Genomic DNA, 57,671 nt, shown 5'->3' with positions numbered 1-57,671 from the left:
AAAAGTATAACTGTATGTTTTAACATCATAATCTAGATTGTTCATATATATAATAAAAAATACTCACTTTTATACTCATAAATATTTTTACCACTTACATTAATATATCTTATCATAATTTTCTTTTTTATTACATAGAGAAACCTCAGACAAAATAAAAACCAGTTTAGACTTTGATACATAGTGTAAGAAAAGCATTAAAAGCAAGACTTTACATACATAAACAGACAATAAAGTTATAAAAAGAGCACAAAAAATTATTTCTTAACTGCCTTTTTTTCGTTTAGATAGGCTACTTTTTCATCTATTTGCTCCATACAATGTTCCAACACATGTATTTTATTTTGAATATTCTGTTTATGTTGTTCAAATAGGCAAATTCTTTTATCTATTGTATCATCTCCCATATCACAGAAATGAAAGCATTCATATATATCCTTTATAGATAAACCTGCCTTTTTAAGTTCTATAATAAAGACTAGGCGTTCTATATCCTCTTCTAAAAAATAACGAACACCACTTGGTTTTCTATTGATAGGAAGTAGCAAGCCTTTTTCTTCATAAAAACGGATTGCTGATGGAGAAATTCCGGTTATTTTTGATACCTCAGTCATGGAATATTGCATGTTCTTTACCTCCATAAAATTTTAAATGAATAATAACATTATAAAAATTCCTTTCATAATAGTCAATCAGTAGTCAATAAAAAAGTATTGACTTCAAGTTAGGTTGAAGTTGTATAGTTTGAAGTGTAAAAATCAACTGGTAAAAGAAAGGATGATATAAATGGAAAAATATGCAACTATGATTAAAGAAAATTTAAATGCAGGAAAAGTACTTTGTGGAATTGCAGTTTCACTGTCTGATTCAGCTGTAAGTGAATTAGTAGGGCTATCTGGATATGATTTTGTCTGGATTGAGGGAGAACATGGATCCTTAGACCGTAAAGACATTCAGCAACATATGATAGCGGCACATGCTGGCGGTGCTGCTTCTTTAGTTAGATTAGGAAATAGTGACCCTGCTCTTGTTAGAGCCATAATGGATATGGGAACAGATATCATAGGATTTCCATTTATTAATACAGTACAAGACGCACAAAAAGCAGTATCAGTTTGTACCTACCCACCAAAAGGTATAAGAGGATGTAATCCTCAACGTGCTTCTTATTATGGGCGTATGAATTATTTAGACTATATTAAAAACGCAGATAAAGAAACATTGAAAATGATGTTAATTGAGCAAAAATCAGGCTATGACAATCTTGAAGATATAGTTCAGGTTGATGGTGTTGATATTATAGCACTAGGTCCTGGCGACCTATCTTTAGATCTTGGCTTTGCTGGAGATATGGATAGACCAGAAATAAAAAATATGATTACTCATGCTGCTGAGATATGTAAAAAATATAAAATGCCTTTTATCGTCTTTCCAACAATAGAAAAGACAAGCGTTGAAACATGGGTCAATATTGGTGCAAATATGCTTTGCTTTGCACAAGATACAACCTTTATCACTTCTGCTATCAATCAATTATGGTCTTTTTATGATGAAGTTGTACCAGTTGAAAAACATCATTAAATAATTGTATTTCTTGTACAATAAACATACTGCCAGATAACAAATAAAAAATTATTATCCGGCAGTACTGAATATATCTTGAAGTCAAAACATTAACTATTTTCTCTTTTATAGAATATTCATCACATATGTCATACTATTAATATTTTTTAGCTTTATGTATACTAATATTATCATTAGTTTTTAAAAATTAGCTTTTTATAGCATACAAATTTATTCAGCCAACATTTTACCTAATTCAATACAATTAGCCTCTGCCTCTCCATCTGGATCTTCCATTGCTGTGATTCCTTCACCACCTATAATCGTAGCACCAGCATTTTGCATACGTTCTTCCCAATCTCTCATCCATTCACAATTTCCCCAACCATATGAACCAAATAATCCAATTTGTTTACCTGATACCATTGATTCTAATTCTGATACAAATGGTTCCATATAACCTTCTTCTAATTGCTCTGCTCCCATAGATGGGCAACCTAGTGCAAATTTATTTTCTCCTTTTAAATCGCTTGGTTTCAATAAACTTACATCTAAAACCTCTGGTGTTTTACCTTTTGACTTTACACCTTCTGCTACAAAATTTGCCATTTTTTCAGTATTTCCTGTTCCACTCCAATAAACAATATATATTTTACTCATTTTTACCTCCTATGATATTTTTAATTAATATATTAGTTAGCTATAGCTAACTAATATTTAAAAAATAAAAGATTTCTTTATTTGAAATCTCTTTATTTTTTCTAAATATATAATATCATGAGTAGTTTTAAAAATCAATATTTATCGATAATATTTCTCATTAAATAATTTTTATCATTTATCTATTAAATACATAGTCTTTATTTTTCATTAGCAAACAAATACTATCTTTTAGTATTACCCTTGTATTTATAAAGATTTAAATATAGGTAACCATTTCCTTGTTCTGTTCTAGGCAAACCAAGTGCCCTTGTACACTTTATTAACTGTGCATACAACTCAGCTTCATCAAAATTTCGTTCAAATTCTTCTCTTGCCCACTCTTTAATCAATGCCATTGAACCTGTTACATAGGGTGCACTCATACTAGTACCACTCATAATAGCAAGCTTATTATCCATATAAGTTGATAAAATATTTCTTCCTGGTGCAACTAAATCTATTGTACTATTTGAATTGCTAAATTTCTCAACTAAATAGTTTTCATTTATTGCACCTACTTCTATTACTTCAGGATAACTTGCTGGGTAACTATATTCACTTGTACTAGAATCCCCATCTCCATTATTACCAGCTGCACACACTACAGGAATATTATTTTTTACTGCTTGTAAAACAGCATTTTTTAGATTTTTATCATCTTTATTCCCTCCTAGAGACATAGATATAATATCCACCTTGCTACTTACAGCAAAGTTGATAGCATTAATTATACTCTGATACGTCCCAATACCATCTTTATTTAATGCTTTTGCTATTAATAATTTACAATCTGGTGCTACTCCCATAACTTCATTATTATAATTAGATGCTGCTATAATACCTGCTACATGTGTTCCATGTCCATTAAAATCCTCATATATATTTTTATTTCCATTACTATCATCACTGAAATTTGCCCCTCCGATGACTTTCCCTTTTAATAGAGGATGAGATGTATCACAACCTGTATCTATTATACCAACTACAACATTTTTACCAGTGTAGCCCTCTTCCCACATTCCTTTAGCATTCATTTGTTTTATACCATATGGAAATTTATTCTTTGTTCCTCTTAGATTTTCATTTATCTCATATGGAATTAACTTCATTTTTTTATTCATAATGTATCCCCCTAAAAATTTTATTGCATATAAAAAATTATAAACAAGTTAAAATGATAAACTATAAATTAATAATTTAATTTATAGTTACATGATTATACTCATCTATTTATATTTATGATATGTTTTTTATTTTTAGGAGTCATATTTTATTGTCTACAAAATAAAATTTATGTGCTATATCAAAATAAAGATTTGCTTACATATGCAGATTTACTTTCATAGAGAATTTACTTTTTTATAAGATACAAAATATTTTATACGTTTGAAACAATAAAATAGGATATCTTATTTATGGTAAAAACATTTTAAGATATCCTGTTAGTATTTAATATTCTCTACTTTTTTAATATATTTACTATTTCAAAACTGCCCCTGTATTTGCTGATGTAACCAGTTTAGCATATCTACTTAAATATCCATGCTTTATTTTTGGTTCCAAAGGCTTAAATTTTGATTTTCTCTTTTCCATTTCTACATCACTTACTTTTAATTCTAATTTTTTATCTGGTATATTTATAGAAATTATATCTCCTTCTTCAACTATTCCTATTAAACCACCTTCCATAGCTTCTGGAGAAATATGTCCTATAGATGCCCCTCTGGTAGCTCCTGAAAAACGACCATCAGTAAGAAGTGCTACATGCTTATCAAGTCCCATTCCCGCAACTGCTGAGGTAGGAGATAACATTTCTTTCATTCCTGGCCCTCCTTTTGGACCTTCATATCTTATAACTATAACATCACCTTTATTTATTTTTTTGCCAAATATAGCACTAACAGCTTCTTCTTCCGAATTAAAAACTCTTGCTGGACCTTCATGAACCAACATTTCCTCTGCTACTGCTGATTTTTTTACAACTGCTCCATTTGTAGCAAGATTACCTCTTAAAATTGTTAGGCCTCCTTGACTGCTATACGGATTTTCTAATGTATGTATTACTTCTTCGTTCTTTATCTCACAATTTTTTATGTTTTCTCCTATAGTCTTGCCTGTTACTGTTTTACAATCTAAATTTATTCCTTTTATCTTTGAAAGTTCATTCATTATAGCTGGTATTCCGCCTGCCATATGTAAATCTTCGATATGATGCTTACCACTTGGACTTAATTTTGTTAAACAAGGAGTTTTTTCACTTATTTCATCAAATAAATCTAAATTAAGTTCTATTCCTGCTTCATAGGCTATTGCAGGTAAATGAAGCACTGTATTTGTAGAACCAGCCATTGCCATATCTACAGTTATTGCATTTTTAAAAGCATCTATTGTCAAAATAGCTCTAGGCTTTATATCATTCTTAAGAAGTTCCATGACATACATACCTGCATATTTTGCTATTCTTTTTCTTTCTCCTGAATGTGAAGCAGCAGTGCCATTATATGGAATCCCCATACCTAGTGCCTCTGTTAAACAATTCATACTATTAGCTGTAAAAAGCCCAGAACATGAACCACAACCAGGACAAGAATTCATTGCCAACACTTCTAGTTCCTCTTCACTCATTGTTCCATCCTTACAAGCTCCAACACCTTCCATTGCAGAGTTAAAGTCATATACTTTTCCATTTGCTTTTCCTGGAAGCATAGGACCTCCACTTACAACAACACTTGGTATATTAAGTCTTGCAGCAGCCATTAACATTCCTGGCACTATTTTATCACAATTAGGTATAAGTACTAAAGCGTCAAAACCATGTGCCATCGCCATTGCCTCTATAGAATCGGCTATTAATTCTCTTGAAGCAAGTGAATAATTCATTCCAACATGCCCCATAGCTATACCATCACAAACTCCTATAGCTGGAAACTCTAATGGTAATCCACCACTCATTCTCACTCCATTTTTTGCTGCTTCTGCTATTTCATCAAGATGAAGATGACCAGGAATCACTTCATTTTGTGCATTTACTATACCTATTAGTGGTCTTTCAATTTCTTCTCTAGTAAGACCCATTCCATACATTAATGCTCTCTTTGGAGCTCCTTCTATTCCTTTTTTTATATCACTTCTCATGGTATTACCTCTTTCTTATATTTTTAAAATTTTCATAATATTATTATAATATATTTTTATATCAATTAATTACAAAAAATCCAAAAAATATTAAAAGATATTAATATAAAATTATTACGATTTTATATTAATATCTTACACAAATAAATTAAATGCTTATTCTCTCTTGGATATACTAGTTGGAGAAATCTTTTTTGCCAATATTAAAGATGCTATTATTAATAAAAGCAACAACACTATAGAAATTATAAAAGAAGGATTAGTAACATCAATAGCTTTATCTCCTATATTTAAGAACACTAATGTTCCTGGTAAAATACCAATAAATGTTGCAAGTATATAACTACTAAACTTTATGTTAGTAAGTCCTGCTCCATAGTTTATAAGATTATATGGAGTAATTGGTATCAATCTTAATACAAATATAATAAAAAATCCTCTCTTCTCATCTGCCTCCATAAAAAGTTCCCATAAAGATGGTGATAATTTATTTTTTAAAAACTTAGTTATGGTATCTTTAGCTAATACCTTTGCCATCATAAACATAATTGCACTATTAATACCTGCACCTATTATAGTATAAAGTGTTCCTTTCCACAATCCAAATGCTAATCCTCCAGCCAATGCTAAGACTGGAACTGGAAAAAAAGTAATTGGTAAGATTGAGAAAATCAATATATATACAAAGGGTGCATAGTTTCCATATGATTGCACATATTGACGTATCTGCTCTGCTGTAATATCTCTAAAAAATGTATAATAAATGAGTATAAAAATAACAATGATAAGTGCTGTAACAATTCCTTTCAAATTCTTTTTTATAATAAGTATCATCCTTTCTATATGTATTTATTGTATATCGCTATTATTTATTTTCTTTTTCAAGTTTTAATAAATAACCCTTTATTTTTATTCCATCTAAATAACTTCTTCACCACTTCTTATAATATTATCTCTTTGTCAGATTTTCAAGTTTCGATAATATTATTATAATACATTTTTTTATTAACTAATTACAAAAAATCTAAGAAATATCAACAAATTGCACAATTAAGCTAAATAAAAAAACATTCCGTTAAGAGAATGTTTTTAGGAATATCTATTATCAGTGGAGTAATAATTTCTTGATGTAATGCCAATACAGACAATATATCTTTTGCAACAGACCAATTGTAATCTTGTATCCATTCTAAAAGCCTAGGGCAAATAGGTTTTATCTCTTCATCAGATAATAATTTTAATTTTTCAATATTACAGTTATCAAACTTATCTTTTGGAAGTAGTTCTTCGACATTTTTCATAATCTATTTCTCCAATCCAACACACAATAGTTTTCTTATCTCCCCTAATTAAATAGACAAAAATCGTTTATGTTTAGATTCTAATATCTACATGTATAAATGTCAAACAAATTATAACTTAATATACTTGTATATAAGTACTGATATTAATCTAAGCACCACTTTGCCTTTTGCTAGATATACAGTTTATAGTAGTATGACCATGATTCTTTCTAGATTTTAAAGAATTAAAATCTTCTTAAACATATCCATTTTATTATATTATAAAAATGACCTATTTTTATATACAATAAATTTTCAAAATAATAAATGTTATTTTAAGTTAATCAAATATAATATTTGAAACTTTATCCCAGTTAATCTCTCTCGAATTATATTCAGGGTGTGATAATTTCACTACATGAGTTGAATTATTATAATTATAATAAATTGTAGTAGTACCATCAATTTGATTCTTCTTGTATCCTTGATAGCTAGCACCATTTGGCACTTTTTTTTCAATAAGACTATATGCATATGAAGAATCAAGCATTCTTACTTTATTTGGAAATATTAACATAAAAAAAGTTATAAGAGCAAAAATACATATACATGTAATACTATACCATTTAATCCATTTCATACAATTCCTCCTATTTTACCAATATATACTATTATTATTTCCATATATTTATAATATTTATACATATGATAAAATTTTTAAATATTTACATATTAGGTGTAGAAGATTCTATTTTATAAGTTAATAAATTTTTAAGGTTTTATTAAAGAAAAATTTATTTTTAAAGATTACAATAAAGATAGTATTTATGAGGTTAAAAATATAAATTTTGAAGGGAGATAAATTACAATTATGTGGACACTTTATCCGTTATTTTGTGCAATATTACCTTGTTTAATATACCAAATAATTGTTATAAGAAAAGTAAATTTAAAAGAAAAGAGGAGTTTAATAACACATCTAATATGGGTCTATGTTTTTTTATTTTATATTTACTTAGCACTTAGCAAAGCAGGTATTGGAAGTATATGGGATATAGGTAGATATGATGAAATTATTAGGCTAGATGAAATAAATTTAATTCCATTTAGTTCAAGTGGTGCTTTAACTTATATTCTAAACATCATCATGTTTATGCCTTTAGGATTTTTACTTCCTTTGATTTGGGAAAGATTTAGAAATTTTATTAGTATATTATGGACTGGATTAGTTTTTTCATTAGCAATTGAGATTTGTCAATTATTCAATCATAGAGCTACAGATATTGATGATTTGATGATGAATACTCTAGGTGCTATTTTGGGATATTTCATATGGATATGTATAAATAATTTATTTAATTATATAAGTAAAAAGACTCTCTTTTCATATCGATATGAACAAACTGTTAAAGATGAAATTGCTGTTGAAGCTGATGATGATACAAATAGAAAAGCTATTAATCTTCCTAAAAATGAAACTATTATGTACTTAATATTAGCTGTCTTAGGAGAATTTCTATTGTATAATTTTTATATCATTCCTTATTAGATAGTTTAATATATATTAAATTTACATTTTATTTTAATATTTATGTATAAATAAAATCCCCCTTCTTATTACATTAAGAATGGGGTATTTTATTCTTTAAAGATAATATATTTAAAAATAATCTTTTTATATTATTGATAATACGTATTTTCCCTTTTATATTTTATTGTTGCAAAAACAATATTTAAAATAATCTATAACTTTTAATTATAATTACCTTCAACAAAATTATTAAAATACTTTTCAAATCTTAACAGCCTAACATAATCGCCTTACTTAATTGGCATTTGAAATATTCGATTTACATTACATCTAACTTTATTAGCAGTTATATAATCATACTCAGTACCATTCTCAATAAAATTTTGTATCTTATCTAATACTTGTATTGCTCTCTCTTTACTTTCATAATCTCCTATCTTCCTAGTATTATACATATCTTCAAAGGTTACATATATTTGATTATCATTTATTTCAATTTTACTAACTTTCATTAAATTAGTTTTATCCTGGCTTCTAATTATTATCATTTCAACCTCTCCAATATATTTAATTTATTTTAAAATCATTTCCTTGTTATATACTATTTTGACATAATTAAAACTTTTACCATTACATACTTATATATCATCTTTCTCTTTTGTGAATTTCTTTAATTCTAAAATATTTACTAAATTAGTTCTCTTTTTTATTTCCATGATAAATCATCTGTTAATTATTCCAACACCATTATATAATCTATTTCACTTAGTAAAACTTATCCTTACCACCCTTCTCATGTTGATTTATACATTTGGTAATTGTATTAATAAAAAATTTTATTCAAATCATTTGCATCTTAAATCATTTATATCAAAACTCAATATTTTTACAAAGTGCACATCTCTTTTCTTATAAACTTAGTTTTATATTTCCTTCAAATAAATGTATTATAAGATTTATTTTTAATATTTTTATTACTTTTTTGATTTATTTTTAATAGCATCATTTTTAATTTTGATTTTTTGTATCCAACATATCACCTCTCCATAAATTACCACTTGTATAATTTATATTATATATATACAAACGGTAATTATCAATCTTTTTTCTTCTCTTTTATCTTTTTTTATATATTTTTGGTAATTTTATTTTACTTTTTAGTAAAATAACTTATAATTTCGGTAAGGAGTGATGTACATATGGAAAGTTTAGGAGATAGAATAGCAAAGTTAAGAAAAGAGTTGGATATAAATCAAAAGGAACTTGCTACTAAAGTTGGTATAACTGAAGCTAGTTTATCACGTTATGAAAATAATCTGCGAGAACCTAAAAGTGAAATAATAGTAAGATTAGCAAAAGCACTGAAGACATCTACAGATTATTTATTAGGTATAAATGAAAATACAAAAATAAATAGAGAAGACAAATTAATAATAGAAAGTTTATCAGTTAGTGAAAAAACAAAACAACTTTTAGAAAAGATATATTCACTTGAGGAAGAAGATAGAGAAGCTATAGAAAAAATGATTGATAATGCTTATATAAAGAGATTTTTAAAAGAAGAGAACTAATTCTCTTCTTTTACTTTTTCCAAGATTTCTAATAACAGTTCATAAAAATCAATATCTACACTCAATAAAAAATCTAATTTAATTCCTGTGTCTTTAATTTTTTCCTTTCTTATAATAGTAGTATTTGATTTTTCCACATGCACCATCCCCCAGCGAACCTATGTTCTTAATTTTGTTCAAAGATTCCCAACAAATTTTTAATAAAAATTATGTAATTATAATTTTTCCATTTCATAAAATATTTTTCTATTATCCAAAATTTTCTTGGATAATTATCTTAACTATATAATAATACTTTTATTCTACAGATGCAATAAAAAACTCGTAATTATAACAAAAAAATCTATTATTGTAGAATTTTGTATAATTTTTATGTTTTTATATATTTTTTAAGATAATTCTTATTATAAAATTTTGTATAAATATATAAATTTTTATGTTTATTTAATCTACTTTTTAGTACTTGATAAATTATAAAAAATACTGAAAATGATAGTTTACTAACTATCATTTTAAGTATTTTTTTGCCATTTATAAACATAATTAAAATCTACTTTCTAAGGGGCGAATAGATTTATCTGTCTGTGCTTCAAAATTCTCTCACAAAATAGTATTTCTCTTTTATTTAGTTCCTTAAAAATCATCAGTAAATAGTATCAAATTCACTATTATTCTCTGCTGCTTTTTCTTTTCAACAAATAAATTTATGTTATTCTATTTATATTTGTGTAGTAAATTTATTCAGCTTTAGACCATTTTTATTATTGAGAGTTTAAGTTTTCATGAGTTAATTATTGGAACTTAATTATTAGTGAAGATAAAGTTAATTTTCACTATAAGTATTATTTTTCAATATGTACTTACTATATAATTCTATTATTTATTTTCACTTTCAAGTTTTAATAAATAATCCTTTGTTTTTATTCCGCCCAAATAACCTCTCAAACTTCCATTAGAACCAATAAGCCTGTGGCAAGGTATAAAAATAGAGATAGGATTTTTACTATTGGCTAATCCCACTGCTCTATATGATTTAGATCTATTAATTGTATTCGCTAATTCTAGATAAGTTCTTGTTTCTCCATATGGAATTTTACAAAGTTCACTCCACACTTGTTTACTAAACTCACTTCCTGATGGATGTAATGGCAAATCAAATTTTTTTCTATCACCATTTAGATATTCACTTAACTGTTTATTTGCTTCTTCTATAATTTCAGTCTCTTTGACTGTGTATTTTTCACAAGATAATTCTTGCATACCAAAGAATAAATCTGTAATATAATTATTTTCTTCTGATATTCCTATCTTCCCAATTTTAGTTTCATAGTAAAATATATTTTTCATTAAATACTATATCCTTCCACATTTATTTTTACCTTCAGTTATATTAATAGTTTTACTTATTTATATCATATATTTTATCAACTTTTATTAAAAAAAACTTTAATACTCTTAAAAATAGTTATTTTATATAAAATCAATTAATAATCCTATATTACATAAATAATAAAAATAATTATATTTTCCTTCTTAAAACTATAAATCTATAAATTAATTAAAATTAATCAAAATTAATCAACAAGAAAGTCAGTAGAGCATAATGTATCAAACCGCACATTTTGCTCTACTGACTTTTATTACTTAACTAAAACTTCAATATTTTCATTTTTCCCATCTATAACTATAGTACAGCCATTATATATATCTCCAGCAATAAGTTTTCTTGCAATTATAGTTTCTAATGTATTTCCTATATATCTCTTAAGAGGTCTTGCACCATACACAGGGTCATAACCTTCTCTCACCATAACATCTTTAGCTGAATCTGTAACTTCAATAGAAATATCTTTTTCTTTTAATCTATTTTTTAAATCTTCCATAAATATGTCTATAATTTTCTTGATATTATCTTGGTCTAAAGGTTTAAACATTATAATATCATCTACTCTATTTAGAAATTCAGGTTTAAATCGATGCTTCATCTCATTCATTACAAGACTGTTAGTAGTATCTGTTATGTTTCCACCTGCTTCTAATAAATAATTACTTCCTATATTAGAGGTCATTATTATAAGAGTATTTTTGAAGTCTACAGTCTTACCTTTATTATCAGTAAGTCTACCATCATCTAATATTTGTAAAAACATATTAAATACATCTTCATGTGCCTTTTCTATCTCATCAAATAATATTACAGAATAAGGTGCACGTCTAACTGCTTCTGTAAGTTGTCCCCCCTCTTCATATCCTACATATCCTGGAGGAGGTCCTACTAATCTTGATACAGCATGTTTTTCCATATATTCAGACATGTCAATTCTAATTATATTATCTTCACTATCAAATAAATTTCTAGCAAGAGTTTTTGCAAGTTCAGTTTTTCCAACTCCTGTAGGTCCTAAGAATATAAATGAACCAATTGGTTTTCTTTCATCTTTTAGACCAGCTCTTGCACGTATTACTGCATTTGAAACTGCTGTAACTGCTTCATTCTGTCCAATAACTCTCTCATGAAGTTCATCTTCTAGCTTAAGTAGCTTTTCTCTTTCACCTTCAACTAATTTAGTTACTGGTATACCTGTCCACTTTGATACAATATTAGATATTTCTTCTTCTGTAACTTCTTCTTTTAAAAGTGAATTCTCAGAACCATCATTCATACTTTCCTCATATTTCTTTATTTGCTCTTCTAATTTAGGTATTTCACCATATTTAACCTCCGCTGCTTTATTAAAATCATATTCTCTTTCATATTTTTCAGCTTTCCCTTTAGCTTCATCTAATTGAGATTTTAAATTTTTAATATCTAATATTTGACTCTTCTCTTTTTCATATTTAGCAGTCATTTCATCATTTTTAGATTTTAACTCTGCTATTTCCTTTTGAATGTCTTCTAGTCTTGACTTACTCTTATCATCATTTTCTTTGAGTAAAGCTTCTCTTTCAGTTTCTAGTGTAAATAATTTTCTTCTAACCACATCTAATTCTGTTGGTAATGAATCTATTTCACTACGAATCATAGCTCCAGCTTCATCTATTAAATCTATTGCTTTATCTGGTAAAAATCTATCTTGTATATATCTATGAGAAAGTTTTGCTGCTGCTACAATAGCATTATCATGAATTCTTACTCCATGATGTATCTCAAATCGTTCTTTAAGTCCTCTAAGTATAGATATTGTATCTTCAACAGTAGGTTCTTCTGCAATTACAGGTTGGAAACGTCTTTCAAGTGCTTTATCTTTTTCTATATATTTTCTGTATTCATCAAAAGTAGTTGCACCAATACAATTTAACTCTCCTCTTGCAAGCATAGGCTTAATCAGGTTACCTGCATCCATTGAGCCTTCTGTTTTACCAGCTCCAACTATAGTATGAATCTCATCTATAAATAATATGATTTTTCCATCAGAACTTTGAACTTCTTTTAAGACAGCCTTTAATCTTTCTTCAAATTCTCCTCTATATTTTGCACCAGCAATCAATGCACCCATATCAAGAGAGAATACTATTTTATCTTTTAATCCTTCTGGTACATCTCCTCTTACTATTCTTTCTGCTAAGCCTTCAACTATCGCAGTTTTACCTACACCTGGTTCACCAATTAATACAGGGTTATTTTTTGTTCTTCTTGATAAAATTCTTATAATTCTTCTTATTTCTTCATCTCTTCCAATTACAGGGTCTAACTTATTTTTTTTAGCTAAATCTACTAAATTTGTTCCATATCTAGCAAGCGCATCATATGTTCCTTCTGGGTCTTGCGTTTCTACCCTTTGACTACCTCTAACTTGTGATAAAACGTTTAAAAAGTCATTTTTATTTATATTATATTGTTTCAATATTTTACCAACAACTGATTTTGATTCTGTTTCCATAATTGCAAGCATAACATGCTCAACACTTATATATGAATCTTTAAATTCTTTAGAAATACTTTCCGCTTTTATAAGTACTTCATTTATTTTTCTAGTAGCTGACACTCCTTGTGAATCTGCTCCTTCTCCATATACTTTTGGAAGTTTATCCATTTCAAGGTTTACAGTATTTCTTAAAGAATCTATTGATATATTCATCTTTTCTATTATATTTGGTATTAACCCATCTTCTTGATTAATAAGTGCTGAAAAAAGATGAATTACATCTACTTGTTGGTTATGATTTTTTACTGCTTCATTATAAGCCTCATTTAAACTTTTTTGAACTCTTAAAGTCATTTTTTCTACGTCCATATAAATCCCTCCATTTTAATATTATATCCAAATAAATTAAATTCTCTCATTTATGATTATTGATTTTCTAAGCTCCAAAAGACTATCAAGCAAACTTTCATTTTTTTGTATGTCAAAACTTAATGTCAGATTAAAGGTTCCATCTGAGTTAAAAAAATCAAACACTTCTTTTGATTTTGCTTTTAGATATAAGTCTTCATCTATAAGTCTTTTTTCACCTATTAACAAATACTGGCATTTCTCTATAAAACTCTTTCTAAAATCAATAGTATATAGATTTTCTAAAAGATTATATTGGTAAATTGCAATATTATTAAACACTTTTAATAAATTTGAATTTACAAAATTGTAAATTTGATTATCGTTATACAGTGATATTTGTTCGTATATATACTCTCTAAATAAAGGATGAATGTTTTGTCTAAGTTTCAAAGTAACTTCGGCTGGTATTTCAAAATACAACTTCCAGTATTCAGAATTATTTTTTTCTAATATAAATGCTACTTTGTTTAAACTAGTGGGGCTAATCTCTTTTAATGTACATTCAAAATTATAATGTCTCAAACTAGTTTCTTCATTTTCAAATACATAATCAAACCACTGTAGAACATTTCTATCAAGTTTTAAACTCATATAAAAACCTTCTTCCTTATTTACTAACCTTATTAGGTCTTTTTATCTGATTATATTCTTCTAATAAACTTTCTTTATCAGCTCGATTTCCTTTATATGCTATATGTGGATTTATCATATACTCACCATTTTTTACTCTCTGTAAAAAATCTAATTTTTTTAGTTCTGTAAACAATGAAGACAAGGAAGTCTTTGGATATTCAAATTCACAAGATAATTCATGTAATGTTTTTCTAATCTTATTATTTTTATCCATAGAATTTATTAATTTTATTGGAATTAAATCTCTCTTAGTATACATTCCTTCTGCCACTTTGATATAATTTTTAAAGCAAACATTTATATATTTACTTTTGTTCATAATCAAATTTCTACTCTCTGTATATTCTTGATTTAAATCTTTTTTTAATGCCTTCTCTAAATTAAATATCTCTTCTCACTCTCCTTATCTCTAATTGATAATATAAATATATTACAAAAAAATATGTATGTCAAAAGCAAAAACAGCAAAAGTTTATCTGTAAAGTAAACTTTTATTTAGCTAGAAGCTAAACTTTATTATTTCTTAAAATTAGCATTTTCAATTTATTGGTAAGATTTTCGAATAATATTTGTAAATTTTTTAAAAAAATTTTAATATGTTCAATAAAATAATCTTTCTATGAAGTAAAACTATTGAATGCATAATATTTCCAATTATTTTTTTATAGCTTTACTTGACATAGTATATATATATTTATATAATGTATATATACTATATATACAATTTAAGGAGGTGTCTAATTGAATATAGTTATTAGTAATTCAAGTGGCAAGCCAATATACGAACAAATTACTACACAAATTAAAAGTATGATTATAAGTGGAGAGTTGCCAGAAGGTACTGCTCTTCCAAGTATGAGATTATTAGCAAAAGAACTTAGAATAAGTGTAATTACTACAAAGCGAGCATATAGCGATTTAGAACATGATGGATTTATTGAAACAGTTACTGGTAAAGGTAGTTTCGTATCTGGCAAAAATATGGATTTTGTTAAAGAAGAACAACTTCGTTTAATTGAAGAATACCTACAAAAAGCAGTTGATACAGCTCAAAGCAGTGGTATTACATATGATGAGTTAAAAGATATTTTACTTTTATTATATAAGGGAGAATGATAATTATGGACGCAATAACTATAAAAAACCTAAACAAATCTTACAAAAATTTTGCATTACAAGATGTATCTTTTTCAGTACCAAAAGGCTCTATAATGGGATTTGTAGGTGAAAATGGTGCAGGAAAAACTACTACATTAAAATCAATTTTAAATTTAATATCTTATGATAGTGGAAATATCGAAATTTTTGGTCTTGATAACATAAAAAATGAAAAAGAAATCAAAGAACAAATTGGTGTGGTATTTGAAGGAAGCAACTTTCATGAGAATTTAAATACAAATAATATCTCAAAAATTATGAGCCATATCTATAAAAACTGGGATGATACACTATTTAAAGAATATTTAAAAAAATTAAGAGTTCCAAATAATAAACTAATTAAAGAATTTTCAAAAGGTAATAAAATGAAACTTAGTATTGCTGTAGCTTTATCTCATAAACCAAAGTTATTAATATTAGATGAAGCAACTAGTTCACTTGACCCTATTGTAAGAGAAGAAATATTGGATATATTTTTAGATTTTATACAGGATGAAGAACATTCTATTATTTTATCTTCACATATTACAAGTGATTTGGATAAAATAGCAGATTATATTACATTTATACATAAGGGAAAAATTATATTTAGCGAAAGCAAAGATGAATTAATCGATACTATGGGTATCTTAAAATGTAGTTCTAATGATTTTGCTAAACTTACAAATGAAGATTATTCATATTATCGTAAAAGCCAGTTTGGATATGAAGTACTACTTAAAGACAAGTACAAATTTATTACAAAACATCCAAATCTTATAGTTGACAATACAACAATTGAAGAAATTATGTTATTTTATGTGAGAGGTGATAAATAATGAAGGGACTAATTTTAAAAGACTTACTTAATTTAAAAGGCAATATAAAAATTATGATTTTATTTATGATTGTATTTGGATATATATCTTCTGTGGGAGATGGAAATAACAATAGTTTTATGGGTGTTATTATAGTTTTATGTACAACAATGATTGTCTCAACATTTTCATATGATGATTTAAATAAATGGGATAGCTATGTACTTACAATGCCTATCAAACGTAATGCTATTGTATTAAGTAAATATTTAACTATGTTAATATTTAGCTTTATAGGTGTATTTTTCTCACTTATTATTAGCATCGTTATTGGATATTTTAAAAATACACTTGTTTTAGATGAGACTTTAGTTATTACAGGATTAATTTTATCAATTTCAATATGTTTTGCTAGCCTTATTTTACCACTTATTTATAAATTTGGTACAGAAAAAGCTCGTTTATTAATGATTGCATGCTTTTTACTTCCTACTGCTGTACTATTAGGATTTAAAAGCCTTTTGGAAAGATTTAATTCAAGTATCTCTATTGAGATTATACTTAATACTTTAGTTTATTCTCTTCCATTTATTGCTATTTTTTTGTTTGTAATTTCATATTTTATTTCTACAAAAATTTATTGTAAAAAAGAAGTATAAAATATATTAACACCAGTTTTTATATTTAAATAATTTTATAAAAATACTATCGAGGTAAAAGTTGATGGTATTTTTATTTTTTATTTTTTATTTCTACTAGGATTTTTATTTTTTTATTATTTATTTGTTCAATAACATCCTATTATTTTCCAAATATACTGATATAATATAATTATCTGATAAATTTAGTCGACAATTATATTTTTAGGAGGGTACATATGTTAGGACAAAGATGTATGGATTATTTACAAACATTAGGAAAAATAAGTTCAACAACAACAGGTCTTACAAGACTTATATTAACTGATGAGCATAAAAAATCGATTGAATTAATAAGTTCTTGGATGAAAGGTTTGAATCTTGATGTTGAAATTGATGATATTGGAAATGTTATAGGTACATATAAATCTACTTTCTTAAACGCACCTACATTAGTAGTTGCATCTCATCAAGATAGTGTAAAATGCGGAGGTATATTTGATGGAATGCTAGGAATAATTGTTCCTCTAATTGGACTTGAGGAAGCTATAAATAATAATAAATCTTACCCATTTAATGTTAAATTAGTTGCATTTGCTGAGGAAGAAGGGACAAGATTTGAAACATCTCTAATGGGAAGTAAAGTTTTTTCTGGTACTTTTAAAAAGGAGCTACTCAAATCTGTTGATGAAAATGGAATTACACTTGAAGAAGCTGTGACAAAATTTGGATTTGATACTAAAAATTTAATAAATTTACACCCTAGAAAAGATATTGATGCTTATTTAGAATTCCATATCGAACAAGGTCCTGTCTTAGAAAACAACTCTCTTCCTGCTGGGATTGTTTCAAGTATTACAGGATTTAAGAGTTTTAAAATATCAGTAAATGGCAAATCTGGTCATGCTGGAACATTACCAATGGATATGCGATTTGATGCTGGATGTTGTGCTTGTGAATGTGTATTAGCAATTGAAAATATAGCTAAGATAACTCCTGATTTAGTTGCTACAGTTGGAAAGATGAATTTTTATCCATCATCATCAAATGTAGTTCCTGAAAGAGTTGATTTTACTCTTGACGTACGCTCATGTTCACAAGAAATTCTTGATATTTCAGTAATAAAAATATTTGATGAAATAACTCGTATATGTCAAAATAGAAAACTTAACTATACAAGTGAACTCTCTTTTGAAAATGTTCCTGTACCATGTTCTGATAAAATAACAAAAGTTATAGAAAAAAGTTTTGTAGATTTAAATCTCAACCCATTTTATATTTATAGTGGCGCTGGTCATGATGCTCAAGAAATGGATAATATAACTGATATAGGTATGGTATTTATAAGATGTACTGAAGGTATAAGTCATAATCCTAATGAAAATGTTACTGTGAATGATTTAGATATTGCGGTAAAAATATTTTTAAAAATACTAGATAATCTTAATCTAAGATAATTTTATAATAATACGCTCTATTCTGATGTATTAAAAAAAATGAAAATAAACATGAAGAAGGTAGCAACTAACCATAATTGCTACCTTCTAATTCTATTTATATATAAAAGTTGATATCCCATCAAGAGTATCAAATCTATCATTTCCATTAGCTATATACCTTACTTATAATTATACATTCTATTCATAATTAGCTCATTTTAAATCATATATATTATACAATGGATATCTTTCTAATAGTGGAAATAAACATTCAAATTATTTTTAATATTTCTATTGATTTTTATTTATTTACCTTAAAAAACATAAAGGATACCAAAACTGATATCCCTTATAAATATTATATATTCATTTTTTATTATATTTCTAATTTAATATTCAACTTAACTCATAGAGTTAGAAAATTCTTCTCCTGCTGTAACAAGATTAGATAATAATACATCAGCCAGAGCATCATTAGCTGAACTTATTATCCACTTATTATCTTTCTTAGTACATTCAAACTCTACAGTTTTTGTTACAAAAGTTTCTTCAACACTTTTTTGCTTTTCTTTCATGATTGACACTAACATTTCAGTTGTTTTCTCATCTGTTAAATCTTGACCTGAAAAACTCATGCCAAGCATCTTTGTAAATGCTTCAGCTATTATTTCTTTAAGTAATGGTGTTGAATCTACAAACTTACACTCTACTTGAATTTTTGCATTATTATTTTTAATCTCACTGTCTTTTATTGTGTATGTTATTTTAGATGCATTATTTTTTAGATAATCTAAAACATACTGTGCACTTGGGTCTTCTGTTTCTAATTCTTTTAGTATATCCTTATATTTTTCATCATTATTTTCCATAACTTTGTTCATACCTTCAAAGTCAAATTTCTTTGCACTACTAAAAAAATTATTGATTGTATCTTCTGGTTTTGCACTTGAACATGCTGTCAAAAATATTGCTAATAAAAAAGTTGTTAAAAGTAATATGATTTTTTTCATATCTCAAATCCTCCCTCTTAATTTGTTGATACATAAGTTATTTTAACATATAATGAGGATTTTTAATAATATATTTAGAATATTTATCACTTTTATCAAAACATAAACCTAGATTAAAAAATGTTTATATTAAATTATTATTCATATTTACATCAGTCATAGTAGAAACCATAATAGCCTTTATAGTATGCATTCTATTTTCTGCCTCTTCAAATACTTTTGAATACTTGGAATTAAATACCTCGTCAGTAACTTCTAATTCTGATAATCCAAACTTTTCATAAATTTCTTGACCAACTTTAGTTTCTAAATCATGAAAAGCTGGAAGACAATGTAAAAATATAACATTTTCATTTTCAGTTTTCTTTATCATATCCATATTCACTTGATAATCTTTAAGTTGATTTATTCTCGCTTCATATTGTTCTTCTTCTCCCATAGAAACCCATACATCTGTATATATAACATCAGCACCTTTTACATCATCAATATTTTCAGTTAACAATATATCTCCTTTAGACTTTTTAGATATCTCTCTCATATCTTCAACTAACTTTTCATTTGGCCAAAGCTCTTTAGGAGCAAGTGCTACAAAATGAATTCCCAATTTAGCACATCCTATCATCAACGAGTTACCCATATTATTTCTAGCATCCCCAACATACACAAATTTAACTTTATTTAAATCTTTATCTACATTTTCAGTTACTGTTAGAAAATCTGCAAGTATTTGAGTTGGATGATATTCATCTGTAAGGCCATTCCAAACAGGTACTCCAGAGTATTTTGCTAAACTTTCAACAGTTTCCTGTTTAAATCCTCTAAATTCTATACCATCATAAAATCTTCCTAAAACTTTTGCTGTATCAGATACAGATTCTTTTTTACCCATATGACAGTCATTGGGACCTAGGTAAGTTACATGAGCACCTTCATCATGAGCAGCTACCTCAAACGAACATCTAGTTCTTGTTGATGTCTTCTCAAACAATAATGCTATGTTTTTGCCTTGCAATAAATCTCCTTTTATACCAACCTTCTTCTTAGTTTTTAAATAACTAGATAGAGTTAATAAATATCTAATTTCCTCTTTAGTGAAATCCTTTAATGTTAAAAAACTCTTTCCTTTTAAACTTATATTATTCATATTGATTTTCCCCTTTTTGTAAATTTATTTAAATGCTACTCAATCTTTAGTTTCATATATTTTTATATGCCTTCATTCTTATTCTAATAATATATCTTCTAAAAGCTTAATTAACTTCTAGTAGTATATCTTTTAAAATTTCAAGAGCTTCATTTATCTCCTTATAGCTAATTGTTAAAGGCGGTAAAAATCTAAGTACATTCTTTCCAGCAGTCAAAACAAGTAATCCTTTTTTTCTAGCTTTTTCTTCTATAATGTTAGATTCAATAGTAGTTTCTACTCCTATCATCAAGCCCATACCTTTTGTTTTTACTACGATTGTACTATTAAAATTTTCAATAGATTTTCTTATATAATCCCCTTTTTCTAATACATCTTCATAAAATCCTTCTTTAGATATTTCATCTAACACAACAGAAGCTGCCACCATAGCTAATAAATTACCTCCAAATGTTGTACCTTGATCTCCTTTACCTAAAACTTTTGAAAATTTTTCATTTACTAATACTCCTCCTATTGGTATTCCTGCTCCTAAACCTTTTGCAATTGTAACAATATCTGGTTTTACATCAAAATATTCATATCCAAACAGTTTACCTGTTCTTGCTATACCACATTGAACTTCATCAAAAATTACTGCTATGTCTTTTTCTTTACATATTTTTACAAGTTCTAAAATATAATCTTTTTCAAGAACATTAACTCCACCTTCGCCTTGAACTGCTTCAAGAATTACTGCACAAACAGTTGAATCAATATTATTTTTAAAATCTTCAATATCGTTTTTTTCTACATATTTAAAGCCTTTGGGAAGTGGATAAAAATATTTATGATACTTATCCATGCCAGTTGCCATCAAAGACATCATTGTTCTACCATGAAAAGAATCCTTTAAACTTATGATTGTCCCTCTTCCCTCACCATATTTATCACTACTATACTTTCTTGCTATTTTAAAAGCAGTTTCATTTGCTTCTGTTCCAGAGTTGCAAAAATATACTTTATCCAATCCACTTGTATTAATTATTTTTTCTCCTACAGACAATACTGGACCATTGAAATATAAGTTTGATGTATGTAATAATTTGTCCACTTGGTTCTTTAAGGCAGTTTTTAGATTATTATTACTATATCCAAGAGAGGATACTCCATATCCGCTTGTAAAATCTATATATTTATTGCCTTTAGTATCAAAAAAGCAACTACCTTCGCCATAGTCTATAATAAAATCAGGTTGGCTATATGTATTTATGAAATATTCCTCCCATTTTGAAACTATACTATTGTTATTTATATTCATTTTTATCATCCTCACTTAAGTTTATAATCTTCTTTATATTTAACGTATCTTCTTATTCATTTTCTTTTCTTATTAATGTACCTATCCCACTATCAGTAAATAACTCTGTTATTATAGAATGGGGAACTCTTCCATCTAAAATATGAACTCTATTTACCCCATTATTCAAAGCGTCTACACATCCATGTATTTTAGGTATCATGCCACCAGTAATTATACCTTCATCAAATAGCTTATCAACATCCTCTAGTATAACTTCTGTTATCAATGACTTTTCTTCATCTGGATCTCTTAAAAGACCTGGCACATCAGTAAGAAGTATCAACTTATCTGCATTTAATTCTTTAGCTATAGCTGATGCTGCTGTATCTCCATTTATATTATAAGTCTCTCCATCATCTCCAACTCCAATAGTTGCAATTACTGAAATATATCCTGATTTTAAACAAGATTCTATAAGTTCAACATTTACTTTCTTTATTTCTCCAACAAATCCTAGTTCATAATTTTTATATGGGTCACATAAAATCATATTATTGTCTATCCCACAAAGCCCTACTGCTCTTCCACCTTTTATATGTATCTTATTTACCAAATCTTTATTTACCTTTCCAGCTAAAACCATTTTTACAATTTCCATGGTTTCTTCATCTGTATATCTAAGCCCGTTTACAAATTTACTTTCTATATCTACTTTAGCGAGCATTTTATTGATTTCTGCTCCTCCACCATGTACTAAAACTATATTGATTCCAACATAACTCATAAGTACAAGGTCTTCCATAACAGACTCTTTTAAACCATCTTTTTTCATTGCACTTCCACCATACTTAACTACAATAGTCTTTCCTTGATGCTTTTCTATATATGGTAAAGCTTCTATCAGCGTATTTGCTTTTTCTATATCAATCATTAAGCATTTCCTCCTAATTTCTATAACTTCCATTTATTCTTACATAATCATAACTTAAATCACATCCCCATGCATTTCCCCTAGCATTTCCCATGTTCAAATCTACTAATATACTTATTTCATCATCTTCAAGAATTTTTTTCGCTTTTTCTTCGTTAAAATCTAACCCATTTCCCTGTTTACATACTTCTATATATCCTTTCATGCTTTCAAAAATAATATCTACTTTTTCCATATCTATTTCTTCACCCGCATAACCTAAAGCACACAATATTCTTCCCCAATTTGCATCAGCTCCAAATACAGCTGTCTTTACCAAGGAAGAAGATATAACTGTTTTTGCTAACTTTACTGCATGTTCTTCGCTTAGTGCTCCATTTATATAGCATTCAATTAATTTTGTGCATCCTTCTCCATCTTTAGCAACAAGTTTAGCAAGTTCTATACAAACATATGTAAGTGCACTTAAAAAGACTTGATAATGTTCATCTTTTTCATCCATTCTCTCATTTTTCGCTTTTCCATTTGCCAAAATCATTACCATATCATTAGTACTTGTATCTCCATCTACACTAACTCTATTGAAGCTTTTATCAACTGCACTCTTTAGAGCTTCTTTTAAGAGAGCACTATCGATATTTGCATCCGTAGTTATAAATCCCAATGTTGTTGCCATATTAGGATGTATCATTCCTGAGCCTTTTGCCATACCTCCAATAGTTATTTTTTTATCTCCATACATTATTGCTACTGCTATTTCTTTCTTTATAATGTCAGTTGTCATAATCGCTTCTCTTGCTCCAATATGACCTTGTTTACTGAGATTACTCACTAATTCATCCATATTTTTTTCTATTAAATCTATATTTAATGGTTTTCCTATAACACCAGTAGATGCAACCAAAACATCCTCTTCTTTAACATTTAATTTTTCACTAGTAAATTTAGCCATTTTATATGCATTTATAAGACCTTCTTTTCCATTAAATGTGTTAGCATTAGCACTATTCACTATAATCGCTTGTGCTTTTCCATTTTTAATATGCTCCTGTGTTACATAAACTGGATTTCCTTTAACTTTATTTTGAGTAACTACTGCTGCTGCATCACATAAAATATCTGAATAAACTAAAGCTAAGTCCCTCTTTTCTTTATTTTTTCTCAAGCCACAGTGAATTCCTGAAGCAACAAACCCTTCTGGAACTGTAACTCCACCCTTTATAATCTCCATTTTTATCCTCCTACTTATATGAGTTTAGTATTTTTCTATTCCTAAAATGATGGTGCAATATGCTTTAATCCTGTAGTCTCCTCAATTCCAAACATTATATTCATATTTTGTATGGCTTGCCCTGCTGCTCCTTTAATCATATTGTCTATAGTTGAACAGATTATTAATGTATCTTTATTTTCATGTACTGATATTACACATTTATTTGAATATATAACATTTTTTAAAGAGGTTATCTTATCTAATGGGAGTATTTCTACAAAATCTTTATATTCATAATAATCAGTCAATTTTTTATGTATATCACCTATAGATACATTATCTTCTTTTATGCAGTATATAGTTGATAGTATCCCTCTATTTACTGGAATTAGATTTGGTGTAAAAACTACATCTACATTTTCTTTATACGCTTCACTTAGATTTTGTTCTATTTCTGGAGTATGTCTATGTTTTCCTATTTTATATGCAGTTATATTCTCATTAACTTCTGTAAAATGACTACTTGTTGATAACTCTCTACCAGCTCCTGTGAGACCTGATTTAGAGTCAATTATTATATTATTATTTTTTATTAACTTAGAGCTTAATAATGGCATCAGTGGTAAAGAAATACTAGTAGGATAACATCCTGGATTTGCAACTATATCAGCATTTTTTATATCTTCTTTATATATCTCACTTAATCCATATACAGCTTTTTTGTGTAAAATTTTATCTATAAAAGATACCCCATACCATTCACTATATATTTCTTCATCTTTTATTCTGAAATCAGCACCTAAATCTATGACTTTCTTTTTAGATTCGATTGCTTTTATTGCAAATTTTTCACTTACCCCATGTGGAAGAGCAGTAAATACAACATCACACATATCAATGACTTTTTCGTTTTCTATACATACCATACTGTTTTCATAACCTATACTTAGGTATACATCAACTATATTTTTGCCAATGTATGAATTTGAACCTATAGCTGTAACTTCTACTTCTTCATGATTTATTAATAATCTTAGTAATTCTACACCAACATATCCAGATGCTCCAATAATCCCAGCTTTTATTTTACTCATTTTATTCCCTCCGTTTTACAATTATTTTAAGAATATTTTGAATTATTTTTTTAGATTGATATTATTATTTGATAATCATTTGATAATTTATAAATTTAAAACTATCTAACTCACAATAAAAAGCCCCTTAGCATTGATAATGCTAAGAGGCGAATTTCCGCGGTACCACTCTTATTGGTAAAATTATAATTATAATAAATATTCTTATAAATTAAAAAGTATTTGCAAATGTATATTTAAAATTAAAAAAGCCTCTTGGTCAAAGACCAAGAGACGAATATACACCCGCGTTACCACTCTAATTGATAAGATAATCTTACCCACTCTAATCTCTTAAGGCGAGACTCACCAATTACCATACTCCTAGTTCTGGTAACTTCCTCCAAAGCTCTATTCACAATAAAATTCATTACTAGGCTTCCACCATCCCTAGCTCTCTATCAAATCCTTTTATGCTACTTTCTTTTTCATAGGATTTCAATTTCTTTTCTTGTTGTTTTATATAATAATTTATTTTTAGTAGTTTGTCAATATTATTTATAAACTTTTGGAAATTTTTTCTAGATTGTTAATTTCCACCATTTTGTATCTGAGTTACGATATAACTTAAAACCACATCTTAATAAAACATTTTGTGAATCTGTATTGTCTGCATCAGTTTCAGCTATCACAGAAGAAACATTTTGTTGACTTAATCCCCAACTACATATCTTTTTAACAGCTTCTGTCATATATCCTTGTTTTTTATAATCTTCACCTAGGCCATAACCAATCTCAATTTCACCATAAGAATTTGGTACATCTTTAAAATCAGCTAATCCTATAATTGTACGGTTTTCATTTAGCATAATAAACCAAAATGTATAAAACAATATATTTTTTTCATCTTTTTTAGCAATATCTAATTGTCTTTTTACAATATCATAAAAAAACCCAATCATTGGTTCTGCACAATAAATGCAATCCAATTCCTTTTCTAATTCTGCATTATTGGAAGTCCAAAGTTCAAGTTGACGAAGTGATAGTGGAATTAAAGTTAATCTTTTTGTTTTTAATATCATTTTTTCTCCTTTTTAAGAGAAGGACTAAAATTGTTATCAAAGAACTCTTAATCAGACACAACAATAGTCTTTCTATTGATTTTCTTTTTAATATGATAAAACCTCGTCTATTACATGAATTTTCATTTATTAGTTCTATATTTTCTAGCAGGCTATAAATTTTACTACTCAATATCTTTTTTGCGAGTCTTAATTATCATATCATGACTATACTTAGTAGTTTTAAATGTATCTGCAAATGACATTATAATGACACTATTTATAAGTATTAACTCATCATAATGTAGAGTTACTTTTCCACTATAAAAGTCATTCAACTTCTTTATGTCTATATTGGTTAAAATAGATACTATATCCATTGAGAATTCCCTACTATAATTTATTATATTTTTATTCATTAATTTTATTAATACTTTTTATTATTGCTTTATTATTTTTTTCAAAAGGAAGAGGTTTAAAAATATTAACCTCTGCTAAATACTTTTTAGGTGTACTTGAAACTGTCTCAGCCTTACAAATAAATTTATAATTTGTTCCAGCTACAATTTGAGTAGAAACAATAAGTGGCTCATATTCAACACCTAGCAATGTTCCTTTAGTTTCATTAAACACTTTCAAGTCATCTTCGTTTAGCAACCTAATATTTGCCCATCCACCACACAAATTATGTATATCTATTGGATTTTCAACTCTTATATTACTTTTATCAATACTGTAATTATCTTTACTAGTTTCTGAATTTTCTTGTGCATATGCAGTTCCTGTAATTAACATAGATATAACCATTCCAGCAGATATAATTTTTGTGTTAATACTTTTATTCATAATAATTACCCTCTCTTAATATATTTTATTTACATTCCAATATTTAACAAAATTTCATCTACTCAACACTATACCACAATAATCATAATAAATAGTAAATTCATGGGATACCTTAAGTATATAGATTAGAATTTAATAGACATCTAAAATACATTAAATTATAAAATATCACAATTTAAAATTACAATATTTATATCTTATTTTAATTGAGTTTTAAAAACCTTTACTATCTAAAAAATTTTCGATTTTTTTCTCAGAAAATATCTCATTAGTTATAAATTTCCCATTGAAAAAAAGACTATATGTAGTAAATGGCGCAGGAGCATTTTGTGCTTCTTTTGCTGTTTCAAATTTTATAAGATTTACTTCAATACCTCTAGCATTCGCAATTTTTTTCAAAATAGGAGCATATTTTGCAGTATGTGGACACTGATTACTATAATATAAAACTATCCCATTCTCCTTTGGTTTGCTTTGTTTTACACAATCTTTAAAGCATGGAATAGGTACATTATTAGTAAATGGAAAATACAATAGTTCATAACTAGGTTCTGATGTATCTGCCAGATAAAATCCTTTATATTTTAGATACTTAGAATCAGATAAAAAAGGTAGTTTTTTTTCAGATGAAAGTACAACTAGCCCATATTTTCCTTTTGACTTTGCATCATCAATACATTTTTGTAGTAATAAATTAGAATATCCTTGTCCTTTAAATTTTCCAGATACCCAGAAACAATTAATATACATATAATTATTTGCAGTAATAGGACACCATGCATTTTCTGCTGGAATATATTCTATAAAAACTTTACCTCTTTCATCTAACCTTTTAAATACAAGGCCTTTATCAAAATTGCTTTTCATCCAAGATTTTTTAGAAGAAACACAGTTTTCTCCCTTTTTTTCAGTAATTGCACAACATATATGTTCATTGTCAATATTGTTTAAATTTATATCTATAATCTGCATATTGTCTCTCCTTTTCTCTTTACAAAATAGTTTTCATGTATATAGTATATCTTTATTGTACTATTATATATATGACACTTATATGTCATATATATTTTCATTTTAGATTATTTCAAATTTATTTTTATTATTAAATTGTATGTAAAATTAAATAAATTTTTATGTTCTAAGTATATTGTATATAGATTATTTTATTAATCATCTTTAAATTAAAAATTAATAAAATAATTTATATTGAAATAAATATATTTAAGGTATATAATTATAAGAAAATTTTTAATAATAGAGGTGTTGTTTATAATGTATGAAAAGTACCTAATAAGAGAATTAAAAGAGCATGATATTAGAAATGCATTAAATTTAATTTGGAATGTATTTGAAGAATTTGAGTCTCCAGATTATTGTGCTGAGGGAATTGAGTCATTCCATGAATTTATAGAATATAACTCTATTATTGAAAAAGTCAAAGAAAAATCTATTTTCTTTTGGGGCTGTTTTGATTGTGAAAAGTTAATTGGGGTTTTAGCTATCAGAGGCCTAAATCATATATGTATGTTATTTGTAGATAAAAATTATCACAAACGTGGTGTTGCAAAAAAATTAATGGCTGTAGGTGTAAAGTATTTTACTGAAAACAAAGATGATTTAACTGAAATAACTGTAAATTCATCACCTTATGCTATTGAATTTTACCATAAATTAGGATTTAAAGATACTAATGTTGAACAGATTGTCAATGGCATACGTTTTACTCCAATGAAGCTATCAATAGCAAACTAATTTAATAAAAAAATATATTAAAAGCAAATCCACTTAAAGTTTTTAAAGTTGATTTGCTTTTAAATTAAATTTTAAAATTACACTATTTCTCTTTAAATTTTTAAGTAATATACTTTAAAAGAATCTACTAACAAAGACATTAATATTTAGTGATATACTTAGTCATACTTTTTATGAACACCTAATAGTACAGTATCAATAGTGTCAGATAGACCTTTTATAGCTTCTTCTGAATTTAAAAGAGCTTTTCCAAGTTGCAAAGTTGAGTATCCATGAATCACACTCATCAACAAATTTAATACTTCATCTATATTCTTTGTTCTTAAATTACAAGAAAGAAGAAGTTTTTCTAATAGCGATTTATAGTCTTCAAATATCTCTGATGTTTCACTGTTTCCATGCCAAATAGCCCATTGAATTGTTTCATAAACCCCAGGATGAGCAATTATAAAGTTAAAATATGCAATACTTACAGATTTTATAGCTGTATCTCCAGAATCACCAATAGCAACTTTCTCCATCTGTTTATTCATTTTCCTCATTCCACTATGAGCAATCTCTCTCAATAAATCATCTAAGCTCTCTATATGATTATACAAAGATGGTGTACGTATACTTAGTTTTTCTGCAACAACTTTTAAAGAAAGCTTGTTAAGCCCATCTTTATCAGCTATATCAGATGCTACCTGTATTACTATATCTCTACTAACACGCATGATTATACCTCTCTCAACTAAAATTAATTACTTTATTAGTTTAACTAATCTAATTAGCTTCGTCAACAATTAAGACTTATAAAACACTTTATATTAAATGCAATGTTGACAATTTAATTTTAGTTTAATATAATACTAATTATATTAGTATTATAACTAATTAATTTAGTATTATAGATAATTAAATTAGAATATTACAGTATAATTTTATAGTTTAATAGATACATAAATAGATACTATATATTAAACTGAGAGGAGATTTTTATGGAAAAGAAATATTTTCAAATTCATGGAATTCCTTCAATTCTTTGGGGAAATTCGTCAAACAAATTGTATATTTACATACACGGACAATGTGGTTATAAAGAAGAAGCCGAAACTTTTGCTAATATTGCTGTTAATCATGGATGGCAGGTTTTAAGTATTGATTTACCTAAACATGGAGAACGTAAAGAAGAAAACATTTCGTTTGACCCATGGAATGTTGTTCCAGAGCTATTAACTATAATGAAATATGCAAAATCTAACTGGAATCAAATTTCATTATATGCAAATAGTATTGGTGCATGGTTTAGTATGTTGAGTTTTGAAAATGAGAATCTGGAAGAGTGTGTTTTTGTATCTCCAATTCTTGATATGAAACAGCTTATCTCTAATATGATGCTTTGGGCAAATGTATCAGAAGAACAACTTAAACATGAACTAATTATTCCAACTTCATTTGGTCATACACTCTCATGGGAATATCTACAATATGTCAAAAAACATCCTATTACTAAATGGAATACTACAACAAGAATACTATATGGTAAACACGATGAACTTACAGAACTAAGTGTGGTAGAGAAATTTACACACCATTTTAATTGCAATTTAACAGTTATAGAAAACGGCGAGCATTGGTTTAATACACAAGAGCAATTAAAAGTATTAAATGAATGGATAAATACTTTGTTTAAGTAAAGATAATCTTATCATTACTGTTTTCATATAAATTAGAGCAATTACTATATCAATTCACTTTATCTTAGTATTATTAAAATAAGCAGGTAAGCAATAAATTAATTATTATAAAAGATACTTTTAAAACTCTTAATCTAGAAAAAAGTATTGTATACTCAAATTAACATAGAAAGAAAAAATAGTGATAGAACATTCTATCACTATTTTTTCTTTCTGTGTTGTATACTTTTAACTTATTTTTACTAATAAAATCTAATTATCTATAAAATCTAATCTCTTATGTATTATTAATATACTTTACAGCTATAGTATTAATTAAAATTAAATCTAATAAAATCAACCTAAAATATTTTTAATAAACATATTAGTGTATAAATTTATTATATTGTTTTATCATTCTCATCTTTTATTTCAATAACTTTATTGAATAAAATTGATAGAACTAAAGCTAGAAATCCTATTGATAATGAAACAAATGATACTATAACTACAGGTATTATAGTAATTGCATATAAGTATATATCATAACAATAATATAATATTATCACTACAAAGTTGAATATAAAAATTTCACTAAATGCACAGATGGATATTTTTTTTAAGTTTTTAGGTATCTCTTCTGAAAATGGATTATTTATTGCCACTAGCTTACATAATCTTTTTAACATAAATAATGATACAACATACGGAATAGCACATATATATATAGCTATTGACATTATAGTTGGCATATTTGTATTTGTAATTTCCAAACTACTTTTAAAATACGCTGTCAGTGCTAATGGTGTTAAAATAAGTGATAATAAAGTCAAAATTATTCCAACTAGCACAATATTATTCAATATTTTAGAACTTATATTCTTTTTCATATAAACTTACCACCTTAATATTCTTATTTATATACATTTTATAATATTTTTATATTCTATGTCAATAATTTATTATTGAAAAACAATAAATTATATATTATAATCAATAATATACATTATATTAAGGAGATGATATTTAATGATTACAAGACTTTTTAACAAGATTCTATCAGTATTTTTATACTTTATACTAGTAATTTTAAGTGTATCTGGTATACTATTCATGTGTATGATACCTATGTTTTTATATGATTTTAACTTTGAAAAATTATTTATTTTAGTTGTTAGAATAATGTATTTTTCTAACTATTTCATAGTTATCTTATGCTTAACTTTTATAATTAATAGTACTAAATACTCACCTTTCATGCTTGAAAATGTAAAGAGATTTAAAATAATGGGATATTGCTTATTGATAAATACTATAATTGAATGTATCAATGGTTATAGTTTGAATACCAGTAATATAAGAGTTTTTGGAGCTGATAGTGGAGGAATTTCACCACTTATGGTCATCTCTTTTATATTTGCACTAATGTGTTTTGTAATTGCTGAAACATTTAATAAAGCTATAAAAATAAAAGAAGATAATGATTTAACGATATAGAGGTGATATTATGGCAATTATAGTTAATCTAGATGTAATGATGGCAAAAAGAAAAATATCACTTAAAGATTTGGCTGAAAAAATAGATATTACAAATGCTAATTTATCAATTTTAAAAACTGGTAAAGCAAAAGCTATTAGATTTACCACTCTAAATGAAATTTGTAAAGCTTTAGATTGCCAACCAGGTGATATACTTGAATATGTAGAAGATGATGATGATTAAGAAAAGAGTGTCTAAAACACTCTTTTTGATTATCACCTATAGTCTTTACTATTTTGCTGGAACATTTAGACATGTTGCCAAATCTTTTTCAGGTGTACTAATAGGTATTAAATTAAATGTATCAACTAAATATTGTAGTACATTTGGACTTATAAATGCTAGTAAACTTGGCCCTAAATAAATATTTTTTATATCTAGTGATAATGATGCTAATAAATCTGCTACAGATTTTTGCTCATACCATGATAATATTATTGAAAGAGGAAGACTATTCACATCTGTATCAAATGCATTAGCTAAAGCTAAAGCTATTCTTACTGCTGAATAAGCATCATTACATTGACCAACATCTAGCAACCTAGGAAACCCAGCTACTTCTCCAAAGTTTAACTTATTAAATCTATATTTTCCGCATGCAAGTGTTAAAATTATACAATCTTTAGGAACTTGTTTAGCAAACTCGGTATAGTAATTTCTTCCTGGTCTTGCCATGCTCCTCCAAAGTTACCTACTAAATGAGTATATTTATTTAATTCTGGATATCCATGACAAGGAATCATTTCTCCATGAGTATATATATTTATCCCTTTTCCTTCTGTTTGTTTAAGTAACATTTCTAAATCTTTTAAATCATGTCCTGAAACTATTATAAAAGGTCCTTTTTTTATCTTTACATTTACCTTATGAGGTTCTGGGTTTTTATAAATGGTAGTATTAGGTTCATCTAATTTTTGCATTACAGCAACACTCATATCACCTGTCTTAAGAGTTAATGTTATTAAGTTCTCTAAAGAAATATCATCATCTGTAATTGCTGATAGTGCTCTAAAATAAAATTCATCTACTTGATTATTATAATATACAAGCTCTCTAGCCTGATGCCCATAAGCACTTATTCCTTTTAATCCATAAAGTATTGTCATTCTTAGTGAATGTATATCAGGGTTTAAACTTTCATCAAACATTATTCCAGCTCTTTTAGCATATTCATTATTTACAAAATGTATATACTATTATAAGTATTCTTTATAATGAAAGTAAGTAAATTTAAGGGGGACTCCTAAATTATTCAGCCAGTTGCCAAAAAGATATTTTCTTTTTGTTTTTATGAAAGTTTTTTAGGGGGATAATAATATATGTTTAGAGATAAAATGGGTAGATGTACACATATGTTAACTGCTTATATTGGCAGTTCATATGATTATTGTGATTTTATAGATACACAGTTAGATGATTTTATACTAGAGTATGGAGAAAATGTGGTAGAATCCTGCTTGCATCAAGTTATGGTATTGGTAAGTAAGTATAATTAGATAGGCTTTATTTTCTAGAAAACCCTTTTTAGTTTTATCTACTTTTATATTAATACAAAGCTCTTAAATATATTTTTAAGATTAATAATAACCAAAAATGTTAACTAAAAAATATAATTGAATAGACATTTCTATTAATCTATGATACAATAGTATTTGTAGTAATACACAATTAAATCAAGTATATCTTGATATAGGTTAATAGGAGTATTTTTAAATGAATAATGGAATAGTGAAATGGTTTAATAATGAAAAAGGATTTGGATTTATATCAATAGAAGGTGGAGATGATGTATTTGCTCATTTCTCAGCTATACAAACTTCAGGATTTAAATCATTAGAAGAAGGTCAACAAGTAAGCTTTGATATAGTTAAAGGCGCTAGAGGTCCTCAAGCAGAAAATATAACTATATTATAATATATAGATTTTTCGGGAAAGACTCTTTTGAGGGTCTTTTTTTATTGATAATTTAAGCAAAATCTTATTTAAATAAAAAAACTGACTGCCAGTTAAATGTCAGTCAGTTTTTTTATAGAATTTTTACTCAAACACTGCTAGATTTGAGACTTTTAATAATTAATCCTACTTATTAATATACAAGCTTTACTCATATACAGAATATCTCTTCCAGATTTGCTCTAAGTCATCGAAGTGCTGTTTAATATCTTCTTTTTCTTTCATTCCAACAGATATAGCAAGAGCATTTGAAATACTAAGTGCTGGAACTAGTGAATCTACAAATGAAGCCATATTACTCTTAACCAAAAGAGTATTGTCTGCAAGTGCTGCCACTGGTGCAAATAAACTATCTGTTAATGAAATTACATGTGCTCCTTTTTCCTTAGCATAATTGACAATTTGATAAGATTTTTTTGAATAACGTGGGAAACTAATTGCAACTATAACATCTTCTTCGTTTATTCTTACAATCTGTTCAAAAGCATCTCCCATATCCATTCTAATTATATGGACATTATCAAGTATTATATCTAAGTAAAAACCTAGGTATTGAGCTACTACAAAAGAGCTTCTCATACCAAGTATATATATTTTTCTTGCCTTTAAAAGTTTATTCGAAGCTTCTTTAAATGCTTTTTCATCAATTTCTTCTAATGTTGATCTTATATTATCTATATCACTCTTTAAAACTTTGTTCAATATTGCAAAATCATCGGAATAATCATGTGCCATTTCAACTCTTTGTACTGTAGTTAATTTATTTTTTATGAGTTCTTGAAGTGCAGCTTGTAATTTTGGATACCCACTATAGCCCAGAGCATTTGCAAATCTTACAACAGTAGATTCACTTACTCCTACAGTTTCACCTAATTTGCATGCAGTCATGAATGCAACCTTATCATAATTATTTAAAATATATTGTGCTATAAGTTTTTGACCCTTACTTAACCTCGTATATTGAGATTGTATATTTGATATCAAATGTTTACTATCTTTCATTTCATTTGTTTCTTCCATTTTTTTCTCCTTTTAGTTATCTAAACTATTTTCTTTTTATGACTACTACTATTTTTTCTAAAAATTTTATTATTTTAGTTTTTATCTCAGATTCTTAAACTCATAAAATTCTAACTTTTCTGTACCTTATACTTCACATAGTATTTTCGATTAAATTTATTATACCATTTTTCCTTGCATTTTTTAAGATTTGTTCAATATTTCTTTTAAAATTTTCAATTTTTACTCATTTAAAAGTTAAATATTTTATTCTGCATATTTAAGAATATCTCTTACTTCGAAAGCAAATTATCATATGCTTATTATTTAAAGTATTTTTAAAAGGTTACAATATATATATTAACTCTTAATAGAATCTTGTCAAGTTTTTTTTAGTGTTTATTGTGATTTTTTCTTTTCAATTAAAATCAATTGTGGTGGGTTATTGACTTGATTTAAAAATTTAGATTCTAAAACATTAAATTCATCTTGATTTAAATTATTTACAAAATTATATATACTATCTTTTTCTTCTTGACCTCCATCATGTCCTGTATATATAGCAATACTTATTATTCCATTTTCTTTTAATATTTCTAAGCTAGACTTTATAGCTTTTAAAGTTGTATCTGGTTTAGTTATAATTAGATGTTTTGCTCTTGGAAGATATCCTAAATTAAATAAAACACATGAAACTTCTTCTTTTACATATTTATTTATATTTTCATGACCATCAAGTATTAATTTTACTCTATCTATATATCCTTCTTTTTCTAATTTTTTTCTTGTAGATTTTATAGCTTCTTCTTGTATATCAAATGCATACACAAAGCCTTCTTCTCCAACCTTTTCAGCCAAATACTTTGTATCATAACCATTTCCCATGGTAGCATCTATTGCTATATCACCTTTATTAATAATATTTTCTAAATAAAATTTATTTATATCTGTAATTTTAGTTAAATGTTTTGCATATGCCATAATATCATTTCTCCCTGCTATTAACTTCATTTCATTTTCATGCTATTTTATTGATTTTAAATATTTTATTTCGTCTTCCGTTAAATATCTATATTCGCCAATTTTTATATCTTTTAATACTATTTTCCCTACAGAAATTCTTCTTAGGTTTAAAACTGGATGATTTATAGCTTTACACATTTTTCTTACTTGTCTATTTCTTCCTTCATGTATTGTTATTTCGCATACTGAATAATTCTTTTCTTTATTTTCCTTAGTTACTCTAATTTTAGCAGGTGCTGTTGTGTAATCTTCTATTTTTAGTCCTTTTTCAAAACTTCTTATTTCATCCTTATTTATAATTCCTTTTACACTTGCCACATAAGTTTTATTAATTTCATGTTTTGGATGAGTAAGTTTATATGTTAAATCTCCATCATTAGTAAGTATCAAAAGCCCACTTGTTTCATAATCTAACCTTCCTATTGGATATACTCTTTCCTTTACATCTTTTAATATATCTATTACACTTGGTCTATTAAACTGATCTTTTACAGTAGTTATATAACCTTCTGGCTTATTCAATACTATATAGACATAATTTTCGCTTGGCTTTACTGCTTTATTATCAAATTCTACTATATCTTTTTCTTCATCAATATTAAAAGATAGTTCTTTTACTATATTTCCATTTACCTTTATTCTTCCTTCAAGAATGATTTCTTCTGCTTTTCTTCTAGATGCAATTCCACAAGAAGCTATATATTTATTAATTCTCATACATAATCCTTTCTTATCTTAAATTATATGTTATTTAATATTTTTATCAATGTTAATTTTGTTACATTATTATACTATACTAGACCTTAATTAAAAACAAGCCAAAAAATTATTTAATTTTCCTAAATAATTGTAATTTCTTTTCACATACTATTAATATGTAATAGCTGATTAAACACTATTTTAAGGAAGTGATTATTATTTCAAAAGAAACTGTAAAATATTATTTAATAGTCGTGTTTATTGGAATTTTATTTTTTAAATTTATTAATACTCCAGCAGATTTTATATCTAGCATTGAAGGATTATTAAGCTTTTTTAGTCCATTTTTACTAGCGATTTTACTTGCTTTGCTTTTAAATCCTCTTGTAATGCTTTTTGAAATAAAATTTAAAACACATAGGCTTTTATCCATTTTTTTATCTTATATATTGATAGGTATTATTTTAGCTTTTGGTATTAGATTGCTAATTCCTTCAATAGCCAATACATTAAATAGATTGATAAATGAAATGCCTATTTACACTGATTATATAAATAATTTTATAGAAAAAAATATGTCAAACATAGATTTTTTAAAAGCTCTAATTCCTCATATACAACATAGCTTAGATAATGCATTAAAAGAAGCTAGTAATTTTATTAGTAGAATTCCTAAAAACTTTTTAATCTATACACTTAGCATATCATCTATGCTATTTAGTATGGTAATGGGCTTTATATTATCTATATATATTATATATGATAAGGAAAAAATTGCATTAGGATTTAAAAGATTACTATATTCTTCTACTACTAGAAACAAAGCTGATGACATTATAGAATTTTTTAGAACTACCCATGATATTTTTTATGATTATTTAATTGGTAGAATTTTAGACTCTCTTATTATTGGTATAATTGCATTTATAGGATTTCAATTTATCATTCGAATAGAAAATGCTTTATTTTTAGCTTCAATAATATTTTTAGCAAATATAATACCTTATCTAGGCCCATTTATTGGAGCTATACCTCCAGTAGCTATGACAATTTTATACAGTCCACAAAAAACCATATGGGTTATCGTATTTATATTTATATTACAACAACTAGATGGAAATTTCATAGAACCAAAGGTTATGGGCAATCAAGTTGGAATAGGAGCTATATGGATAATTTCTGCGATTTTAATAGGACAGTCTCTTTTTGGTTTTATAGGTGTTTTTCTTTCAGTACCTGTAGCTGCTGTTGTAAAAACTTCTATTGATAAATATATTGACAAGAGATTGCAATAATTTCTGTCTTTTATAATTTTAAAAATTAATTATTATCTATTACATTACTATAAAAAAATGAAATTAACTCTTGGCAAAGAATATATGCTAAGAGTTAATTTCATTTACTGATACAAAGTTTTAATTGTTTATATGTAATACTTTACATTTACTGATTATTTGAGTTCTGAGAATTTCCACCACTATCTGACCCTCCGCTATTTTCTGATGAAGGTGGAGTTGGTGTCGGTGTTGGATTGCTTGTATTTGGTTTTTCTTGATTTTGAGAAGAATCATTGTTAGTTACATCTTTGTTATTATTTGAAGTTGTATTTTTGTTTTTGGAATTAGATTTATTATTTTTACTCTTTTCACTATAGGAAGATTTCTTTGCTTCTGATTCCACTCTATACCTATCTTCTCCAGCTGTATCTTTTGCCTTTTTCTTTCTTTCTTCCTCTGCTTCATTCTGTTCTTTTTCTAATTTAGTCAATTCCTCTTTCTTTTTAGATGCTTCATTTTTAATAACAGAGGACCCGTTTTTGATTTTCTCTATAAGCTTAAGTTCTTTAATTGCATCCTCATAATTTGTATCTTTTTCAAATTCATCTACATTTAACATTCTCATAGATTGCACATACATAGCTCTTGCATTTTCATTAGCGCTATCTTCTTCTAATGCAGAGGATAATGCTTCCATCGCTTTTTTATAATCATGTTTCTCTAAATATATTTTTCCTTGTTCAGTTGAACTTATTTCATCTTTTTTATTAAACGAACATCCTACAAGAAATATAGATAATATCGATATCAATAAAATTACTCTTCCTCTCATTAAATCCCTCCTTGTCATATACTTTAAATTTTATCATAATCAGGAAGTTTTTAAAATATTTTATATTTATTACAAGAAAATTGTTAATAAAACAGAAAATAAGTAGATATAACTTGAATAACTATAACAAACTAAAAATTAGTTTAAATCTATAGATATATCATATAATCTACTTATTTTAAAATTCAATATTTAATTCTTATTCTATATTTCTAAAGATAATAAGTCTTCATAACTTTGTCTTTTACAAATTATCTTGGCATCTCCATCAAATACTGACACTACTGCTGCTCTTGGTATTTTATTATAATTTGAAGACATTGAATATCCATATGCACCTGTTGATGTTGTTATAAGTACATCTCCACTTTTTATATCCATTATATCTATATCTCCAATTAATATATCTCCGCTTTCACAACATTTGCCTGCTATTGTTACATGATTCATAGTTTCATGGTTAATCTTATTTACAATACTGCATTCATAATTAGCTTGATATAGTGAAGGTCTTACATTGTCTGTCATACCTCCATCTACACTTACATAAACTCTAACATCTTTTATATCTTTTATTGAACCTACTGTATACAATGTACTTCCTGCATTTGCAACTATTGATCTTCCTGGTTCTATTACCAATGTAGGTACTTCTATTCCAAGTTCTTTACAGGAATTTTCTGCTTTAGTGATTATAGTTTCGCAGAATTCTCTTATAGTTTTAGGTTTATCACCTTTACTATAATAAACACCTACACCCCCGCCTAAGTCAATTTCTGTCAACTGTATATTAAATTTTTCTTTTATTTCTTTTACCAAGTTCATCATTATATCTACTGTATCTATGTATGGTTCTACATCAAATATTTGTGAACCTATATGAGCATGAAGACCTACCAATTTAATATTTGTATAATCATTCAATTTTTCTATTGCTCTAAACAAATCTCCATTTACTAAAGCAAAACCAAATTTAGAATCTATTTGACCTGTTTTTATATAATCGTGTGTATGAGCTTCTATGCCAGGTGTTATTCTAAAATATATTTCTTGAGTTTTCCCCTTCTCTTCACATAATTTTTCAATTAAATCTAACTCATAGAAATTATCTACTACAAACTTACCTACTCCCAAATCTAATCCCATATTTATTTCTTCTTCAGTTTTATTGTTTCCATGAAAGAAAACTTTTTCCATAGGAAAATTTGATTTATAAGCTGTATATAGTTCCCCTCCTGAAACTACATCCAAACACATGTCTTCTTCATTTATAAGATTACACATATAGAGAGGTAAAAATGCCTTACCTGCATAAGCAACTTTATTTTTTCCATCTTTAGCTTTAAAATATTTTATATATTCTCTACAATTTTGTCTTACTAAGTCTTCGTCAAATACATATAATGGAGTTTGATATTTTTTACTAAGCTCTAGACAGCTTACCCCTCCAATATATAATTCATTGTCTTTTACAGTCATAGTTCCATGAAGTTTCATAATATCCTCCCTAAGTTTTATATATTAAATACTTCTGCTATTTTCTCAATAGCTACTTGTTTATCATCAGAATTTATGGCACAAGTTATACGAATTTCTGATGTAGTTATAAGTTTTACCATTATACCATTTTCATTAAATATCTTAAATACTTTAGCAGCAACTCCAGAAGTATTTTTCATACCAAGACCTACTAAAGAGAATTTAGTGATGTTATTATCAATTACTACATGTTCTTCATTTGTATATTTAGATACTATCTTTTTGCACTCTCCTAATTCTTCTTTTGGAACTGTAAATGACACACTTATTTTATCTAAAATAGGTGCAGTTTGACTTATCATATCTACACTTATTCCCATAATTGCTATATCTTCAAATAAACTAGATATATTTTCTACCTTAAAGTCTTTTATTGTTATAGAGCTATCATCATCACTAGTAGCTAATCCTGTTATTACTTTATCCTCTAATTTCATGTCTTTTCCCCCTCTTATATATGTTCCTTTTACTGTACCACATGTACGTCCAACATAAATTTCAACACCATATTTTTGTGCAAGCTCTATACTTCTTGAATGCATTACTTGTGCTCCTAAACTTGCTAATTCAAGCATCTCTTCATATTCAATCTCATCAAGTTTACTTGCCTTTGAATATTTTCTTGGGTCTGTAAAATAAATTCCATCAACATCTGTATATATCTCACATTTACCATTTAGTTTAACTGCAAGAGCTACAGCAGATGTGTCTGAACCACCTCTTCCAAGAGTAGTTACATCACCATCTTCATTGATTCCTTGAAATCCAGTTACTATTACAACATTCCCTTCATCTAAACTATTCTTTATTCTATTTACATTTATATCATCAATTTGAGATTTTCCATGAAGTCCACTTGTTTTTATATTTAATTGATAAGCATTATAGCTTATAGCTTTACAACCAAGTGCATTTAATGCTATTGATAATAAAGAGGCTGAAATCATTTCTCCAGTAGACATTAGAGCATCTAACTCTCTTTTACTAGGTTCATTACTCAATTCTTTTGCCAAGTTTATATATTCATCTGTTGATTTTCCCATAGCAGATACAACTATTACCATTCGTGGATTTTCTTTTCTTCTTTCTATTATATTTTCTGCAATTGACTTTATTTTATCAGTATCTGCAACTGAACTTCCTCCATATTTTTGGACAATTATACTCATGCCTTTTCCCCCTCAAGCTAAATTTTGATAAATAAAAACGCCCAAAGGTATACTTTGGACGTGTGAACTTCATAGACCAAGTAACCTTGTAGCTCACCACTTTAAAAGTGACAGCCTTATGCATATTCTGCATAAGTCCAGAAAACTTGTTTGTCAACAACTTTTCTTCGGCTATAGACCCTTTCATCAATCATCAACACTTACCAGCTACTATTGATTACTCTTGAATATAGCTACCTCTACCCTAGGCTCATTATTATTAATTAATTTATTAATATAGTTTTATCATATTCTATATAATATTGCAACATTTTTTTTACAAAATGTGGCAAATCAAAAAATTTATTTTCTAAAAATATCTTATATACAATTAAATAGTTTATTTAATCCTAAATCTATAAAATTTATACTATACTCATTATCTTCTCTCTCTAAGTCATTTAATTCAGATAAATTATCTGGTGTAACCACCAAAATATTTGGTACTCTAAAAAATGGAATTGTAGATTTATCTATCTTTCTAGAGAGATTCTCATATTTAGAAACATCTATTTCATTATTTAGATCAACATCTACTAAGACCTGCTTTATATTGCCAAATTGATCTGTATATTCAATAAATAAATCATATTTCACATCATCTACACTAACATTTCGGTAAAATCTTTTTACATCACAACCTGCAGTATTAATTCTAACAACTAGTTCTGACCCTACTAGAGCCTTTATTAAATCATCTCCCTTAAAAAGCTTACTACCATTCAAATAGTAAACATATGAGAGGTCCTTATAGTTACGATAATCTACATCACATGGATATTTTTTTAGTGTATACTCACTACACATTTTTCTCAATGTTTTTTTGAAATTTTTTTTATTGTATCTTTTTTGGTCTCCATAAATCTTTCTAAATTGAGCTTCTGTAACACATCTAACCCTGCTAATTAAAAGCAATATCTCTTTTTCCATATTCGTCATAGTACATTCTCCTTGAAGTATTATTTGCAAAGTTGTACTAATATTATATTAAATTTATGACATTAAATTTACAAAGAATTAAAATAAAATAGCTAGTTTTTATAGAATTTATTTCTATAAAAACTAGCTATTAATGCACTAAACAATATCTACAATTTTTTTACTAAGTTACATATTGCTTTGACTTTCAGAATCTTGTGAATTTGTATCTTCATTAGTTCCTGTTTCTTGTTTTGCTTTTTTATCATCAAAATTTGCAATGTTTAAGTTATCAAATTCTGACATTTCAATTACACTAGATTCTTCTTTTGAATATGATATTTTGACTTTGTCTCCAACTTGAGTCAATGGTAATTCGCTAGATACTTTTGAGGTAGCTTTAAATATTATCTCCTTATTAGAATCTAAAGTCACATAATAATTAGTATTTCCTCCTCGCACATCAGGACTTATTCTAGTTACTACCCCTTCTATAACTTCATCTTTCATATCATTATCAAGTTTTAAGTCATTGCCTTTAGATTCTAATGAATCTTTATAATTTCTTAAAGCTTCATTTTTATCTTCTCCTATACCAAGTACATTATAATCTTCAACAGATACAAAGGCTACTCTCTTTACAAGACCAGCTTTATCTTTTAAAGATGATACATATGTTGGTTGACCTAATATATTGTACATTACAGGGAATGTAGCTTCATAATTCTTTTCTTGAACATTACCTTCAGCTGATTTCATCGCAGCTGTCTCAGTTGCTCCTGGCTGCTTATACAGTCTAGCTTCTTTAGTTCTAGAGTCAACAAGCATAAATCCAATTGTAGATTCATCTCCACCAGAAGATGTTATACCTGTATACCAATATGACCTATTATCATTTCCATAGACTAGCGATGTCCCTTCTGTTGGCACTAGTACTCCTTTTTCTGATATAACAGAATTTAAAAATCCATTGACATAAACACCCCAGTCTTGAATTTGGTCTGTTACAAATTTTTGTGGTTGTATTCTATCTACCCATTTAGGTGTATTTTTAACATTATAGACATTTATTTTTCCAGTTTCTGCATCAACAGTAGCTATGCCTGTGGCATTTGCTCCTCCATAACCAATTTTATGTTCATATAAACTTACAACCCAATAAGGTCTTCCTTCATCATTTATTTCAAGCGTAAAATCTGTCATGCCAACATTTACAATACCATGTATGTATAAATGTCTTTGTAAATCTTGATGTAAATAAGCTTCTGGTTGATATATTATTTTTATTGGTTTTCCATCTATTTCTTGAACTAGTTGAACATCTTGAGGATTACTTGCTGACACCTTCACATATCCACTTGTACCACTTAAAGATGTCACCCATTTAATTATATCTCTATGCACAAGAGGTGCTACCCAGTACAACTCTCCATCCACATTTTGTATATGAAACTTTCCTAATTTTGATACACTACCTATAGCTGGAACTTCTCCAAGTTTTTTATCACCTAATTTCATGGCCATGTCTTCATCTACAAGACGAATGTCATTTACGCTGACAGGACTCATATCATCACTAAATTTACTCTCAGTCACCTTTCCTAATAAGTCTTTATAGGCTTTTGCATGAAGTACAGGTGTAGAAGCTATAAAAGGTACAACTACGACATACACAAGTAAAGCTATTGCTATTGAAAAATTATATTTAGCAAGTTTAGATGTTCTTTCATTTCTATCTAGCATCATATCTAATATTCCTGCTACAACAAAAAATATTATTCCTACTGAAAATAAAGATGTGAAATCTAGTCTAAGTACAGGTAATTTAATAAATGCATAAATTACTACAATTATGAGTGAAACTCCATATGTTTTAAGATATCGTTTCATTTAATACTCCTCTCTATAAAATATTATTATTACTATTATATCCATATATTTACAAAAAATAAATATTTATCATATTTATTATGTATTAAGATATCTTTATACTTTTATTCCACTGTTTATTTATTTCTATTCGATATATATATCAGCAAAATATTATAATCGTGCAAATAACGACAGAAAATCAAAAACTGAAGAAAGTGTTCTAACTAAGATTTACGAATTCTTAATCCTCTCGAAGTTAAACTACCATCTTCAGCCTAATTATTTAGCAATATTTTTATATGATAAATTTTAAAATAAATTTTTTATATGTTTGCCATTTTGGATACATAAGAATGCTGTCTAGAATTATATTCTGACAATAGACCTTCATACTCTAAAGTTAAACCATTTAAATTATAAAAATCATTTGGTGTTACTTCAAAGGCTTCTTTATTCAAAATATCTATTTCACTTTTTTCTAACATATCAGCAACAAAGTTTGAACATACATATTTATATTCAACTTTTCTGTGAATATTCATAGACAAATATATCAATGCCATTATATCATAATAGTAATCTTCTCTATAATCACTAATCAATTTTATATTTTTAAATAGATTTTCATATTGTAAATTATCTACTTCTAATGAATATACTCTACATACAGTGTTTTTTCTTATAGCATATAAGCCTTGATTTATATTTTCTTCAACAAAACCTCCAATAAATGGATTTCTTGGATTTAATCTCCCAAAAGAATACATTGGCTTTAAATTTTCATTTAATGATATTGACACATGTGTATACAGTTTTTTACTTATATTTCTTATTAAATAAGATAATACAGTTCCTGTATATGTTGTTACAATATAAATTTTATTCATCATTTCCCCCCAATCTAGTAATCTAGTAATTAAATAATATTATACACTTACAACTTAATGTCATAAAATATTCTAACATAATAAAGTCTATTTTACAAATTTTGATTTTAAAGTGCTTTAATATTATATAAAATATAATAAAAATATAAATATAAATTTTCTATATTTTTAACCAACAGATGTTTTCTTTAAATTAATCAAATGATTTAGTATATCCTGAGCTTTTCCAGAATCCTTCAGATAACCTAATGCCCCATTTATTTGTGATTTTAAATCTATTTCTACTTCCATATCCAAATCAACATTTCCTTTTTTTATAGATATATTTTTAAGTGTTACTGGATAAAGATAACTTTTCTCTAAAGTAATTTTATTTCCATTAACCTCAAATGGAACCTTTTTATTGTAATTACTTAGTATTTTTTCTAGCATTTTATCACTTATTTTAAATTTTCCAATCATTACATTTTCAAGACTTACAACCAAATCTTCATTTTTTAAAGTGGGTTTTAGTTCAAGCTCATATTGGCTATTGATTAGACCAAAGACCTTATATGGACCTGCCACTTTTATTTTTCCATCCTTCATCTCAACAAAATTATTTTCAAATTCTTTAATTCCGTGTTTATTCATTAATGTATATATTAGGTTTCTAAACTCTTCTTCTGAAACAGATACTTTTCCAACCATTCTAAGTGGATTTTTTACTATTTCCATAGAGTTTATATATGAACCTTTTGATAAATACTCTTCGTCTATGATTTTATTATTTTGTGAACTAACATCATATCTCTCTTTTGGTGTTAGTGTGTATACAACAATACCTGTTAACACTAAAATAATAACAATTAAACTTAATATAATCTTTGCAATCTTTCCCATCATAGTCTCCTTTACAAATCTGTCAACAGATTTAAAATAAATTTAGATAACTAACTTCACATAATATTCTTAACAATATACATATTATAATACAGTCTTTTAAAGATTAATTCAACTAATCTGCTTTTTTGTAAATAAACTGTAAAAAAACATGTTTTTAGTATAAAAGTTAATATTTTGCATAATACTCTTAATTACACCTTTATTTTTTTCTAATCTTGGATTAAAATTAATATTATGCAATACAGTGTAGTGTTCTGTATTATAAGCAAATTAAATAGGAGGTATAAAAATATGTCAAATGAAACGAACTCATCTAACTTTATAAAAAATATTATTATAAATGACCTAGAAACAGGAAAACATGACAATATAATAACTCGTTTTCCACCTGAACCAAACGGATATTTACATATTGGTCATGCAAAAAGTATATGTCTTAACTTTGGACTAGCTAAAGAATTTAATGGAAAGGCTAATTTAAGATTTGATGATACAAATCCATTAAAAGAAGATGTTGAATATGTAGAATCCATAAAAGAAGATGTTAAGTGGTTAGGATTTGATTGGAATGAATTAAATTTTGCATCTAACTATTTTGATGAAATGTACAAAAGAGCTTTAATCCTAATAAAAAAAGGTACAGCTTATGTATGTGAATTAACACAAGAAGAAATGAGAGAGTATCGTGGTACTCTTACTGAACCTGGTAAAGAAAGCCCTTATAGAAATAGAACTATTGAAGAAAACCTAGATTTATTTGAAAGAATGAAAAATGGTGAATTTAAAGATGGAGAAAAAACATTAAGAGCTAAAATAGATATGTCTTCTCCAAATATAAACCTTAGAGACCCAATTATATACAGAATAGCTCATTCAACACATCATAATACAGGAGATAAATGGTGTATATATCCTATGTATGCTTTTGCCCATCCAATTGAAGATGCAATTGAAGGAATAACTCACTCTATATGTACTTTGGAGTTTGAAGACCAAAGACCTCTTTATGACTGGTTTGTCAGAGAATGTGAAATGGAAAATGTACCTAGACAAATAGAATTTGCTAGACTTAACATAAACAATACTGTTATGAGTAAAAGAAAATTAAAACAACTTGTAGATGAAGGTATTGTTGATGGTTGGGATGACCCTCGTGTTCCTACTATATCTGGGATTAGACGTAAGGGATATACTGCTGAAGCTTTACGTAATTTTTGTAGTGAAATAGGAGTATCAAAAGTTAACTCTACAGTAGACAGTCAAATGCTTGATTATTTCCTAAGAGAAAACTTACAACCAAAGGCTCCACTTGCTATGGGAGTTTTAAGACCTTTAAAATTAGTTATAACTAACTACCCAGAAGATAAGGTTGAAATGCTTGAAATAGAAAACAATGCTAAGGATGAATCTCAAGGTAAAAGATTAGTTCCTTTTTCTAGAGAATTATATATAGAACAAGATGATTTTATGGAAGAACCTATTAAAAAATATTTCAGATTTTTCCCAGGAAATGAAGTTCGTTTAAAAGGAGCTTATTTCGTAAAATGTACTGATGTAATTAAAGATGAAAATGGAAATGTAGTTGAAATACATGGTACCTATGACCCTGAGACTAAAAGTGGTTCTGGATTTACAGGTCGTAAAGTAAAATCTACAATACATTGGGTTGATGCTAAATCAGCTATACCATGTGAATTTAGATTATTTGAGCCATTGATTCTTGATGATTTACCTGAAAATGAAGGAAAGCATTTCTTAGAACAAATAAATCCTAATTCATTAGAAATATTACAAGGTTTTGTTGAGCCTACACAAGTAAAAGATGCTAAACCTTTTGATAAATTCCAATTTGTTAGAAATGGGTTCTTTAGTATAGATAATAAGTATACAACTAAGGAAAAACTTGTGTTTAATAGAATAGTTCCTTTAAAAAGTTCTTTTAAACCTGCTAAATAATTTTTATAACTAAAAAATGAAGACTTAAAATATAAATTACTTCTACTATAAATAAATTTAGTTAGAAGTAATTTTTTATTTTAGTCTTCATCATTTATTTTAAATAATTAACTTTTTCCACTACAGATTCCCATAACCTCTATTCCATCTTTTATACATTCTATATTGAGAGGAAAATCTGGACCTTTTTCCCCATCAATATCTGTTATAAGAGAATCTTTACATTCTATATCTACTTTTTTAGTTTTAAAATATAATATTTCATTTCCATTATATTGGTCTAAGTAATCACCCCTAAGCACACTTATCAAAACTGGTATTGATTTTGGAATTGGCATTCCTTTAAAAATAATTACGTCTAAATATCCATCATCTATTTCAGCTTTATATGCTAAATTTATATTTCCTGCTGTTTTTCCATTAAAAATCAGCATAAGATACATATCTCCATCATAATTCATCTCTTTGGAATATACTTTTATCTTAAACTTCCTCATATACAATGCTTCTTCTATTCCCTTTATATAATAAGAAATTCTTCCAAACGAATTCTTTAAGTCTGTGCTTATTCTTTGTGATACATCAGTAAACATACCTGCACTTGCGACATTTATAAAGTATTTATTATTTACCTTCCCTATGTCTATTTTCTTTGGCTTTGAATTTATGATTTCTTTTATAGCTTCTTTTATATCAAATGGAATTTGAAGAGCATTTGAAAAATCATTTGCAGTTCCTGTAGGTAAAATTCCAATTGGAATCTTTATATCTAACTCTTTCATTGAATTTACAACTAAATCTATAGTCCCATCACCACCTGCTATTAGTATATGGTCATAGGAACTATCTACTTCTTTAAATGCATTATTTACAGGTTCTTTAATATTCAATCTGTAGGGTATCAATAAATAATTTTCTTCTTGATATAATTCTATAATAGTATCTAAATTTGATAATATTTTTTTTTCACCTGAATTAGGATTGTATATAAGTTTTACTTTTTTCATTATTTCTCCTTACTTATTTTATTCTTTTAATATCCAAAGTCTTCGTTTAAGAAAATTACATGTATTCTTTCTGGTGCTAATTGTCTTTTTATAAGTGTATAGCTACAGCAGATTCTTCCTGGACTTGAACAATCTATACAGACACCAGTAGTCTTACAACCAGTATTTGTATTCAGTCTCTTGCAATTTGCTGGAGCAGCTATTGTTTTAGTTCTTTTTATAGCTTCATCTACATCTTTAACTATTTTATTTACACCTGCTACAACTATTACTTTATCTGGTCCATATATCATAGCAGCTACTCTATTTCCATTTCCATCTAGATTGTAAAGTTCTCCATTTTCTGTTATTGCATTAGTACTTGTAAAATAAGCATCTGCACAAAATGATTTTCTGTATATTTCTTTCATTTCTTCTGGTTTAATATCTTTTGCATATCTATCAAGAAAATCATACTTTTCTCTTATAAAGTCAATAACTCCTGTTTCAAATAAAGTCATAGAGCCTCCACAACCTACTAGAGAACCTACTTCTACTATTTCTTCAATTTTTTTAAGAAGCTCTTCTTTATTATTTACTAGATACCCTTTCATGTTATTATTTTCTAGAGATTTTATCGTTTTTTCTATTCTTTTTTCTTTAAGCCAATTTAGATTTTGATCCATCTTAACTTCCCCCTTATTTTCAATATGTATTAGTTTATTATAAATTTTATTTTCTTTATAACTTTATTTTAGTACATCTAAAAAAAAATACAATATAAAACTTTAAATAAGTTTTCCATAAATTTCTTTATAAGACTAACTCATAATTTATAATTAAAAAGGAAAGTAGATGTATTTTTCTACTTTCCCTATATTGTATGTAGTATTATATATTTTCTGAAATCTATATATTAATTATATGCTTTATTTTATTAAATATCACAATTGATTTAAGTGTAATATCATATTCTTTTTTAAACATATAAATTGTATTATTAAGTTTATTATATCCAATTTTAATAAATAATGTCACTAATTTGATGAAGAAGATGCTATAGCTGCACTTGTAGCTGCCATTACACAAGCAACTTGAATAGCAACAACAATATTTAAAAATATATTATTAGCTATAGAATCTATATTATTCTCTTTTTGTATTGAATCCGCATAAATAGAAGCCACAATAGCAGAACTAATCATTACTCTATTGCTTTTTCCTAAAGACCAATTCCCAAAACCTTTTTCTTCTTTAAGTCTATTTGAAACATTTTTTATATTTTCTATTATTTCATTTTCTTTATAATCTAATAACGAAATTGCTCCTATTATTGGATACCCATAATAATTTAACTTACAATCATTCTCTTTAAATGCTTTTTTAAGTTCAATAGTTTTTTTGCATTTACCCATAGTTCTATCTTCACTAAATAAAAGAATTTGAGATAGTGCTTGTAAGTCATTTCCTTTATAAAAACCATTTTTATTTAGAAATTCATAACATTTTTCTATATATTCTAAATCTTCTTCTAAATTTTTTGAATGAATTGCAATAAGTGCTATATTACAATAGTCATCACTAGATGTTAAAAATGGATGTTTTTTCTTCATATATTCGTACACTGTTTTCATTTTTGATATACATGTAATATAATCCATTTTATCTCTATTTTCATAGACTATTGATGCTGTAAGTGGTAGATATGTATCTCCCCAAAACTTTTCATTTTTAAGATTTTTATATATCTCTAAAATCATCTTAAAACTACTTTCTGGATTTGATTCAAATGAAAGTAGTGTTGCCATATAAAATATGTTATATCCTCTAAAGTTAGAGAATAATCCAGTATTTTTTTTAATAAGCTCTATTCGTTCTTCTACTACTCTAGGGCTTATCCTCTTGTTCTTAAGCGTAAACGCAAGTGCACAACTATGTTGAATTAATCCCATTTGCCAAGAACCTTTAATCTCATTTAATGCTTTATAATTTTCTATTAATAAGTTTATTTTTCCATTTATAAAAGTTTGTTCCATATTGCCCTCCCAGTAATATACATTGTTGTATTAATTAACTTAATATCTATTATATATGTAATAAATATTGCAATCAATACATATTACTTGAAGAAGTTCTATTATTCCATAATGATGTATCCTTTTTTATAGTGCCTTCCCATATTATTAACCCTGTCATAATACTCTGATTCACTTTCGTTACTCCATTTGGGTATAAATACATCTATCGCATTAGAATTGCTAAAATACTTACTAGACCCCCTATCCATAACGGTTTTTACTTTACCATCTACAATAATCTTAGTTCCAAAACTCAAGTGATTATTTGCCACAAAACCATCTTCTAAATCATCTCCTGTAGCAGTTATAGCTCCATATCCATTTTCTTGGTTAAGACTGGTGTAATAACTCACTTCAAATGTTATAGGAATTAAATCCTTTATTTTGATTCCTAGCTGGTTTTCTAGCCTCTCTTTTTGCACTTTTAATTTATACTCATCACTGTTTTTATAGTCTTTCATACCTTGATTATATTTAGAATTAAAGTTTTGACCTGAAGTTACTATAGTATCTATATTTACTATAGATTCTTTACAATGCTCCGCATCTATTTTTGTTTCTCCATTTACCAATAATGGAGTTAAACATACACTACATACAACACATGTAATCAATGCTTCTTTAAGCTTCATAAATTCCCCCCTTATTATTTTGATATATTAGCATATTTAATATTATATGTCTACATTTAGATTTAAATGCCACACTCATTTGCTTTAAGAAGTTGTCTTATACTTAATTCACCCTAAACCCTTATAAATCCTCCATCTTAGAATCATATAGTACAAAGCTTTTATGATTAAATATATTTTTTATTAATCTTTTTGATAGCTCAAAACTACTTCTATTTAATTTTTCTATTTTTAAGAATTTAAGAATTTAAATTCTATAATTTTAAAACACATTGATTTTATTTTTTTGAAATGCTATAATTTTTTTAAGAGGTGATTAATATGATAAAAAATACAAAACAAATTACAATTGAAGTTAATGAAGTTTTATTACAAGAAGTATACAAAATGACTAATAATGAAAATAAAGATTTATCAAACTTGATAAACGAATCAATCATAAATTATATTCTTGAAAATAGAAAAGACAATATTGAAAATAAAGACTTAGAAGAAGTAATTGATTTCTACAAAAAAGAGAATATAGAAAAACCTAAAAGTGCAGCAAGAGCTATTGCTGAAGCAAAAACTCATACGTTATATTAAACAAATAAAAAGTTCCTAAAAATTAGGAACTTTTTATTTGTTTAATAGCTATTAATATCTATTTTAATAATATTTATTTCATATTTATAAATACTTATTTAAACAAGAATATAATCTAATACATCGTCATTTAATATACCTAAAACAATCAATATAAAAATAAAATTACAACTTTTAATATACCTAAAAAACAATTCATTTGTATAAATAATAAAAAAATTTTATTTTTCTATTTAATAACCAATATTTAGTTAAATTCTGATTAACTCTAAGTCTAATATAAAATCAAATCTTAATAAATTTAATTTTATATTAGACTTAGAGTATTAAAATGTGTTAGAAAACTAAGAATACTTAATAAAGAAATCTATGTATTTTACAGTTTACTCTACTTTTAATTCATTTGAATAATTATTGTAAAAACTATTTATTTTATGATAATTAAATTTATTTTAAAAATAACTAAAAAGTTTTAGTTTTTATATACTATTAAGTGCCTAAATGTTCATACATTTAAACGTACAATTAATACAAAAAATATATATTTAAAGTTATTCTTGTTGTTAATCTCAACAAACTATTCATCTTTTTTAATATCTTTTACCCATTTTTCAACAGAATTTAATTCTTCCTCATTTACCCCCTTTTTGAACAATGCCTTCATAAAGCTTTCAATAGAACTTCCATGCATATTATCTAGAAAAGTTTTTGTTTCAAAATGTAAATATTCATCTTCTCTAATAATAACTGTATAATGTGTATGTCTATCTATCTTTTTCGCATCTAAGAATTGCTTATTTACTAATCTTGATAAAAGTGTTAGTGTTGTAGTTTGCTTCCAATCATATAGTTTTTCCATAGCTTCAATGACATCTTTTGATGTTACTGTAAAATCTGACCCCCAAATAAATTTCATGACCTTTAATTCTGCTGGTGGTATCTTAGTAATAGTCATATGATTTTACACTCCTCTCAAACTTATATTTTCAGTACTACCCAAACATATAAAATCCCAAAGTAAAAAATAAATTTTATTTTTATATATATTAAGTATAACAGATTATTAAGTTAAAATTCTAATATTTAAGATAATATACCCATTTTATAATCAATAAATATCAATCTTTGAAATAACTATAAATTTATTTCAAAAACTATTTTTGAGTTTATCCATATGTTATAATAAATGTATAAAATTTTGATTGGTGGGTTATATATGAATGCATTTATTAGAAAACGAAACAAGAATTATGTAGTTTATCTCGAATTTACAGATGAAGATACTGGAAAGAGAAAACAAAAGAACATGGGTATTTTTGATAAAAAAAGAGATGCGAGCAAAAGGTTAAATGAAGTAAAGGAAAGTCTATATAAAGATGGCTTTTTAATTCCAAACGAAATCACTGTCTCAGAATTTCTATTAGATTTTTTAAAAAAGTACAGTGAAAATATATCATTAGCTACATACAATAATTATGTTAGTATTTGTAAGAATTATATTAATCCCTCTATTGGTAAATATAAAATACAGGATTTACATCCAATTCATATACAGAACTACATTGATAAACTATCTCATAAATTGAATCCTCAATCAATTAAGATTCATATAAATATATTGAAACTTGCAATAAAAAGAGCATACAGACTCAAATTAGTAAAAGAAAATATTATGGATAATATAGAAACTCCAAGATATAAAAAATTTAAAAATGAAATTTATGACAAAGAGCAAATGATAAAATTGTTGAACTTATCAAAAAATACATATATGGAATTACCTATTAATTTAGCAGTTGGTTTAGGTCTTAGAATTTCAGAAGTTTTAGGTTTAACTTGGGATAATATTGATTTTGAAGAAAATACAATAACTGTAAATAAGATAACAGCTCGAATTAATGGCTCTGTAATTCTTAAAGAACCCAAAACGGAAAGCTCTATTAGAAAAATATCTGCTCCAAAGGAATTAATCTTTTTACTAAAAGAATATAAGATAAAACAAAATAAAAATTTATTAAAGTCTTCTATTAGAAATAGTCGTGACTTGTTATTTTTCAATAAAAAATGTGAACCTATTGCTGAAGATGTTATGAGTAAAAAATTCAAAAGATTTTTAGAAAAGAATGACTTGCCCCACATTAGATTTCATGATTTAAGACATTCACATGTTACTTTACTTATAAATTCTAAGGTACCTATAAAAGTTATCTCAGAAAGAGTTGGTCATTCAAATATAAATACAACCTTAAATGTTTATTCCCATGTTCTAAAAGAAATGGATAAAGAAGCATCTGACAAAATTTCTGAAAATTTATTTAATGCCAATTAATATTACATTTTTTTAATTATAATTACTCTAGCCTTTATCATCTATAAAATTAATTTTTACTACTAATAAAATTAAAGCTAAATTAATATTCAAATTTAATTTTATAATAGAATAGTTAAAATATATTTATTACAAAATAGTTTTAGTATTATAAACACAGCTTCTACTTCGTAAATTAGGAGGATTGTTATGAAAAAAATTATATTCAGAAAAGCTACAACAGATGATATGTTAGGTATTAATAAGCTAGAATTAGATGTTTTTTCGGTAGAACAAAAGATTCCAAAAGATATAATCCCTATTTCTTAAGATATTGATGAAATTTTTATGGAAGCACGTGACACAACAGTTAAAATCATTTGTAGTTTAGGTGGTATTGTTACTGGTAAAGCTGAAGATTTTTATGATGAACCAGTAACTCCTATAACTTTACAAAAAATATATTATCATAAAAGAGAATCTCTATAGACTTATGAAATTATACTATATAATTTTTGCTTATTATGTCTCCAAACATTATTGTAATTTGACCCAATGTAAACAATTAACTTAGATTTGGAGACATATACTTTTTTATAATCTAAAAAATCCATATATATTTCTATCCATGATTCCATTTGTGTTATCTCTATAATTCTATTTACTAAAGTATATATACTAAATAAAAAACCTCCTAATATTTGATTAAAAACTTACACACTTATATAGCGTATTCTCAAACATTAAAAGGTTTTTATTCTAATAATTATAATTAGTAAAAATTATATTTAAACTAATAATTATTTATCTCTCCCATACATTTTAGCTAATTGTTCTTGTATCTCTTTACTTTCTAAATACTCATCGAAATCCATCTTTCTGTCCATTAGTCCATTTGGAGTTATCTCTATAATTCTATTTGCTATAGTAGATATAAACTCATGGTCATGAGAAGTAAATAAAAGCACTCCTGGGAATTTTTCAAGTCCTTTATTGACAGAAGTTATACTCTCTAGGTCTAAGTGGTTAGTAGGGTCATCTAACACAAGTACATTTGCATTTGAAAGCATTAGCTTACTAAGCATACATCTAACTTTTTCTCCCCCAGATATAACTTGAGCTTCTTTTAAAGCTTCTTCTCCAGAGAATAACATTCTACCCAAAAATCCTCTTATAAAACTCTCACTTTTTTCTTCAGAAAACTGTCTAAGCCAGTCAACTAGAGAATACTCTACTCCATCGAAAAACTTATTATGGTTTTTTGGAAGATAATCTTGAGAAGTAGTTACTCCCCATTTATATTCTCCACTATCTGGTTCAAGTTCTCCCATAACTATATTTAAAAGTGCAGTAGTAGCTATTTCATCACCCATAAATACTACTTTATCATCTCTATCCAATCTAAATGAAACATTATCAAGTACTTTAACTCCATCTATAGTTTTAGTTAAATTGTGTACTTCTAAAACTTCATTACCAATTTCCCTAGCAGGTGTAAATCCTACATATGGATATCTTCTTCTTGATGGTTGTATATCTTCAACTTCTAATTTATCTAATTGTTTCTTTCTAGATGTAGCTTGTTTAGCTTTTGAAGCATTAGAACTAAACCTAGCTATGAATTCCTTTAATTGAGCTATCTTTTCCTCAGTCTTTTTGTTTTGGTCTTTAGCAAGTTGTAATGCTAATTGACTTGATTCATACCAGAAGTCGTAGTTTCCAACATACATCTGTATTTTACCAAAGTCAACATCAACTATATTAGTACATATTTGATTTAAGAAATGTCTATCATGTGATACTATTATAACTATAGACTCTTCTAAATCCATTATAAAGTTATTTAACCAATTTATTGATTTGAAATCCAAGTGGTTTGTAGGCTCATCCATTAATAGTATTTCAGGTTTACCAAAAAGTGATTGTGCTAACAACACTTTAACCTTCTCTCCACCAACTAATTCTTTCATTTGTTTGTAATGCATATCCTTAGTTATACCAAGACCCATAAGTATTTTTTCAGCATTAGTTTCTGCATCCCATCCATCAAGTTCTGCAAACTCACCTTCAAGCTCAGCAGCTTTTATTCCATCTTCTTCGCTAAAATCTTCTTTCATATATAAAGCATCTTTTTCATGCATTATACTCCAAAGTCTTTCATGCCCTCTTATAACAACATTTAAAACAGTTTCTTCCTCATATTCGAAGTGGTCCTGTTTTAAAACTGACATTCTTTCTTTATCAGTTATAGATACATTCCCTGTATTTGGTTCTATTTCTCCTGATAATATTTTTAAAAAAGTAGATTTTCCCGCACCGTTAGCTCCTATTATTCCATAGCAATTTCCTTTAGTGAATTTTAAGTTAACATCTTTAAATAGTTCCTTATCACCAAATCTAAGTCCAACACCTGTAACTTGTAACATTAATGTATTTTCCTTTCTTTTTGTTCATAATTTATTTTATCATAAAATTTTGATAACATTTTTATTATCACGTAAACAGCATATTTTTTATACCAAATTCGTGAAATATTTATTAAAATTGTATTAAAGATTGTAAGTTTCATAAAAATTAACAATCTATTATATTATACTTATAAAAAAATCAAATTGCAACTTTATTAATTCTTTTACACACTCTAAATACTTTATTTGAATCTGTGAACTACCATCCACTTAACTACCTATGGTAATGTTTGAAGTGTTGGCTTCTTAGTCAAGATAACTATTGTTATCAGTATCTCCAAGCTATTAGGCTAGTTCCTAACCCTTATGATTACCATTTATATGGC

Annotated in this window: 61 protein-coding genes, 1 riboswitch and 1 other annotated feature; of the genes, 18 read left to right on the top strand and 43 right to left on the bottom strand. The window is 26.7% G+C overall.

The window, feature by feature from the left end; translation table 11 throughout:
- Positions 1-257: 257 nt before the first annotated feature.
- A complete protein-coding gene (locus tag KGF36_RS07540) occupies positions 258-626 on the bottom strand; it encodes a MerR family transcriptional regulator (protein ID WP_227827974.1) in 369 nt (122 codons plus the stop codon).
- Positions 627-786: 160 nt separating this feature from the next.
- Between KGF36_RS07540 and KGF36_RS07535 the strand changes: the two genes are divergently transcribed.
- The gene (locus KGF36_RS07535) at positions 787-1,581 is read left to right on the top strand and encodes an aldolase/citrate lyase family protein (protein WP_227827973.1); all 795 of its coding nucleotides are present in this window, start codon (positions 787-789) and stop codon (positions 1,579-1,581) included.
- A 213-nt stretch (positions 1,582-1,794) separates the two neighbouring features.
- Here KGF36_RS07535 and KGF36_RS07530 read toward each other — a convergent pair whose 3' ends face one another.
- From KGF36_RS07530 to KGF36_RS07505, 6 genes are all read right to left on the bottom strand, one after another.
- Positions 1,795-2,223 carry a flavodoxin gene (locus KGF36_RS07530; protein ID WP_227827972.1) on the bottom strand — a complete coding sequence of 143 codons (429 nt, stop codon included), beginning with the start codon at positions 2,221-2,223 and terminating at the stop codon, positions 1,795-1,797.
- A gap of 224 nt (positions 2,224-2,447) precedes the next feature.
- A complete protein-coding gene (locus KGF36_RS07525) occupies positions 2,448-3,386 on the bottom strand; it encodes a S8 family peptidase (RefSeq protein ID WP_227827971.1) in 939 nt (312 codons plus the stop codon).
- Positions 3,387-3,744: 358 nt separating this feature from the next.
- Positions 3,745-5,400, bottom strand: coding sequence for a dihydroxy-acid dehydratase (ilvD, locus tag KGF36_RS07520; RefSeq protein WP_227827970.1), 1,656 nt, complete (start codon positions 5,398-5,400; stop codon positions 3,745-3,747).
- 156 nt (positions 5,401-5,556) lie between these two features.
- Positions 5,557-6,234 (bottom strand): TVP38/TMEM64 family protein, encoded by a 678-nt coding sequence (locus KGF36_RS07515; RefSeq protein WP_227850330.1) that lies wholly within the window; start codon positions 6,232-6,234, stop codon positions 5,557-5,559.
- A gap of 221 nt (positions 6,235-6,455) precedes the next feature.
- Positions 6,456-6,701, bottom strand: a complete 246-nt coding sequence (locus KGF36_RS07510; RefSeq protein WP_227827968.1) for a DUF5071 domain-containing protein — start codon at positions 6,699-6,701, stop codon at positions 6,456-6,458.
- A gap of 322 nt (positions 6,702-7,023) precedes the next feature.
- Complete coding sequence (locus KGF36_RS07505; RefSeq protein ID WP_227827967.1) at positions 7,024-7,323, bottom strand: hypothetical protein; 300 nt, start codon at positions 7,321-7,323, stop codon at positions 7,024-7,026.
- 231 nt (positions 7,324-7,554) lie between these two features.
- Between KGF36_RS07505 and KGF36_RS07500 the strand changes: the two genes are divergently transcribed.
- Positions 7,555-8,232, top strand: coding sequence for a VanZ family protein (locus KGF36_RS07500; protein ID WP_227827966.1), 678 nt, complete (start codon positions 7,555-7,557; stop codon positions 8,230-8,232).
- 272 nt (positions 8,233-8,504) lie between these two features.
- Here KGF36_RS07500 and KGF36_RS07495 read toward each other — a convergent pair whose 3' ends face one another.
- Entirely contained in the window at positions 8,505-8,762 is a 258-nt protein-coding gene (locus KGF36_RS07495) for a hypothetical protein (RefSeq protein ID WP_227827965.1), read from the bottom strand.
- A gap of 651 nt (positions 8,763-9,413) precedes the next feature.
- Here KGF36_RS07495 and KGF36_RS07490 point away from each other — a divergent pair.
- Entirely contained in the window at positions 9,414-9,785 is a 372-nt protein-coding gene (locus tag KGF36_RS07490; RefSeq protein ID WP_227827964.1) for a helix-turn-helix domain-containing protein, read from the top strand.
- Here the strand turns inward: KGF36_RS07490 and KGF36_RS07485 are convergent.
- The 5 genes from KGF36_RS07485 to KGF36_RS07465 all read right to left on the bottom strand — a co-directional run bounded on the left by KGF36_RS07485 (position 9,782) and on the right by KGF36_RS07465 (position 15,014).
- A complete protein-coding gene (locus tag KGF36_RS07485; protein ID WP_227435245.1) occupies positions 9,782-9,922 on the bottom strand; it encodes a hypothetical protein in 141 nt (46 codons plus the stop codon). The two genes, KGF36_RS07490 and KGF36_RS07485, sit on opposite strands and share 4 nt — an antisense overlap.
- 739 nt (positions 9,923-10,661) lie before the next feature.
- A complete protein-coding gene (locus tag KGF36_RS07480; RefSeq protein WP_227827963.1) occupies positions 10,662-11,132 on the bottom strand; it encodes a methylated-DNA--[protein]-cysteine S-methyltransferase in 471 nt (156 codons plus the stop codon).
- Positions 11,133-11,425: 293 nt separating this feature from the next.
- Positions 11,426-14,020 carry an ATP-dependent chaperone ClpB gene (clpB, locus tag KGF36_RS07475; RefSeq protein WP_227827962.1) on the bottom strand — a complete coding sequence of 865 codons (2,595 nt, stop codon included), beginning with the start codon at positions 14,018-14,020 and terminating at the stop codon, positions 11,426-11,428.
- A 36-nt stretch (positions 14,021-14,056) separates the two neighbouring features.
- Positions 14,057-14,653, bottom strand: a complete 597-nt coding sequence (locus KGF36_RS07470; protein WP_227827961.1) for a hypothetical protein — start codon at positions 14,651-14,653, stop codon at positions 14,057-14,059.
- 16 nt (positions 14,654-14,669) lie between these two features.
- A complete protein-coding gene (locus KGF36_RS07465; RefSeq protein WP_227827960.1) occupies positions 14,670-15,014 on the bottom strand; it encodes a replication/maintenance protein RepL in 345 nt (114 codons plus the stop codon).
- Positions 15,015-15,436: 422 nt separating this feature from the next.
- Here KGF36_RS07465 and KGF36_RS07460 point away from each other — a divergent pair, with 422 nt between their 5' ends.
- From KGF36_RS07460 to KGF36_RS07445, 4 genes are all read left to right on the top strand, one after another.
- Complete coding sequence (locus tag KGF36_RS07460) at positions 15,437-15,811, top strand: GntR family transcriptional regulator (protein ID WP_227827959.1); 375 nt, start codon at positions 15,437-15,439, stop codon at positions 15,809-15,811.
- Complete coding sequence (locus KGF36_RS07455) at positions 15,808-16,671, top strand: ABC transporter ATP-binding protein (protein ID WP_227827958.1); 864 nt, start codon at positions 15,808-15,810, stop codon at positions 16,669-16,671. The genes KGF36_RS07460 and KGF36_RS07455 overlap by 4 nt, the downstream gene beginning before the upstream one ends.
- Positions 16,671-17,309 (top strand): ABC-2 transporter permease, encoded by a 639-nt coding sequence (locus tag KGF36_RS07450; RefSeq protein WP_227827957.1) that lies wholly within the window; start codon positions 16,671-16,673, stop codon positions 17,307-17,309. The genes KGF36_RS07455 and KGF36_RS07450 overlap by 1 nt, the downstream gene beginning before the upstream one ends.
- A gap of 218 nt (positions 17,310-17,527) precedes the next feature.
- On the top strand, positions 17,528-18,745 hold the full coding sequence (locus tag KGF36_RS07445) for a M20 family metallo-hydrolase (RefSeq protein ID WP_227827956.1): 1,218 nt from the start codon (positions 17,528-17,530) through the stop codon (positions 18,743-18,745).
- Between the two features lie 383 nt (positions 18,746-19,128).
- Here KGF36_RS07445 and KGF36_RS07440 read toward each other — a convergent pair whose 3' ends face one another.
- From KGF36_RS07440 to KGF36_RS07395, 10 genes are all read right to left on the bottom strand, one after another.
- Positions 19,129-19,737, bottom strand: a complete 609-nt coding sequence (locus KGF36_RS07440; RefSeq protein ID WP_227827955.1) for a DUF4878 domain-containing protein — start codon at positions 19,735-19,737, stop codon at positions 19,129-19,131.
- Positions 19,738-19,861: 124 nt separating this feature from the next.
- Positions 19,862-20,884, bottom strand: coding sequence for an ornithine carbamoyltransferase (argF, locus tag KGF36_RS07435; protein ID WP_227827954.1), 1,023 nt, complete (start codon positions 20,882-20,884; stop codon positions 19,862-19,864).
- 106 nt (positions 20,885-20,990) lie between these two features.
- Entirely contained in the window at positions 20,991-22,184 is a 1,194-nt protein-coding gene (locus tag KGF36_RS07430; RefSeq protein ID WP_255287791.1) for an aspartate aminotransferase family protein, read from the bottom strand.
- Between the two features lie 52 nt (positions 22,185-22,236).
- Positions 22,237-23,097 carry an acetylglutamate kinase gene (gene argB / locus KGF36_RS07425; RefSeq protein WP_227827953.1) on the bottom strand — a complete coding sequence of 287 codons (861 nt, stop codon included), beginning with the start codon at positions 23,095-23,097 and terminating at the stop codon, positions 22,237-22,239.
- 13 nt (positions 23,098-23,110) lie between these two features.
- The gene (gene argJ, locus KGF36_RS07420; protein ID WP_227850329.1) at positions 23,111-24,328 is read right to left on the bottom strand and encodes a bifunctional glutamate N-acetyltransferase/amino-acid acetyltransferase ArgJ; all 1,218 of its coding nucleotides are present in this window, start codon (positions 24,326-24,328) and stop codon (positions 23,111-23,113) included.
- A 41-nt stretch (positions 24,329-24,369) separates the two neighbouring features.
- The gene (argC, locus tag KGF36_RS07415; protein ID WP_227850328.1) at positions 24,370-25,404 is read right to left on the bottom strand and encodes an N-acetyl-gamma-glutamyl-phosphate reductase; all 1,035 of its coding nucleotides are present in this window, start codon (positions 25,402-25,404) and stop codon (positions 24,370-24,372) included.
- 266 nt (positions 25,405-25,670) lie between these two features.
- Positions 25,671-25,884, bottom strand: a binding site (T-box leader).
- Between the two features lie 80 nt (positions 25,885-25,964).
- Complete coding sequence (locus tag KGF36_RS07410) at positions 25,965-26,465, bottom strand: GNAT family N-acetyltransferase (protein WP_227841096.1); 501 nt, start codon at positions 26,463-26,465, stop codon at positions 25,965-25,967.
- Between the two features lie 164 nt (positions 26,466-26,629).
- The gene (locus KGF36_RS07405; RefSeq protein WP_227841097.1) at positions 26,630-26,824 is read right to left on the bottom strand and encodes a hypothetical protein; all 195 of its coding nucleotides are present in this window, start codon (positions 26,822-26,824) and stop codon (positions 26,630-26,632) included.
- Positions 26,825-26,855: 31 nt separating this feature from the next.
- The gene (locus KGF36_RS07400; protein ID WP_227841611.1) at positions 26,856-27,290 is read right to left on the bottom strand and encodes a hypothetical protein; all 435 of its coding nucleotides are present in this window, start codon (positions 27,288-27,290) and stop codon (positions 26,856-26,858) included.
- Between the two features lie 213 nt (positions 27,291-27,503).
- Entirely contained in the window at positions 27,504-28,262 is a 759-nt protein-coding gene (locus KGF36_RS07395; protein ID WP_227827947.1) for an N-acetyltransferase, read from the bottom strand.
- 300 nt (positions 28,263-28,562) lie between these two features.
- On the opposite strand from KGF36_RS07395, the gene KGF36_RS07390 reads away from it, so the two are divergent.
- The gene (locus KGF36_RS07390; RefSeq protein WP_227841610.1) at positions 28,563-29,042 is read left to right on the top strand and encodes a GNAT family N-acetyltransferase; all 480 of its coding nucleotides are present in this window, start codon (positions 28,563-28,565) and stop codon (positions 29,040-29,042) included.
- A gap of 158 nt (positions 29,043-29,200) precedes the next feature.
- Here the strand turns inward: KGF36_RS07390 and KGF36_RS07385 are convergent, their stop codons facing one another.
- Positions 29,201-29,758 (bottom strand): TetR/AcrR family transcriptional regulator, encoded by a 558-nt coding sequence (locus tag KGF36_RS07385; protein WP_227854655.1) that lies wholly within the window; start codon positions 29,756-29,758, stop codon positions 29,201-29,203.
- A 264-nt stretch (positions 29,759-30,022) separates the two neighbouring features.
- Between KGF36_RS07385 and KGF36_RS07380 the strand changes: the two genes are divergently transcribed.
- Positions 30,023-30,721 carry an alpha/beta hydrolase gene (locus tag KGF36_RS07380; RefSeq protein ID WP_227827944.1) on the top strand — a complete coding sequence of 233 codons (699 nt, stop codon included), beginning with the start codon at positions 30,023-30,025 and terminating at the stop codon, positions 30,719-30,721.
- Between the two features lie 380 nt (positions 30,722-31,101).
- Here the strand turns inward: KGF36_RS07380 and KGF36_RS07375 are convergent, their stop codons facing one another.
- Positions 31,102-31,590 carry a DUF2975 domain-containing protein gene (locus KGF36_RS07375; protein ID WP_227840546.1) on the bottom strand — a complete coding sequence of 163 codons (489 nt, stop codon included), beginning with the start codon at positions 31,588-31,590 and terminating at the stop codon, positions 31,102-31,104.
- Positions 31,591-31,729: 139 nt separating this feature from the next.
- Here KGF36_RS07375 and KGF36_RS07370 point away from each other — a divergent pair, with 139 nt between their 5' ends.
- Positions 31,730-32,197, top strand: a complete 468-nt coding sequence (locus tag KGF36_RS07370; RefSeq protein ID WP_227841609.1) for a DUF2975 domain-containing protein — start codon at positions 31,730-31,732, stop codon at positions 32,195-32,197.
- A 10-nt stretch (positions 32,198-32,207) separates the two neighbouring features.
- Positions 32,208-32,423, top strand: a complete 216-nt coding sequence (locus tag KGF36_RS07365) for a helix-turn-helix domain-containing protein (protein WP_227827941.1) — start codon at positions 32,208-32,210, stop codon at positions 32,421-32,423.
- Between the two features lie 48 nt (positions 32,424-32,471).
- Here KGF36_RS07365 and KGF36_RS20390 read toward each other — a convergent pair whose 3' ends face one another.
- Positions 32,472-32,915, bottom strand: coding sequence for a hypothetical protein (locus KGF36_RS20390; RefSeq protein WP_413840396.1), 444 nt, complete (start codon positions 32,913-32,915; stop codon positions 32,472-32,474).
- Positions 32,852-33,388: a hypothetical protein gene (locus KGF36_RS20385; protein ID WP_413840398.1), complete on the bottom strand. Its 537-nt coding sequence runs from the start codon at positions 33,386-33,388 to the stop codon at positions 32,852-32,854. The genes KGF36_RS20390 and KGF36_RS20385 overlap by 64 nt, the downstream gene beginning before the upstream one ends.
- A gap of 171 nt (positions 33,389-33,559) precedes the next feature.
- Here KGF36_RS20385 and KGF36_RS07355 point away from each other — a divergent pair, with 171 nt between their 5' ends.
- On the top strand, positions 33,560-33,736 hold the full coding sequence (locus KGF36_RS07355; RefSeq protein WP_227827940.1) for a hypothetical protein: 177 nt from the start codon (positions 33,560-33,562) through the stop codon (positions 33,734-33,736).
- A 217-nt stretch (positions 33,737-33,953) separates the two neighbouring features.
- Positions 33,954-34,154 carry a cold-shock protein gene (locus KGF36_RS07350; protein ID WP_021384215.1) on the top strand — a complete coding sequence of 67 codons (201 nt, stop codon included), beginning with the start codon at positions 33,954-33,956 and terminating at the stop codon, positions 34,152-34,154.
- 186 nt (positions 34,155-34,340) lie between these two features.
- Here the strand turns inward: KGF36_RS07350 and KGF36_RS07345 are convergent, their stop codons facing one another.
- The 3 genes from KGF36_RS07345 to KGF36_RS07335 form a co-directional block, all read right to left on the bottom strand.
- Positions 34,341-35,213, bottom strand: coding sequence for a MurR/RpiR family transcriptional regulator (locus KGF36_RS07345; RefSeq protein WP_227435034.1), 873 nt, complete (start codon positions 35,211-35,213; stop codon positions 34,341-34,343).
- A 378-nt stretch (positions 35,214-35,591) separates the two neighbouring features.
- Positions 35,592-36,173 (bottom strand): class I SAM-dependent methyltransferase, encoded by a 582-nt coding sequence (locus KGF36_RS07340; RefSeq protein ID WP_227827939.1) that lies wholly within the window; start codon positions 36,171-36,173, stop codon positions 35,592-35,594.
- Between the two features lie 42 nt (positions 36,174-36,215).
- A complete protein-coding gene (locus tag KGF36_RS07335; protein WP_227827938.1) occupies positions 36,216-36,932 on the bottom strand; it encodes a pseudouridine synthase in 717 nt (238 codons plus the stop codon).
- Positions 36,933-37,123: 191 nt separating this feature from the next.
- Between KGF36_RS07335 and KGF36_RS07330 the strand changes: the two genes are divergently transcribed.
- A complete protein-coding gene (locus KGF36_RS07330; protein WP_227827937.1) occupies positions 37,124-38,209 on the top strand; it encodes an AI-2E family transporter in 1,086 nt (361 codons plus the stop codon).
- Positions 38,210-38,357: 148 nt separating this feature from the next.
- On the opposite strand, the gene KGF36_RS07325 is transcribed toward KGF36_RS07330, so the two are convergent.
- From KGF36_RS07325 to KGF36_RS07295, 7 genes are all read right to left on the bottom strand, one after another.
- The gene (locus tag KGF36_RS07325) at positions 38,358-39,023 is read right to left on the bottom strand and encodes a tetratricopeptide repeat protein (RefSeq protein WP_227827936.1); all 666 of its coding nucleotides are present in this window, start codon (positions 39,021-39,023) and stop codon (positions 38,358-38,360) included.
- Positions 39,024-39,227: 204 nt separating this feature from the next.
- Positions 39,228-40,520 (bottom strand): diaminopimelate decarboxylase, encoded by a 1,293-nt coding sequence (lysA, locus tag KGF36_RS07320; protein WP_227827935.1) that lies wholly within the window; start codon positions 40,518-40,520, stop codon positions 39,228-39,230.
- Positions 40,521-40,537: 17 nt separating this feature from the next.
- Positions 40,538-41,731 carry an aspartate kinase gene (locus KGF36_RS07315; RefSeq protein WP_227827934.1) on the bottom strand — a complete coding sequence of 398 codons (1,194 nt, stop codon included), beginning with the start codon at positions 41,729-41,731 and terminating at the stop codon, positions 40,538-40,540.
- An 81-nt stretch (positions 41,732-41,812) separates the two neighbouring features.
- A riboswitch (Lysine riboswitch) is annotated at positions 41,813-41,981 on the bottom strand.
- Between the two features lie 110 nt (positions 41,982-42,091).
- On the bottom strand, positions 42,092-42,709 hold the full coding sequence (locus KGF36_RS07310) for a hypothetical protein (RefSeq protein WP_227827933.1): 618 nt from the start codon (positions 42,707-42,709) through the stop codon (positions 42,092-42,094).
- Between the two features lie 168 nt (positions 42,710-42,877).
- Positions 42,878-44,578: a hypothetical protein gene (locus tag KGF36_RS07305; RefSeq protein ID WP_227827932.1), complete on the bottom strand. Its 1,701-nt coding sequence runs from the start codon at positions 44,576-44,578 to the stop codon at positions 42,878-42,880.
- Between the two features lie 305 nt (positions 44,579-44,883).
- Positions 44,884-45,447, bottom strand: coding sequence for a hypothetical protein (locus KGF36_RS07300; RefSeq protein ID WP_227827931.1), 564 nt, complete (start codon positions 45,445-45,447; stop codon positions 44,884-44,886).
- A 168-nt stretch (positions 45,448-45,615) separates the two neighbouring features.
- Positions 45,616-46,329: a DUF2140 domain-containing protein gene (locus tag KGF36_RS07295; protein WP_227850325.1), complete on the bottom strand. Its 714-nt coding sequence runs from the start codon at positions 46,327-46,329 to the stop codon at positions 45,616-45,618.
- A 294-nt stretch (positions 46,330-46,623) separates the two neighbouring features.
- Here KGF36_RS07295 and KGF36_RS07290 point away from each other — a divergent pair, with 294 nt between their 5' ends.
- A complete protein-coding gene (locus KGF36_RS07290; RefSeq protein WP_227854654.1) occupies positions 46,624-48,288 on the top strand; it encodes a glutamine--tRNA ligase/YqeY domain fusion protein in 1,665 nt (554 codons plus the stop codon).
- Between the two features lie 107 nt (positions 48,289-48,395).
- Here the strand turns inward: KGF36_RS07290 and KGF36_RS07285 are convergent, their stop codons facing one another.
- The 4 genes from KGF36_RS07285 to KGF36_RS07270 form a co-directional block, all read right to left on the bottom strand.
- A complete protein-coding gene (locus KGF36_RS07285) occupies positions 48,396-49,295 on the bottom strand; it encodes a YegS/Rv2252/BmrU family lipid kinase (RefSeq protein ID WP_227827928.1) in 900 nt (299 codons plus the stop codon).
- 26 nt (positions 49,296-49,321) lie between these two features.
- Complete coding sequence (locus tag KGF36_RS07280; RefSeq protein WP_227827927.1) at positions 49,322-49,960, bottom strand: lactate utilization protein; 639 nt, start codon at positions 49,958-49,960, stop codon at positions 49,322-49,324.
- Between the two features lie 351 nt (positions 49,961-50,311).
- Entirely contained in the window at positions 50,312-51,310 is a 999-nt protein-coding gene (locus KGF36_RS07275; protein ID WP_227827926.1) for a DUF4003 domain-containing protein, read from the bottom strand.
- Between the two features lie 101 nt (positions 51,311-51,411).
- Positions 51,412-51,984 carry a hypothetical protein gene (locus tag KGF36_RS07270; protein ID WP_227840537.1) on the bottom strand — a complete coding sequence of 191 codons (573 nt, stop codon included), beginning with the start codon at positions 51,982-51,984 and terminating at the stop codon, positions 51,412-51,414.
- Between the two features lie 321 nt (positions 51,985-52,305).
- On the opposite strand from KGF36_RS07270, the gene KGF36_RS07265 reads away from it, so the two are divergent.
- Complete coding sequence (locus tag KGF36_RS07265; RefSeq protein ID WP_227827924.1) at positions 52,306-52,569, top strand: hypothetical protein; 264 nt, start codon at positions 52,306-52,308, stop codon at positions 52,567-52,569.
- A gap of 577 nt (positions 52,570-53,146) precedes the next feature.
- On the opposite strand, the gene KGF36_RS07260 is transcribed toward KGF36_RS07265, so the two are convergent.
- Positions 53,147-53,524 (bottom strand): BlaI/MecI/CopY family transcriptional regulator, encoded by a 378-nt coding sequence (locus KGF36_RS07260; RefSeq protein WP_227827923.1) that lies wholly within the window; start codon positions 53,522-53,524, stop codon positions 53,147-53,149.
- 261 nt (positions 53,525-53,785) lie between these two features.
- Here KGF36_RS07260 and KGF36_RS07255 point away from each other — a divergent pair, with 261 nt between their 5' ends.
- Complete coding sequence (locus tag KGF36_RS07255; protein ID WP_227827922.1) at positions 53,786-54,898, top strand: tyrosine-type recombinase/integrase; 1,113 nt, start codon at positions 53,786-53,788, stop codon at positions 54,896-54,898.
- 327 nt (positions 54,899-55,225) lie between these two features.
- Positions 55,226-55,366 (top strand): hypothetical protein, encoded by a 141-nt coding sequence (locus KGF36_RS07250; protein ID WP_227827921.1) that lies wholly within the window; start codon positions 55,226-55,228, stop codon positions 55,364-55,366.
- 311 nt (positions 55,367-55,677) lie between these two features.
- Here KGF36_RS07250 and KGF36_RS07245 read toward each other — a convergent pair whose 3' ends face one another.
- Complete coding sequence (locus KGF36_RS07245; RefSeq protein WP_227841603.1) at positions 55,678-57,303, bottom strand: ABC-F family ATP-binding cassette domain-containing protein; 1,626 nt, start codon at positions 57,301-57,303, stop codon at positions 55,678-55,680.
- Between the last annotated feature and the right edge of the window lie 368 nt (positions 57,304-57,671).

It is taken from the genome of Clostridioides sp. ZZV14-6009 (genome assembly GCF_020658095.1).
GTDB lineage: Bacteria > Bacillota > Clostridia > Peptostreptococcales > Peptostreptococcaceae > Clostridioides.
Note: the sequence above shows the minus strand (reverse complement) of the source record. Positions and strands in the feature narration are given on the sequence as shown.

What these genes read in the sequence shown, in the direction of transcription:
- KGF36_RS07405 (WP_227841097.1), bottom strand. Translation starts at nt 26,824, where the DNA reads ATGGATATAGTATCTATTTTAACCAATATAGACATAAAGAAGTTGAAT.
- KGF36_RS07300 (WP_227827931.1), bottom strand. Translation starts at nt 45,447, where the DNA reads ATGAATAAAATTTATATTGTAACAACATATACAGGAACTGTATTATCT.
- KGF36_RS07340 (WP_227827939.1), bottom strand. Translation starts at nt 36,173, where the DNA reads ATGGCATATGCAAAACATTTAACTAAAATTACAGATATAAATAAATTT.
- KGF36_RS07255 (WP_227827922.1), top strand. Translation starts at nt 53,786, where the DNA reads ATGAATGCATTTATTAGAAAACGAAACAAGAATTATGTAGTTTATCTC.
- KGF36_RS07445 (WP_227827956.1), top strand. Translation starts at nt 17,528, where the DNA reads ATGTTAGGACAAAGATGTATGGATTATTTACAAACATTAGGAAAAATA.
- lysA (WP_227827935.1), bottom strand. Translation starts at nt 40,520, where the DNA reads ATGAAACTTCATGGAACTATGACTGTAAAAGACAATGAATTATATATT.
- KGF36_RS07325 (WP_227827936.1), bottom strand. Translation starts at nt 39,023, where the DNA reads ATGAGAGGAAGAGTAATTTTATTGATATCGATATTATCTATATTTCTT.
- argJ (WP_227850329.1), bottom strand. Translation starts at nt 24,328, where the DNA reads ATGGAGATTATAAAGGGTGGAGTTACAGTTCCAGAAGGGTTTGTTGCT.
- KGF36_RS07430 (WP_255287791.1), bottom strand. Translation starts at nt 22,184, where the DNA reads ATGAATATAAATAACAATAGTATAGTTTCAAAATGGGAGGAATATTTC.
- KGF36_RS07260 (WP_227827923.1), bottom strand. Translation starts at nt 53,524, where the DNA reads ATGACTATTACTAAGATACCACCAGCAGAATTAAAGGTCATGAAATTT.
- KGF36_RS20390 (WP_413840396.1), bottom strand. Translation starts at nt 32,915, where the DNA reads ATGGCAAGACCAGGAAGAAATTACTATACCGAGTTTGCTAAACAAGTT.
- clpB (WP_227827962.1), bottom strand. Translation starts at nt 14,020, where the DNA reads ATGGACGTAGAAAAAATGACTTTAAGAGTTCAAAAAAGTTTAAATGAG.
- KGF36_RS07490 (WP_227827964.1), top strand. Translation starts at nt 9,414, where the DNA reads ATGGAAAGTTTAGGAGATAGAATAGCAAAGTTAAGAAAAGAGTTGGAT.
- KGF36_RS07245 (WP_227841603.1), bottom strand. Translation starts at nt 57,303, where the DNA reads ATGTTACAAGTTACAGGTGTTGGACTTAGATTTGGTGATAAGGAACTA.
- KGF36_RS07410 (WP_227841096.1), bottom strand. Translation starts at nt 26,465, where the DNA reads ATGATATTAAAAACAAAAAGATTAACTTTAATTCCACTATCACTTCGT.
- KGF36_RS07535 (WP_227827973.1), top strand. Translation starts at nt 787, where the DNA reads ATGGAAAAATATGCAACTATGATTAAAGAAAATTTAAATGCAGGAAAA.
- KGF36_RS07510 (WP_227827968.1), bottom strand. Translation starts at nt 6,701, where the DNA reads ATGAAAAATGTCGAAGAACTACTTCCAAAAGATAAGTTTGATAACTGT.
- KGF36_RS07540 (WP_227827974.1), bottom strand. Translation starts at nt 626, where the DNA reads ATGCAATATTCCATGACTGAGGTATCAAAAATAACCGGAATTTCTCCA.
- KGF36_RS07310 (WP_227827933.1), bottom strand. Translation starts at nt 42,709, where the DNA reads ATGACGAATATGGAAAAAGAGATATTGCTTTTAATTAGCAGGGTTAGA.
- KGF36_RS07380 (WP_227827944.1), top strand. Translation starts at nt 30,023, where the DNA reads ATGGAAAAGAAATATTTTCAAATTCATGGAATTCCTTCAATTCTTTGG.
- KGF36_RS07370 (WP_227841609.1), top strand. Translation starts at nt 31,730, where the DNA reads ATGATTACAAGACTTTTTAACAAGATTCTATCAGTATTTTTATACTTT.
- KGF36_RS07315 (WP_227827934.1), bottom strand. Translation starts at nt 41,731, where the DNA reads ATGAGTATAATTGTCCAAAAATATGGAGGAAGTTCAGTTGCAGATACT.
- KGF36_RS07350 (WP_021384215.1), top strand. Translation starts at nt 33,954, where the DNA reads ATGAATAATGGAATAGTGAAATGGTTTAATAATGAAAAAGGATTTGGA.
- KGF36_RS07495 (WP_227827965.1), bottom strand. Translation starts at nt 8,762, where the DNA reads ATGATAATAATTAGAAGCCAGGATAAAACTAATTTAATGAAAGTTAGT.
- KGF36_RS07270 (WP_227840537.1), bottom strand. Translation starts at nt 51,984, where the DNA reads ATGAAGCTTAAAGAAGCATTGATTACATGTGTTGTATGTAGTGTATGT.
- KGF36_RS07455 (WP_227827958.1), top strand. Translation starts at nt 15,808, where the DNA reads ATGATAATTATGGACGCAATAACTATAAAAAACCTAAACAAATCTTAC.
- KGF36_RS07335 (WP_227827938.1), bottom strand. Translation starts at nt 36,932, where the DNA reads ATGAGAATTAATAAATATATAGCTTCTTGTGGAATTGCATCTAGAAGA.
- KGF36_RS07515 (WP_227850330.1), bottom strand. Translation starts at nt 6,234, where the DNA reads ATGATACTTATTATAAAAAAGAATTTGAAAGGAATTGTTACAGCACTT.
- KGF36_RS07530 (WP_227827972.1), bottom strand. Translation starts at nt 2,223, where the DNA reads ATGAGTAAAATATATATTGTTTATTGGAGTGGAACAGGAAATACTGAA.
- KGF36_RS07480 (WP_227827963.1), bottom strand. Translation starts at nt 11,132, where the DNA reads ATGAAAAATATATTTTACTATGAAACTAAAATTGGGAAGATAGGAATA.
- KGF36_RS07275 (WP_227827926.1), bottom strand. Translation starts at nt 51,310, where the DNA reads ATGGAACAAACTTTTATAAATGGAAAAATAAACTTATTAATAGAAAAT.
- KGF36_RS07385 (WP_227854655.1), bottom strand. Translation starts at nt 29,758, where the DNA reads ATGCGTGTTAGTAGAGATATAGTAATACAGGTAGCATCTGATATAGCT.
- KGF36_RS07295 (WP_227850325.1), bottom strand. Translation starts at nt 46,329, where the DNA reads ATGGGAAAGATTGCAAAGATTATATTAAGTTTAATTGTTATTATTTTA.
- argB (WP_227827953.1), bottom strand. Translation starts at nt 23,097, where the DNA reads ATGATTGATATAGAAAAAGCAAATACGCTGATAGAAGCTTTACCATAT.
- KGF36_RS07375 (WP_227840546.1), bottom strand. Translation starts at nt 31,590, where the DNA reads ATGAAAAAGAATATAAGTTCTAAAATATTGAATAATATTGTGCTAGTT.
- KGF36_RS07355 (WP_227827940.1), top strand. Translation starts at nt 33,560, where the DNA reads ATGTTTAGAGATAAAATGGGTAGATGTACACATATGTTAACTGCTTAT.
- KGF36_RS07400 (WP_227841611.1), bottom strand. Translation starts at nt 27,290, where the DNA reads ATGAATAAAAGTATTAACACAAAAATTATATCTGCTGGAATGGTTATA.
- argC (WP_227850328.1), bottom strand. Translation starts at nt 25,404, where the DNA reads ATGAGTAAAATAAAAGCTGGGATTATTGGAGCATCTGGATATGTTGGT.
- argF (WP_227827954.1), bottom strand. Translation starts at nt 20,884, where the DNA reads ATGAATAATATAAGTTTAAAAGGAAAGAGTTTTTTAACATTAAAGGAT.
- KGF36_RS07500 (WP_227827966.1), top strand. Translation starts at nt 7,555, where the DNA reads ATGTGGACACTTTATCCGTTATTTTGTGCAATATTACCTTGTTTAATA.
- KGF36_RS07440 (WP_227827955.1), bottom strand. Translation starts at nt 19,737, where the DNA reads ATGAAAAAAATCATATTACTTTTAACAACTTTTTTATTAGCAATATTT.
- KGF36_RS07250 (WP_227827921.1), top strand. Translation starts at nt 55,226, where the DNA reads ATGGAAGCACGTGACACAACAGTTAAAATCATTTGTAGTTTAGGTGGT.
- KGF36_RS07395 (WP_227827947.1), bottom strand. Translation starts at nt 28,262, where the DNA reads ATGCAGATTATAGATATAAATTTAAACAATATTGACAATGAACATATA.
- KGF36_RS07390 (WP_227841610.1), top strand. Translation starts at nt 28,563, where the DNA reads ATGTATGAAAAGTACCTAATAAGAGAATTAAAAGAGCATGATATTAGA.
- KGF36_RS07345 (WP_227435034.1), bottom strand. Translation starts at nt 35,213, where the DNA reads ATGGAAGAAACAAATGAAATGAAAGATAGTAAACATTTGATATCAAAT.
- KGF36_RS07525 (WP_227827971.1), bottom strand. Translation starts at nt 3,386, where the DNA reads ATGAATAAAAAAATGAAGTTAATTCCATATGAGATAAATGAAAATCTA.
- KGF36_RS07365 (WP_227827941.1), top strand. Translation starts at nt 32,208, where the DNA reads ATGGCAATTATAGTTAATCTAGATGTAATGATGGCAAAAAGAAAAATA.
- KGF36_RS07305 (WP_227827932.1), bottom strand. Translation starts at nt 44,578, where the DNA reads ATGAAACGATATCTTAAAACATATGGAGTTTCACTCATAATTGTAGTA.
- KGF36_RS07290 (WP_227854654.1), top strand. Translation starts at nt 46,624, where the DNA reads ATGTCAAATGAAACGAACTCATCTAACTTTATAAAAAATATTATTATA.
- KGF36_RS20385 (WP_413840398.1), bottom strand. Translation starts at nt 33,388, where the DNA reads ATGTTTGATGAAAGTTTAAACCCTGATATACATTCACTAAGAATGACA.
- KGF36_RS07450 (WP_227827957.1), top strand. Translation starts at nt 16,671, where the DNA reads ATGAAGGGACTAATTTTAAAAGACTTACTTAATTTAAAAGGCAATATA.
- ilvD (WP_227827970.1), bottom strand. Translation starts at nt 5,400, where the DNA reads ATGAGAAGTGATATAAAAAAAGGAATAGAAGGAGCTCCAAAGAGAGCA.
- KGF36_RS07505 (WP_227827967.1), bottom strand. Translation starts at nt 7,323, where the DNA reads ATGAAATGGATTAAATGGTATAGTATTACATGTATATGTATTTTTGCT.
- KGF36_RS07280 (WP_227827927.1), bottom strand. Translation starts at nt 49,960, where the DNA reads ATGGATCAAAATCTAAATTGGCTTAAAGAAAAAAGAATAGAAAAAACG.
- KGF36_RS07465 (WP_227827960.1), bottom strand. Translation starts at nt 15,014, where the DNA reads ATGAACAAAAGTAAATATATAAATGTTTGCTTTAAAAATTATATCAAA.
- KGF36_RS07285 (WP_227827928.1), bottom strand. Translation starts at nt 49,295, where the DNA reads ATGAAAAAAGTAAAACTTATATACAATCCTAATTCAGGTGAAAAAAAA.
- KGF36_RS07470 (WP_227827961.1), bottom strand. Translation starts at nt 14,653, where the DNA reads ATGAGTTTAAAACTTGATAGAAATGTTCTACAGTGGTTTGATTATGTA.
- KGF36_RS07265 (WP_227827924.1), top strand. Translation starts at nt 52,306, where the DNA reads ATGATAAAAAATACAAAACAAATTACAATTGAAGTTAATGAAGTTTTA.